Below are 57671 nucleotides of genomic sequence, written 5' to 3'. Positions count from 1 at the left end.
AGCTCATTTATGTGAAATTGATGAAGAAGTTATAAAAATTTCAAAAGAGTATCTTCCTACAATTTCATGTGAACTAAACAATCCAAAAGTCCAAGTTTTTGTAGAAGATGGAAATAAGTTTTTAGATGAAAGAAAAAATTATTATGATGTTATACTGCTTGACCTATCTGACCCAGTAGGTCCTGCAGAAGCTTTGTTTAAAAGAGAATTTTATACTAAGGTTAAAAATGCACTTAGAGAAAATGGAATAATGGCAGCACAAACTGAATCTCCATTTTTACAAGAGCTTTATTTTAAGACAGCTGTAAATGAGATTAAACAAGTATTTAAATATTTTGGAACTTATTTAGCATTTATTCCAACGTATCCAGCTGGAATGTGGAGTTTTACATTGGCTTCCGATGATGTTGATATTTTAAAGTATGAAGAAAGCGAGTTTGAAAAGATTAAGGATTTGAAAACAAAATATTTTTGTGATAAAATATATGCTTCTTTATTTTCAATACCAAAATTTGTATCAGATTTAATTAAATAATTGAGAGGTGAGAAATTGGCAAGAGAGGTTTTAGACTTAATCGCAAAAAGAGCATCAGAAAAAACAAATATTAAACTTTACGGAAGAAGTGTAGAAAGGGTGTTGGCTGGTCTTTTAACAACATCAGATTTTTGGAAGGTTGTAGACTTGGCTGACCAACCGGTGCCGGCGACAGCAGAAATAGTAAGACAGCTTGTAGCTGAAGGCATCGCAAAAATAGAAAACGATGAAATCTTATTAACAGAAAAAGGTTTTAATTTAGTAAAAGAGTTAAAAATACCACCGGCGGTAGATTATTCTTGTAAAGCTTGTGAAGGCAGAGGTATACCATTCTATGCAAATTTAGATTGGTATCGTACATTTTTACAAGTTACAAAGGATAGACCGAAAGCAATTCAAGAGTATGACCAAGGCAGCGTTACACCGGAAACTACTGTATCAAGAGTTTTATTCTTAGATTCAAGAGAAGATTTAAGAGACAGAGATATTCTTGTTATGGGTGCTGAGGATGATTTAACAGGTTTAGCTGTAGCTTTAACAAGACTTCCAAGAAGAGTTTTAATCTTAGATATAGATGAAAGGTCTATAGATTTTGATAACAGGATCTTTAAAGAACTTGGCATAGACAATGCAGAAGCTATAAGATTTGATTTAAGAAATCCATTCCCAGAAGAATGGTTGAAATCTTTTGATGTATTTATCACAGACCCGCCGGAAACATTAAAAGCCTTTAAAGCATTCATTGCAAGAGGTATTGCAGCATTAAGACAAGAAGGTAGTGTTGGATACTTTGGATTAACATTAAGAGATTCTTCTATTACAAGATGGCATCAATTCCAAAAAGCTTTAATAAACGACTATGGAATGGTTATTACAGACATAGTTCAAGACTTTAACGCATACATGAACTGGGACTATCATGCTGAGACAAAAGCTCAGGAAGTGGCACCGGTTAATAAAGTTCCAACAGATATATGGTATAGGTCTGCATGGGTAAGAATGGAAGCATTACCAGGTTTTAAAGGTGAAAACGTTCAAATCACTGACGAAGTTTTCAGAGAGTTATACTTAGACGAAGAGGGCTCAACTACTTAATATAATCTTAAACAGGGCGATTTATCGCCCTTTTCTTAATGAAATATTTCGCATATCTTATCTGTACTTTCTATTTGGATTGTAGAATGGGTTATACCTTTTTCTTTTAAGAATTTTTCTAAATTTTCAAGAACTTCCATTGATTTATCCATATCTTTGACAACTATATGTCCGGTAAAATAGATATCCTTAGAGGATAAAGACCATACGTGAATATCGTGAATTTCTACAATTTCATCAAATCTATTTTTCATTTCATCTATCAATTCATACAGATTTATATTAGATGGTGCTGCTTCCATTAAAACCTTATAGCTTTTTTTCAAAATAGGAAAAGTTTCTTTAAAGATGTAAATACTGAAAATTAATGATAAGATTGGGTCAATGATGCTTATTTGAAAAAGATAGATAAAAATTCCGCCAATCACAACAGACAAGGATAACAACGCATCACTCAAAAGATGAATATAAGCAGCTGCAATGTTTATATCCTCATGATGGTGGTGGTCATCTTCTTCATGGTGATGATGATGTTTTAAAATTAATGCTGATACTAGATTTACTATAAAAGCTATAAATCCAAAGATTATGACAAATAAACCTTTAACTTCTTCCGGATGAATCAATCTAAGCGTAGCTTCATAAATAATAAAAATTAATGTTATCATTAAAATTAAACTGTTTACAAAGCCGGCCATAGATTCAGCTTTTAAAAAGCCAAAAGTCATTTCTAAGGTTGGCTTTTTTGACAAAGCTAAAATGGCAATCAAGCTGACAATTAAAGAAATAACATCTTGAAAGTTGTGAATTGCATCAGTGATTAAGGATATTGAGTTTGAATACAAGCCAAAAATAACTTGAATTATAACAATTAAAATATTTAATCCTATTGCGATTATTAGCCGGTTTTTGTTTTGATCTGTATTTCTTTCTTTTAGTTTATTTTCTATGTAAACCATTTCAAACCTTTGTGATGACATAAGCGTACAGATTTCCATTAACTTTATCTTTGACTGTTTTGTAAGCTTCTAATAATGTTGCACCTGTTGTTAGAATGTCATCAAAAACAAGCGTATTGCCATCTATTTTGTCAACTGTTAATTTAAAGCTATCTTTTAGATTTTCAAACCTTTCTGTCTTATTTAACTCAACCTGTAGTTTTGTCTCTTTGACTTTTATCAAATAATCTTTTACGAGATATTTTGGAAATATGTAAGTCAAAATCTCCTTTAAATGATTAAATCCTCTTTCTTTTAATTTTTTGTTCGATATAGGAATGTATAAAATATTTTGTACTTGGTTTTGTCTGACAAACTTTTGAAAGTCTTCTTTAATGATTTTCGCTATATCGTAAGCCAAGTTTTTATGTTTGCTGAACTTATACTCTCTGATAATCTCTCCAAACTCATAATAATCTGTAAAAGCTTCTATGAAGGAATATTTTCTATCGTATTTACATTCTTCACATATTGGATAGGTGTTTTCTCCAGACTTTCCGCAGCTTCTACAAAAGAAGCTTTCGGTTTTTTCAAATTTTGATAAACAATCATCACAAACAATGTTTTGGTATGTAAATACAAAAGGGTCACCACATAAAACACATTCTCTTGGAAAAAGTGCGTTAAATATTAGCTTAAATTTACTTAACCAATGGTAATCCTGATGCTTTCCACTCAAGTAATCCACCTTTTAGATTGTATACGTTTTTAAATCCGGCTCTATCTAATATCTGACTTGCGATTGCACTTCTATGGCCAGACCTACAGTATACAAGGATTTTTTTATCTTTGAAGTTTTTAAGCTTATCTAATTGCTGTCCTAAAATTTGGACAGGAATGTTGATTGCATTACTTATATGTCCTTCTTGGTACTCTTGTGGTGTTCTGACGTCGAGAATTATCACATCTTTCTCTTTTTGTATCATTTCATAAAACTGCTTTGCATTTAAGTCTTGGTATGCAAAAGAAAATCCGAAAATTAATAAAATTGTCAAAAAAGCCTTTCTTATCATTCTTCATCTACCTCTACTTTTATTCCTACTTCTTTAAGTTGTTTTTCTGAAACATAATCCGGTGCTCCTGTTAGCGGACATATTCCTTTTTGTGTCTTAGGGAATGCGATTACGTCTCTTATGCTTTCGCTACCTGTCATAAGTGCTAAAATTCTATCAAGACCAAAAGCTAATCCGCCGTGTGGTGGTGCTCCGTAGCTTAAAGCTTCTATTAAAAACCCAAATTTTTCTTTTGCCTCTTCTTCTGAAATGTTTAAAAGCTGGAATACTTTTTCTTGTATGTAAGGTGTATGTATTCTTATTGAACCCCCACCTATCTCCTCACCATTTAAAACCATGTCGTAAGCTTTTGATTTAAAGCTAAGTGCAATTTCTGGACTGTTTAAAGCTTCGTCCAATCTATCTATATCTTCGTCTTTTGGACTTGTGAACGGATGGTGTATTGCAACAAGTCTATTTTCTTCTTCGTCCCATTCAAAAAGTGGAAAATCAACCACCCATAAAAACTCTAATTTGCTATTGTCTATTAGATTCATTTTTTCTGCTATATGCTTTCTTAAAAATCCTAAAACTTTGTGAGTGATATCTTTTTTATCTGCAATAAATATTAGCAAGTCTCCATCTTTTGCATCCATAAGGCTAAATAACTTTTGTTTTTGCTCTTCTGTGAAGAATTTTAGGATTGGAGAAGTAGCTTCTCCATTTTCAAGTTTAACCCATGCCATTCCTTTGGCACCAAACTTTTTAGCGTATTCTGTAAGCTCGTCAATTTCTTTTCTTGAAAATTTAGATCCACCTTTAATGTTTATACCTTTTACAAGCCCGCCGGATTTTGCTACATCGTTAAATACTTTAAATTCTACCTCTTTTGCTAAATCTGTAATATCTATAAGCTCTAAGCCATATCTTAGGTCAGGCTTGTCTGTTCCATATTTATTTATAGCTTCTTCATAGCTCATTCTTCTAAAAGGAATTTTTATATCAATTCCAAGAACTTTTTTGTATACATACTGAATCAAAGATTCTGCTAAAGTCATCACATCATCTTCTGTTACAAAAGACATCTCTAAGTCTATTTGTGTAAATTCTGGCTGTCTGTCTGCTCTTAGGTCTTCATCTCTAAAACATTTGGCTATTTGGAAGTATCTTTCAAGTCCTGCAACCATTAAGATTTGTTTAAATAGCTGTGGTGATTGTGGAAGTGCATAAAATTTGCCTTTTTCTAATCTTGATGGAACTAAAAAGTCTCTTGCTCCCTCCGGTGTTGATTTTGTAAGCATTGGGGTTTCTACTTCAATAAATCCATTTCCGGCTAAGAACTCTCTTACAGCTTGATATACTTCGTGTCTTAATATTATGTTTCTTTGCATAGATGGTCTTCTTAAGTCTAAATATCTGTATTTTAATCTAACTTCTTCGCTAACTTTTATATTATCTTCTATTGGAAAAGGTAAAGCCTTGGATGTGTTTAAGATTAAAAGCTCTTCACCGGCTACTTCTATGTTTCCTGTTTTCATTTTAGGATTTTCAGTACCTGCAGGTCTTCTGTAAACTCTACCTCTCACACCGATAACGTATTCTGATTTGAGTTTTTTCGCTTTATTGTATAACTCTTCTCCAATTTTTGATGGATCAAAAACTACTTGAACTATACCCTCTCTGTCTCTGAGATTTATAAAAATAACTCCGCCATGGTCTCTAACAGTGTCAACCCAACCAAGAAGTCTAACTTCATCACCTATATTTGATTCGTTTAAATCTCCACAGTAGTAATCTCTTTTAAATTCTCTAAGCTGGTCTATCATAAAACCTCCTGTAAATAGTTGTTGTTTTGATAATTATTATATCACTTCAACAACTCTTCTAAGCTATTAGCCAAAATAGCCTTTGTAAAGAGTTTGTCTAATTCTTCTAAGTCGTTAATGTTTGAAATTAATTTTTCAACTTCCTCTGATACTCTGCCAAATTTAAGATTGATAAGTTTAAGAATGTCTTCTTTCTTAGCTCCAATTATTCCTTCCATTTTCCATTTTTCTGTTAATGTCATCATATCTTTTTCACCTCCCAAGATTTCCTTTAATACATTTTCAACTTCTTGTGGGTTGTTTACAACTGAAATATAATCTAAAATGATAAAAACACAACCATCTTGATAGTGTTCAAAAACCTTCTTTAAAATATGTTTATACTTTCTTAAATCTTTGAAAATATGCTTCATTGTAAGAAGTGCTGACACTGTGCAAAAGTCTATGTAGAGCTTGTTTATCATCTCTTCATCAGCTACCTTTGAAAGGTCTATTAAGTGATAGTTAAGTTTGTTTGTAAATCTTTCTATAATTTCTGAGTTAGTTTTTGGTAGTATAGTTGGTATATTCCATTTTCTTTTACCATGGTACAAGACAATGTTGATTATTGGTGGATACTCTTCATACTCTCCTGTTTCTTCCCATAATATGCCATTGTAATACAAAAGCTGACTTGGTAGGTTTTTATCTATGTATGATTTGTGTTCAAAAATGATTCTTATAAAGCTTTTTTCGTTTTCTATTTTGCATTCATACAAAAGGTCAAGAAGTGATTTTCCAATCTTCTGTGAGTATTTTTCACTGTTTAATAATCTTATACTTTCTAAGTCTATCTTTTGAGATAGCTCTGGATAAAATATATCAAGCAGGCTTTTAACCCTCTTTGGCTCAGAAAATATCTGTTTAAAAAATTGGTCGTGAGGATGAATTTCACTCATTAAATTAAACCTCTATCATTCCTTGCAAGCCTTGTTACAATCCTTTCATTTCCTTTCATTTTCCATTTATATGTTATGTCATCATCTATTTTTAACTTATAAACAAAAAATCAGATGATATCTTCCTCAAAATAATCTGAATCTATTCTTTTTATTTCAATTACTTTCTCAACAGAAATACCTACATTGTATTTAATCATCAAATCCGCTGACTTATTACCGTCAATTAAAACGACCTTTTGTTCAAGGTGTGAAACATAATCTTTAGCTTCATCTGTAAATGTGGAAGTTGTAAAAAACACACCCTTTTTAGCTTTTTTGCCGGCTAAAGCTCCTACAAACTTTTGAATTTCTGGTCTACCGACAGGACCTTCCCATCTTTTAGCTTGAATATAAATAACATCTAATCCCAGTTTATCTTCTTTGATTGTTCCATCTATTCCTTCATCTCCAGATTTTCCGACAACTTCAGCCATTTCTTTCTCAGAACCACCATATCCCATTTTTAAAAGTAAATCTATAACCAATTTTTCGAAAAATTTTGGTGATGAGCCTTTGATTTTTCTAAGTAGTTCATCCGCTAATGCTTCATTAACCTCTTGGATTTTTTGCTCTATTATTTCCGTTGGAGTCTCTGAATCAATATGCAAGACCATATTCTTTTTGTTTCCTCTACTTATAAATTCTCTAAAACTTTCAAATTGCATCAAATCTTCTTTTGTTAATTTGTTTAAATTGGGATTATCAACTAAAAACTGCTTTCCCGCCTTAGATATTTTGATATAACCTCTTTTTGGACTTTCTAACAGTCCAGCTTTTAATAAATATGTTTTTGCCCAGTTTACTCTATTATCAAATACTCTCTGTTGTCCTGATGGTAAAAATTCATTTCTATCTTCTTCAGAAAGATTAAATTCTTCTGCTAACCTTTCAATAATTTCTCTTAATGAATACTCTTTGCCGTCAGAAACAAGCTTTAGTAAAGGAAGCATTAAATCTTGATAGCCCGGAATAGCCATTTATCTTATCCCTTTTCTTCCTGTGATGCTGCTTCCTCTTGATAGTAAGAAGCTATTGATGGCTTTAAAACTTTTATTATACAGCCTTCACAAACTTTTAATGAAACAGTTTTTTCTTCAATGTTTTTTATCTCTCCAATAATCCCGCCGGTTGTGATTACTTTATCACCTTTTTTTAGATTCTTTAAAAACTCTTCATGTTTTTTTCTCTGCTGTTGCTGTGGTCTTAAAATTAAGAAATAGAATATACCAACAAATAAAACCATCCATACTATAGCACTTATTAAACCACCCATTGGATCACCTTGCATAAGAAACCTCCTTAGCTAAAAATTTTTTTAAATTCTTCAAAAAGCTGACTTAATTTAGATGTGTCATTTATTCCACCTTGTGCAAAGTCTGGTCTTCCGCCGCCACTTCCATTAGCGGCAGAAGCAACTTTTTTAACAATATCGCCGGCTTTATAGTTTTCTGATAACTCTTTTGATACTGCTACAACAAAGTTAACTTTTTGTTTTTCAGCATCTTTTGATGCAACCAAAATTACAGATTTTCCAAGCTTTTGTCTTAAATGGTCTGCGATTTCTCTCAGCTCATTTGGATTTAGATTTTCAACTGATACATAAGCAACTTTAAATCCTTCTTTTTCAATGATGTTTAGATTTTCATTAATATTTGATAAAGCAAGTTTTTTTCTTAAGTTTTCTATCTCTCTTTCTTTCTCTTTTATCTGATTTTGCAGCTTTAATACTCGGTCTAAAAGTTGGTCTTCTTTTGCTGTTAAAAGTCTTGATAAATCTTTTATTATGTAATGCTCTTGCAAGCCTTTTTCTACTGCCTTAATTCCTGCTACTGCCTCTATTCTTCTTGTTCCGGATGATACTGCAGATTCTGAAAGGATTTTAAAGTATCCAATATCTCCTGTTCTTTTTACATGAGTCCCACCGCATAACTCCTTAGAAATACCGGCAGATATTACTCTTACAACGTCTGCATATTTTTCTTCAAAAATAGCCATTGCCCCGGATTTTAAAGCTTCTTCGTATTGCATCTCTTGGCATACAACTTCTTCATTTTTCATTATTTCTCTATTTACAAGCTCTTCAACGGCTTTTAGCTCTTCGTCTGTCATGCTTTCAAAGTGTGTAAAGTCAAATCTTAGATATTCATCTGATACCAAAGAACCAGCCTGTTTTACGTGGTCTCCCAGAACGTTTCTTAAAGCTGCGTGTAAAAGGTGTGTTGCTGTGTGATGTCTCATTATGTTTTCTCTTCTTTCTTTATCAGTCTTAGCCCTTACATATGCTCCCTCTTTTACACTTCCAAATAAAACCTTTCCTTTATGAACAATCAAGCCATCTACCGGCGTTTGTGTGTCTAATACTTCAAATAAAAACTCATCACCTTCTATGATTCCCCTATCTCCAATTTGTCCGCCCTTTTCCGGATAGAAAGGCGTGATGTCAAGCACTATCTCAATATCTTCTCCTTCTTTTGCAGTGTCTACAAGCTGGTCTCCTTTTATGATAGCCAATACTTTTGAGTTTTCAGATGTTAGCGTCTCGTATCCAACAAATTGGTTTTCCGGAAGTTTGTTTTTAAGTGTTAAATATACCGGCTTAATCTCTTTGCTTTGAGATTTCCAGCTTTTTCTTGCTCTTTCTTTTTGCTCTTCTAACAGATTATGAAATTCTATTAAATCAAAAGTGAATCCTTCATCTTTTAATATTTCTTCCATTAGGTCTATTGGAAATCCGTATGTATCATAAAGCTTGAATGTTTCTTCACCTGTTAAGTGTCTTCTGTTTTCTTTTCTTGCCTGTTCTATCATTTGATAGAGAATATCCATTGACCTTTTTAGAGTTTTTATAAACTTTTCTTCTTCTGATTTTGTGATTGTTTTTATAAAGCTTCTGTTTTGTATAAGCTCCGGATATGCAGTTTTCATTTTTTCAATTACAACATCAACCCCTTCATACAAAAACGGCTTTTCTATGCCAAGATTTTTTCCGTATCTTAAAGCTCTTCTTATTATTCTTCTCAAAACATAGCCTCTCCCTTCGTTTGCCGGTAAAACTCCATCAGAAATTAAGAATGTGATGGCTCTCAAATGGTCGGCTATAACTCTCATTGCTATATCATCTTTTTCATTCTTTCCGTACTCTTTTCCTGATACTTCTTCTGCAAATTGGATGATTGGCTTGAATAGGTCTGTATCGTAGTTGCTATCCACTCCTTGTAAGACTGATGCTATTCTTTCAAGTCCCATGCCTGTATCAATGCTTGGATTTGGAAGTGGATGTAATACGCCTTTTTCATCTCTGTTGTATTGCATAAAAACAAGGTTCCATATCTCTAAATATCTAAAATCATCTTCTGCTCCAAACTCCGGATTTCCGAATTTTTCGCCCCTATCGTAGTAAATCTCTGAACTTGGTCCGCACGGTCCGGTATCACCCATTGACCAGAAGTTATCTTTATAGCCCATTCTTTTTATCTTGCTTTCATCAAGTCCTATGTGTTTATTCCAAATTTCAAATGCTTCGTCGTCCTCTTCAAATACAGATACAAGAAGTTTTTCTTTTGGAATTTCTAAATGCTCTGTTAAATACTCCCAAGCAAACTCAATGGCTTCTTTTTTAAAGTAATCACCAAATGAGAAGTTTCCAAGCATCTCAAAAAATGTATGGTGTCTTGGTGTGTATCCTACATTTTCAAGGTCGTTATGTTTTCCGGATACTCTAAAAACTTTCTGACAAGATGCGGCTCTTTTATAGGGTCTTTCTTCAAGTCCAAGGAATACATTTTTAAATGGAACCATCCCGGCGTTAACAAATAATAGGGTTGGGTCATTTTCAGGAATGATTGATGCAGATTTTACGATTGTATGTCCTTTACTTTCAAAATACTTTAAAAAGCTCTGCCTTATTTCATCAGCTGTCATATACTTCATAAATAAACCTCTTTGTGTAATAATAATTAGTGCTTAAAAATTATAGCATATGGAAGAAATATGATAAATATAAAGCCCTTAGAAAAGACCGCCTTAATACACAAAGGTCAAGAGATAAGCTACATATCATTATTAGAAAATATAAAAAAATATTCAAATATTTTAGATATAAAGCCGGAAGATAAAGTAGCTATTTTTAGCGAAAATAGACCGGAATGGATCTATGCCTTTTTTGCAGTTTGGGAAAAATGCGGAGTAAACGTCCCGATAGATTTTATGTCTTCAGAAGATGAACTTTTTTACATACTAAACGACAGTAAGCCAGTATACATTTTTACATCTAAAAATAATAAAGAAAAAGTTTTAAATGTGAAGCTAAAGCTTGATTATGATATAAAAGTTTTGGTTTTTGAAGAGATTGAATTTACCAGTCCAATTTTTGAGAATAAAGAATGTAAGAAGCTTGAAGAAGATGTAGCTGTAATACTTTACACTTCCGGAACTACAGGACAGCCAAAAGGTGTAATGCTTAGTTATAAAAATCTACTATCTAACATAAAAAGCATAGAAAAAGTAGAGATTGCAAACTCTCAAGACTCAACCCTTGCGATACTACCATTTCATCATTCTTATCCTTTGATGGTTTCTATGCTCACACCTCTTCATATTGGTGCTACGATTGTTTTTCTTGATGAGTTGTCTCCACAGGATATTTTAGATAAGCTAAAAAAATACAAGATTACTATTCTTATAGGCGTTCCCAGGCTGTATGCTCTTTTTCATAGAAGGATTTTTGATAAAATCAACGAAGATTTTTTTATAAAAACAGTTTTTAAACTTTGTAAAAAAATTAACAACCAAACACTTAGTAAAACAGTTTTTAAAAAAGTGCATGATGTATTTGGTGGAAATATAAAATACTTTGTTTCTGGTGGTGCAAAGCTTGATTTAGATATTGCAAAAGATCTTCAGGCTCTTGGATTTAAGATTATTGAAGGATATGGACTAACAGAGACCTCTCCTATCGTATCATTCAATCCACCATACAAAATTAAACTTGGCTCGGTAGGAAAGCCAATAGAAGGTGTACAAGTAAAGATAGAAGATGATGAAATTCTTGTTAAAGGTGATAATGTTTTTGTTGGATATTTAAATAAGATTGAAGAAACGAAGAAAGCATTTAAAAATGGCTATTTTATGACAGGAGACCTTGGGTATCTTGATGAAGATGGCTATCTTTATATAACAGGAAGAAAAAAAGAAATCATAGTCTTACCAAATGGGAAAAACATCAACCCGGAAGAAATAGAGAACATAATTCTTAAAAATTTTGATATTGTAAAAGAGATAGCAGTAATTCAAAAAGACAATCAGCTTTTTGCTATTATTTATCCAGATTTTGAAGTTGTAAAGAAAAGAAACATTGTAAATCTTGAAGAGACAATAAAATGGAATGTGATTGATAAATACAATCAAACTGTAGCAAGCTATAAAAAAATTGGCGGTTTTAAGATTGTAAATACCGAACTTCCAAAAACAAGGCTTGGAAAAATCAGAAGATTTATGCTTAATCAATTTCTTGAAAAACAAGAAAGATCAGTAGTCAAAGAAGAACCAAAAACTCAAACTTACAGCATATTAAAAGAATACTTAGAAAAATATACGAATCTAAGCGTATATCCGGACTCTCACATAGAGATAGACCTTGGGCTTGATTCTCTTGGGAAAATAGAGTTTTTGACCTTCATAGAAAGCACATTTGGAATAAAACTTGATGAAAAGGATTTAATAGAAAATCCAACCGTTGAAAAATTATCATACTTTATAGATGAAAAGAAACAAAAGATAGAAATCTCAGAAATAGATTGGAAGAAGATTTTAAACCAGCCAATAAGCTTTGAATTGAAAGAAGGATATTTGACAATCATAAAACCGATTTTAAAGCTATATTTTAAGCTTTACAACAACTTAGAAATAAAAGGCATAGAAAATATTCTAAATCAGCCAGTTATATTTGCTCCAAACCATCAAAGCTATCTTGATGGATTTTTGATCGTTGCATCCCTTCCAAATCAAATACTTAAAAAAACATACTTCTTAGCAGAAGAGACTTATTTTAATACGTCGTTTAGAAGGTGGATTGCGAGAAATTTTAATATCATAACTGTAAACGTTAACAAAGATTTAAAAGAGTCATTGATTAAATCAGCTTATGCTCTTAAAAATGGAAAAAACGTTGTTATCTTTCCGGAAGGTGCAAGAACAAGGGATGGTAAATTGCTGCCGTTTAAAAAAGGTTTTGCTATTTTATCAAAAGAGTTAAACATTCCGGCTGTTCCAGTAGTAATAAAAGGTGTCTTTGAAAGTCTTCCTATAAATAAATCTCTTCCAAGCCCTTTCAAAATATCAGTAGAATTTTTAAATCCTGTGTATCCAGAAAATAAAAGCTACGATGAGATAGTAAAAATCGTTTATAATGAGATTTCAAAGAAGTTGTAATTTTTTAGATGCAGATTTCGAACGGTCATTCTGCAGCCGACAAAGAATCCCCTTCCTTTCTTACCTTTTACTTATTCACCGTATGGGCAATTCATGAATTGCCTCTACTCACTTTCTCACCTTTTCTAAAAGAGGAGATTCTTCACTTGGTTCAGGATGACAAAGAACGATCCAATGATGTCATTCTGAGCGTCAGCGAAGAATCTCCTGTTTTTTAAAAAACATTAAAAGGACTAGATCCTTCGGCCTCAGGATGACGAAGGAAAAATAACGTCAATCTGCAGTCATGTAAAGAATCTCCACTCTTTTTGTCTTCTTCACTATTCAAATAGCATCAAAAAGAGAAGGACCTTTCTTTACAGCCTCAGGATGTTCTATGTTAAATGTCAAGTACAAAAATTTTCATCAAATGGTCTTTTGCTTTTTAATACACCATATGCTTGCCTTAATAACTTATGTGCTACAGCCACTAATGCTAATTTTTTAGCCTTACCTTTACTTACTAATCTTTCGTATAATTCTCTGCAGTATTTGTTAAACCTTATTGCTGATAATGCTGCCATGTATAATATTTTCCTTGCATATGGATTTCCCATCTTTTTTATCCAGCCACTTTTCTTTACACTCGTTCCACTTTCATGTATACCCGGACTGATTCCTATAAAACTCGATATATCTTTTACACTCTTAAATCTTTCAAAATTTCCATATACTGATATTATCATTCCTATAGTCCTATCACTTATACCAGGTATGCTTTTTAAAAGTTTGTATTCCTCTTGATAATTCTTCTTAGACAATTCTTTTATCTCTTTCTCAAGTTCTTTTATGTTTTTTTCTATTTTTCTGATTATCTCATCGTAATATTCTAAATTCTATTTCAATTTTTTCATTGGCACATGACTTAATGATTCTCTTTTGTTTCTTAGCATTGTAAGCTGCTGTTGTAAGTCTTCTAATATCTTTAGTTTTACTTCTATTTCTTTTTCTACCTCTGATTTTGGTTTATAAAGCTCTCCATCGAAAAACGTTCTTCCATATTCTGCAATAAAGAATGAATCAGCTTTATCTGTTTTAACTCTTGTCATTTTAGCTTCCATAAATTTCTTTATTGAAAATGGATTTACTACTGCTACTTTATAACCATTTTCATACAGATAATTAGCAAGCTTTAAATGGTAAACTCCCGTATGCTCCATTATGATAAGCATATCTGACTTTTTAAACTTCTTCAAAAATGGCTTTACTTTCATTTCAAACTCAACCGGGTCAGATTTAACTTCAAAAGTTTCTTTCTTGTTATCATACAAAACTGTAGCAGTGAATGAGTTTTTAGATACATCAACTCCTATAACAATTTTGTAGCTGTTCATAATAGTACCTCCTTTCATAAAATACTTGACATGAAAGAAACTTCCTGATAACCTATCATCGTAGTTAAATACAGGCTTAAAAGCCTAATGTTCTGATTCAGGTTTTAGGAAGTAGAGGAAGGACAGTCTAAAACATCCTGATCGGTCTTAAAAGACCAATGACAGAAACTTGATCTGTCCTTCTTTTTTTCTCCCATGTCTATAATTATTATAAAACTTATTCTCTTATAGTTTAAAAAATTTTTAGTATATTTAATATACGATGACAAAAAGTAACGGGTAACACTTGATGTGTAAAAGACTTTAAATACTTCCTTACCTTCTCACACTCCAAAATCGTTAAAACCTTTTACATAACATTAACAACTTGTTTAATTTATATTTACAATTATGTTTTATATTACTAATAACAAAGATCGAAAAAGGAGAAGATGAAATGAAAAAGTTAAAAGTAGCAATGTTAACATTAGCACTTGGAGTTGGATTAGTTGGAAATAGTTTTGCAATGGGAGATGCGTCAGAAAAGCCATACAAGATGGAAAAAATGGCAGAAAAGCACGAAAAACATCTTGAAAAATTAAAACAAGAGCTTAATTTAACAGATGAGCAGTTTAATCAAATTAAAGAGATTAAAAAACAAGAAAAAGAAGAAATTAAAAACTTCTTTGCAAAAGAGCATAAAAACTGTTTATTAGAAGCAACGAAAAGCGGAAAATTTGATAAAGAAGTTTTTCAAAAAACTATGTTAGAAAACGCTAAAAAAATGTCTGAAATTAAAGCTAAATACTTAGAAAAAATGTTTAATGTTTTAAATGATGAGCAAAGACAAAAATTTATAAATCATATGAAAGAAAAAATGGAAAAAATGCAAGAAATGATGATGAACCACTGATAGATGTGTTTTAGCCCTCCTCATGGCTTAACCTCCTCCCCTCCATTATTTGGGAAGGTCGTCAATGACCTCCCCCTTTTTTATTTTTATAAGAGGCAGGCTAAAATGATAAATGTAATAATGATAGAAGATGACAAAGAATTGGCAGAGCTTTTAACTCAATATTTAGCAAAGTTTAATATATCTGTAAAAAATTTTGAACATTCTAAGAAAGCACTTGAAGAGCTTAAGAAAAATCAAAGTTATGACCTAATGATTCTTGATTTAACACTTCCGGAAATTGATGGTATAGATATATGTAAAATGTTAGCAAAAGAAGGAAATATTCCCATCATCATATCCTCGGCAAGAAGTGACGATACAGACAAAATCCTTGCCCTTGAAATAGGAGCAGATGATTATTTAGCTAAGCCGTATAACCCAAGAGAATTGGTAGCAAGAATTCAAGCTGTTTTAAGAAGAAAAAATAAAGCAGTTGAAAAAGTAATTAAGTGTGGTGAGTTTGAACTTGATGAAGAAGGTTATATAATTAAGAAAAATGGAGAACCTTTAAATCTAACTTCAGCAGAGTATGAGCTTTTATCCATGCTTATAAAAAATAAAGGCAGAGTCTTAACGAGAGATTATATATTAGATAATTCAATCTATTTAAACTATGACAGTATAGATAGAACTGTTGATGTTATAATTGGAAGAATCAGAAAAAAGATAGGTGATGACCCAAAAAATCCAAAATATATCATATCTGTAAGAGGTTTTGGCTATAAATTTGAATGTTGAGCGAAACTCAATACTCTTTAAAATTAGCTTGGCTTTTTTATTAATCATACTTTTATCATCGGTCTTTTTTTACTTTCTGTATAAAAATGCACAAGAAAAAGAGTTAAGAGATTTTATCAGAAAAGCATTGTTGACAGTATCTTCGGAAGGTACTAACTTTCCCCAAAAATTTGAAACAAACTATAAAGTCATAGAAGACCCGGAAGCTATTTATAAAATATATACAAACAGCAAAATCTTAATGGAAAGAGATTTTTTAACAGTTAAAATTGTCCTTTTAGTATATGAAGGAAATAAGTATCTTCTTATAAATAGGTTTGGCATCAGCTATCTTGTAGAGAAAAGCGATGAGTTTGAACTTCATCGTGTTGTAATAGTTGCATGGATATTTTTTAACATTCTTATGCTAATACTCTATGTAGGAATTATCAGGTCTTTCTACCCCCTTAAAATTCTAAGAGAAAAGATAAAACTTTTAAAGGCTGGTAATCTTGATATAAGCGTTGAAATATCAAGTAATGATGAAATCGGATTTATAGCAAAAGAATTTAACGAGGCTATAAAGTCATTAAAAAAGAATGAAGAGGTTAGAAAATGGTTTTTAAGAAATATAGCCCATGAGCTTAAAACACCAATAACAAAAGGGAAAATCGCAATAGAACTTCTCGAAGATGAAAAAGGAAAACAGCATTTTGAAAAGATATTCAACAGATTAGAATTTTTGGTAAATCAGCTTTTGATGATGGAAAAGCTTGCGACAAAAAACCTTGAACTTAAATTAGAATGCCATTCATTGGAAAACCTTATAAACTCAGGAATTTCTCTACTTCTTTCAGAAGATAAAAACAACGTTATCATTGACTTAAAAGAAAGTATAAAAATAAAAGCAGACAACAACATCTTTCCGATAGCCTTAAAGAATCTTATTGATAATGGCTTAAAATTTAGCGAGGACAATAAAGTTAAAATAGTTGTTGAAAATAAAATGATTGAATTTAGAAATAAAGGAAACAAGCCATCTATTGATATAGACATGATTTTTGAACCATTTATAAAAGAAACGACATTGAAAAATCAATCAGGCTTAGGACTTGGCTTGTACATAACAAAGTTTATTTTAGATTTACATAAAATAAGTATTAACTATAAATACGAAAATCAAGAGAATGTTTTTATGCTTGACCTTTCTCAAGCAGTGTGCGAATAAGATTTGAAGCTCTTTCTATAGCTCCTTTTTTTCCAAGAGATTTTCTAACTATTTCTAAATTTCTCTTTTGGGTTTTATACAGATTTTTATCTGTCAAAAATTCAAGAGTCTTATTAGCAATATCAAGAGGGTTGCATCTATCCTGTAAAAGCTCCGGTACAATTTCATTACCGGCTATTATGTTAGGAAGTCCTAAATAATTTATCTTTACAAGTTTTTTACCAATAAAGTAAGTAATCGGACTTACCTTATAAACAATGATAAATGGATTTCCAATAATAGCAGCTTCTAAGGTTGCCGTTCCTGACGTGATTATCGAAAAAACTGCATTTTTCATTACTTCATATGAAGGGTTTTCAAACTTAGGAAGGTTTTTATCTGATAGGTTGGATGTGATCACGGTTATAGGAAGGCTAAAGTTAACTTTTTCTAACACCCTATCAACCATGTTGACAGTAGCTGGAATTACAAAATGCAGATCATCAAATGTTTTTGTTAGCAGTCTTGCGGCTTCTATTAATATTGGAAGGATTACATTTACTTCGCTTTCTCTACTGCCTGCAAGAAGTCCTATGATTCTCTTATTCTTTGGAATGTTTAATTTCTGCTTAAAGCTATCTTCATTTTCATAGATTTTGATTATATCTAAAAGTGGATGTCCTACATAGGCAAATTTGAATTTATCTGATACGTATGGTTTATAAATTTCTTCTTCAAAAGGTAGGATAGATATTAATAAATCTGTATTTTCTACTATTTCTTTAACTCTGCCACTTCCCCAAGCCCAAACCTGTGGAGAGATAAAGTACACAGTCTTTATTCCAAGCTTTTTTGCTTCTTTTAAAAGTTTTATGTTAAACCCTGGAAAATCTACAACGATTAAAAGGTCAACGCCGGATTTTAAAGCTTGGACTGATTGTTTGAATACTTCTTTGATTTTTTTGTATTTACTTAATGCCTCTGTTAGACCTACAACGGATATATCTTCAAGGTTGGCAACCGGCTTTACACCGATTGCCCTCATTTTTGGACCTGTTATTCCTGTAATCTGATATTCTTTTAAATGTTTTGCAAGCTCAGAAGCGTAATTGTCTCCTGAAATTTCGCCAACGCTCAGGAAAATTTTTTTCATTTATTATTCTGGAGAGACTCTTACTAAACATTCGTCAGGATTTACACTATCTCCAACTTTAACAAATATTTCGCTTACAGTTCCATCTATTGGTGAATGGATTTCATTTTCCATCTTCATAGCCTCTACTGTAAGCAGTACATCTCCTCTTTTAACCCTGTCTCCTACGTTGACTTTTATTGATACCACCTTGCCAGGCATTGGAGAACTTACATCTCCAACACCTACAGCTTTTGGTCTTCCAAAAACTGCTTTACCACCTTCTGGCAACGGCAAAGTTTCTGCTGTGGCACCAACCTCGATGACCGTTATCGGTTGAACAATTACTTCTTCTAACCTTCCATCTATTCTTATAAAGTATGGTTTTCTATTTTCTACCGGACTACCAACCCCTGCAATTCTCACATGGTACTGTTCGCCGTGTACTGTGATGTTAAATTCTATCGGTGCTAAGTTCTTAGTCTCTTCAAATTTTATTTCTTCTATTTCTGGTGGAAGAGCTTCGCCTTTTTCAAATTTTTCTCTCCATTGGAAAAACTCTATGGCTACTTGTGGGAATAGGCAGTAAGAAAGAACATCTTCTTCATTTCTTGCACCGTTTTCGTAAGCTTTTTGTGTACACTTATCAAGCTCTGGTTCTAATAAATCTGCAGGTCTTACTTGGATTGGTGTTTCATCTCCGATTATTTTCTTCATAACATCCGGTTTTATCGGTGCCGGTGGTCTTCCGTAAAGACCTTTCACATAGTCTTTTGTCTCTTTCGTAACAACTTTATATCTTTCTCCCTGCAATACGTTTAAAAGTGCTTGTGTTCCTACTATCTGACTTGTTGGTGTTACAAGCGGTGGATATCCAAGGTCTTCTCTCACTAATGCAACCTCTTTCTTAACTTCGTCAAGTTTATCAAGCGCATTATTTTCTTTAAGTTGATTTATAAAGTTTGACATCATTCCGCCGGGGATTTGGTGTATTAATACTTGTGTATCTGGCCATTTATCAGCTGTATCGTATTTAGCATATTTTTTTCTTACTTCTTTTAAGTACTCTGCTACTTCTAAAACAATGTCTACATCTACTTTAACTTCATAACCAAACTCTTTTAATGCGTATACCATCGTCTCGCAAGGGGGGTGGGCTGTAAGCCAAGACCATGTAGAAACATCTGTATCAATAATGTCAGCTCCAGCTTCTACTGATTTTAAGAGTGTCATTTCTGCCAATGCTGCGGTTGATTGTGCATGAACATGGACAGGAAGTTTTATTTCTTCTTTTAGTCTTGAAACCAATTCAAAGGCAACCTTAGGAGATAGTATTCCAGCTTGATCTTTTATGCTAATAATATCTACACCTAAATCTTTAAGCTGTCTTGCAACGTTAATATAATAATCTACTGTATGAATTGGGCTTATTGTATAAGAAAGAACGCCTTTTACTATTTTTCTGCATTCTTTTGCAACAGATATAGCTACTTCCATATTTCTTACATCGTTTAAAGCATCAAAAATTCTAAAAACATCTATTCCATTTTCAGCAGCCTTTTTAACAAATGCTTCTACTACATCATCCGGATAGTGTCTATAACCTACTAAATTTTGACCCCTAAGTAGCATCTCAAGCTTAGTATTTTTTGCCGCTTGCTTAAACTTTTTAAGCCTATCCCAAGGGTCTTCTTTTAAATATCTTAAGCAAACGTCAAAAGTTGCACCACCCCATACTTCTAACGACCAAAAACCAGCATCATCTAATTTTTCTAATGCTGGAAGTAAGTCATCGGTTCTAACTCTTGTAGCAAGTAAGCTTTGCTGACCATCTCTAAGTGTAACATCTGTAAACTCTATTATTCTTTTTGTCATGACCTCACTCCTTGATAGGGGCTTATAAATTATTAAGTATTTATTTATCAAAAATTCATAAAATTATATCATAGGTGGGATTTAAGGGATTAAATGGATTTTGGTATCTGTGATTAAACTTACTCTCATTCACCTGCGTTTTATTTGAAAATTTATATATAATAAGCTATACTATTAAAGCTACTTCATTAAAAATTCTATAGGAGGTATGTTATGAAGGTAAAAGTTCAAGTAGACAAAGACCTTTGCACAGCTTGCGCACTCTGCTATGACGAAGTTCCAGAAGTTTATGAAGACTCTGGAGATGGAATTGCACAAGTTAAAGCTGAAGTTGGTGGTGATGGTGCTATCATCGAAGGCGAATTAGCTCAAAGAGTATTAGAAGTTACAGAAGAATGCCCATCTGGTGCATTAGTAACGGAAGTTATAGAAGAGTGATATAAATTTTTGAAAAAAGGGGGGTTAAAGCCCCCTTTATTTATTTTACTTTAATTTATCCTCAGGAATAGAAACTCTCACAACTCCTCTAAAGTCTCCCTCTTTATAACCCACAGCCATATCTGTAGGATATAAATTCTTAATCTTTTTAACAAGGTTTGGGTCCATTAATGACGGGTCGCCATGACATGTTAAGCACAAACCTTCTACTTTTAAAGGTTTGTAGTACCTGTAAACTACTTTATTGTCTTCTTTTATAGCCTGAACATAGTAAGCCGGCATTTTACCTGTTTTGATTGCTTCTTCAAAGTACTTTAATGCTTCTTCTTCATATTTGTCTGGTTTGTTAGCTGGGTTTCTGTATTTAAAAGTAGTTCTTTTTATGCTATAACCTGTTTCATTTTCTATTTGCTTTGTCAAAGTCATAGCTTTTTTAGAACAAACCTCTACAGCTTGGTCTGGTCCCCCTTGTTGCATTGCATTTAAAAGCTCACCTTTTAATGTTTTAAGCAGTTTCATAGATGTTGCTTCACCAATTTCTTTTATTTTTGGCTCTTTTTCTTGTGGTACTTGAACTGTTTGTGTTGTTGTACAACCAAGCAATAACCCAGCTGCTACTAGAAATGATAACTTTTTCATCTTCCACCTCCTTTAAAAGTTTTTAAGTTAGTTATAAAATAGTCCATATGCCTTGTAAGAAATTTAAAAAAGTATGAGATTCTTTTCCCACGGCTGTAAAATTACACTTTACTTTCGTAAGCACGATTCATGAATCGCCCCTACACTCTTACCTTGTCATCTTGAGGATGCAAGTCCAAAGGATCCCTATTTTAAAATTCTAAATAAAAATTACTAATTTCTTACCCCCCCAAATGTATTTTAAATATAAAATAATCCATCCTTTTTGGCTTCTTCAATGATAAAAAACATCTCTTGGTCGCTTACTTGATGGAAATCTTCATAAAATGCACCTACTGCAAAAAAAGGAGAATCCGATTTTTCATAGCAAAATACATCATCAAAATATTTCTTTACTCTTGGAATGCTATCTGTCGGACATACCGGAACAGCAAGGTATACATTATTAGCACCTTTATTTTTTACGTACATCGATGCAGCTATTGCTGTATATCCTGTAGCTATTCCATCATCAATTATAATAACATCTTTACCTTCTAAGCTTGGATCTTTTCCGTTTAGATATTTTATAATCCTGTTTTTTATCTCTTTTAATGCATTTTCTCTTACAATTTCAAGCTCTGAGGAGGATACTCCCATATATTTCATATAGACTTCATCTATTACTTGACTTCCGTCTGGTGCAATTGCTCCAAATGCTGCTTCAGGCTCTCTAAGAGGAGCTAATTTCTTAGTAATAACCAACGAAAATGGTATCCCAAGCTTTTTAGAAACTTCATAAGCAACCGGAACACCGCCTCTCGGAATGGCTAAAATAACAGTATTTTCCTTATCAACGCCATATTTCTTTAAAAGCTCGCTAAGTAATTTTCCCGCCTCTTCTCTATCTCTAAACATTTTAAAAGTCCTTTAAATCTTCTAATTTACTTACTTTTTCTTCAGAACCGAGCCATTTATCAACAACTGGTATATCATTACCTTGTATTTTTCCTTTAGCTTTGTCAATCTTAATTAACAGTGGAATTTTTGTCATATTTCCAAGAATTATAGCTTCTCCTGGGTTAAGAGATGGCAGGTATTCCATAAGCTCAGAAGATAATGATTCACTTGCACTTTGAACATGTTTTTGGTCTTCTGGTTCAACAAGTTTTAGTATTATCATATTGTTCATCTGAGATAAAATTTCTTTATCTAAACCTTTTGGTCTTTGTGTAACAACGCATAAGCCAAGCCCAAACTTTCTACCTTCTCTTGCTATTCTTGTCATCCAATATTTAGAGTCTGTGTCAGATTTAACACCTGCAAGAATGTGAGCTTCTTCAACAACGATTAAAATTGGGTTTGGGATTTTGCTATTACTTCCTCTTACTGCTTTTTTTCTTTCTATTAAAGAATGTTTTAAAATGTTAGATGCAAGGGCATCTGCTACTTCTTCATCAACTTCTGAAAAGTCAAAAACATTTACCATACCCGGTCTTATATTTTCTATAAGGTCTTTTGCACCAATTTTTATTATATGGCTTAGATCTACCATTGTATCTTCAATTTTATTTATAACTTCATAAAGAGATTCTTCTCTGATTTTACCTTTAAATGGAGATGATTTTTCTTCATCCGTCCAACTTTCAAGCTCACCAATCAATCTGTCAAAAAAACTTTCAGTCTCTACAAACCTTCTCCAATCATCGCCTTTTTCATCTTTTAAATCTCTTAATACTTTATCAACTGCATATTTAAAGTATCTATACTGAGTAGTTGCATTTTCTCTAATTCCTATTAGCTTTGCAAAATCTTTTTTATCAAGGGTAGTTGGGTCAACGAGAGGTTTTATAACATTTACAACATTTTTCCCATCTCTTCTAAATTCAGCTCTTGTATACTCTCCGTGAAAATCAAACACAACAACAGTTCCTTTTAAATTAACTATATTGTCAAGTAGTACCGATACTGTGTTAGACTTTCCTGCTCCTGTGATTGCAAGGATTGCAAGATGTCTCAAAACGATTTGATTAATATCAATATACACATTTACATCTTCTGCTTCACTTAAAAGCTTTCCAATTTTTATATAATTTTTTCCTTTTGAGCCAAAGAGTTTTTCTAATATTTCTTTTGGTGGCTTTAAAACTTCTGATGCTGGAAGAGGAGGCGTCCTTTGAAATTCAAGAGTTATTCCGTTATCCCTTTCTGCAATTTTTCCAAGAATTTGAATTTCTCCTTTAACCTTTGTCTCACTTGAACTTTCTTTTATCAATCTGTCAATTTTTTCATAATTTGGAATATCTTCCGGAATATATTTATTTTCTCTTTCAACTTTATTAATCATTCCAAGAAGCCTTATTTCTTCATCGCCATCAAAGTATTTTAAAATCACAAACTGACCAAGTCTGAGTGGTTTATTAGATAAGAAATTAACTCTGTTTGGTTTTGTAGAACCTACAACTATTCCAAGCTTTTCCATTTTTTATACCTTTATCCTTGTTTATTTTGAAATTATAGCATAAAGTATGTATTTATTAAATTCCTTCGATAATTCATATTAGTTTGGGAAAATATAAAAATCAATAATTAAGAGATCATTATATTTTCTGGATGACAGACAAAATCAGTAAAAGGGTAATTCTGAGTGTCAGCTAAGAATTCTAAATTAAACATTTCCAAGTCTCTTATATATTTTTTCCATACTTCTTTTGACCTATACACTCTTAAACTTCACGATACATTATAATAATCTTAATTGTTAAAAACTTTGGAGAAAGTAATGAAACTAAAAGAGCAAGAAGAATTAATCATTCAAAAAGTTATTAATGAAATTTTAGATTCTGCTAAAGTTGTTTTTCAAGATTTAGGAGAAGGTTGGAGTGAAGCAGTTTATCAGAAAGCTATGGAAGTTGAACTTAGAGAAAGAGGTATAAAATACGAAGAACAAAGGGTTTTACCGATTTATTATAAAGATAAATATGTGGTAGGTGAGGGAATACCGGACCTAATTATCCTGATTGAGTTAGAAAGTGGTAAAAGAGTGCATATTATAATTGAATTAAAAACTGATACGGATATCAAAGAAGACCATAAGATACAAACACAAAAATATATTAAAGCTCTAAAGAAAAGTTTATCATCAGAAAAAGACATTGTTTATCCAGTAGGTTTTATCATAAATTTCATTAAACCTTCAAAGGAAAAATTAGGTGAAGAAATAATGGAGCTTCAAGTTGATGATTCCATGATACAGTGGCTAAAAGTTAATGTTGAGATTTAAACATAAGCAAAATTTAAGAAGGGGAATGATGAACGAGTATAAAGGGTTAACTGAAATCGAGGCTAAAAAGAAGATCGAGACTTATGGATTAAATGAGATTAAAGAGGAGAAAAAAACTGTTTTTGCATTAATTTTTCAGAAATTTTGGGGACCAATTCCATGGATTTTAGAATTAACTATAATAATTACTCTCTTACTTAAAAAATACCCAGATTCTATAGCTATATTTATACTTCTTGTTTTTAATGCTTTTGTATCATTTTTTTATGAGTTAAGTTCTTTTAATGCATTGAATCTGTTAAAAAAGCATCTTAGCATAAAAGCCAAGGTGCTTAGAGATAGTACGTGGAAAGAAATTGATTCTAAATTTCTGACTGTTGGGGACATAGTGAGCCTTCAAAAAGGTTTTGCAGTTCCGGCTGATGTAAAAATTTTAGAGGGGGTTATTATGGTAGATCAATCAAGCATAACAGGTGAATCTTTATCTAAAAGCTTAAAATCTGGAGATGTTGCGTTTATGGGGTCTTTTGTTTTAAAAGGAGATGCTATTGGTGAAGTTATAAACATAGGAGAAAATACATTTTTCGGAAAATCTGCAAAATTATTAAAAGAAGCTAAGACAAAAAGCCAATTAGAACAGATTGTTTTTAATCTTGTTAAATATTTATTCATTTTTGGCGTTGTTTTGATGATTTTAATCTTTATTATCTCTCTATCAGAGGGGAGTAATTTGCTGGAATTCCTGCCTGTGATGGTAATTATGTTAATTCCAATAATACCTGCTGCACTGCCGGCTGCATTTACGCTTACCACCGCTTTAGGTGCAAAGGAGCTTGTTAAAGAGGGAGTTCTTGTTAATAAATTATCTGCCTTAGAATCTGCAGCTTCTATGGACGTTCTTTGTACAGATAAAACAGGAACTATCACGAAAAATAAAATTTCAATAGAAAAAATAATACCGTTTGGAAGCTACAGTGAAAAGGATGTATTGTGTTATGCTGCTATTGCATCCGACATAAAGGAAAAAGACCCGATTGAAGAGGCAATTTTTAATAAATTAAGCGAGAAATGCTATCAATATGAAAAAGTAAGCTTTGAACCTTTTGAACCCTCTAAAAAATATTCTTATGCAATCGTCAAGGAAAACACTAGAGTGATTAAGGTTTATAAAGGTTCTCCAAAAGTGGCTCCTATTTCCAACAAAGCTGAGGAAGAAGTTTATAAAAATATGGCTAAAAGCGGACTTAGAGTGTTAGCAGTTTGGATAGATATAGATGGTATCCAAAAAAATGTAGGATTTATAGGTTTTTTAGACCCACCGAGAGAAGACTCTAAAGAGTTGATTGCAGAAATTAAAAACTTAGGCATAGATATTAAAATGATAACTGGAGATACAAAAGAAACTGCTTTGTATATAGCCAAAATTGTTGGAATAAACGATAATGCCTGCGAAGCAAAAAATATTAAAGACTCTTGTGGAGTTTTTGCTGAAGTTCTACCTGAAGATAAATTTAATATTGTTAAAGTTCTTCAAAATTCAGGTCATACGGTGGGGATGACTGGGGATGGTTTAAACGATGCTCCTGCTATCAAACAGGCTGACGTTGGTATAGCCGTTGCGAATGCAACAGATGTGGCAAAGGATGCCGCTTCAATCGTACTAACTAACGAGGGTTTAGTAAATATCAAGTCTGCAATAATAATTTCAAGAAAAATTTATCAAAGACTCTTGACGTATATTTTTACTAAAACGATCAGGGTTTTTACTATAACTTTAACGATTTTTTTCTTCTATCTAACGACAAAAGAATTTATCTTGACTACAAAAATGCTGATTTCGCTAATATTTTACAATGATTTCCTTACTTTATCACTGGCAACAGACAACGTAGGATACTCTAAAAAGCCCGATAAATGGGACATTAAGAAAATTTCTATAGTATCATTAATGTTTGGTATATTTAGCTTTGTTAGTATCTTAGCCGGCGTTTATTTGATTGGCTATAAGATATTTAATTTAAATTTAGAAAGCTTGAGAACTATTACTTTTTTAGCCTTGGTTCTAAATATTCCGTTAAGTATTTTCTCTCTCAGAGTTAGAGATTCGGGAGTTAAAATAATGTTGTGTCTAAATAAAATTATAAGGAGGAGTAGTAATGGATAAGAAAGAATACTTTGAAAAAATATTAGACAGATCTACCGAAGAATTAGTAAAAGAACTTTTCCCAAACGGTATAACAACTCAAGAAGAAAAGATAGGTATAAGAAAGCTTTTAGAATCTGTTGTGGAACTGATTATGAATCAGGAAAGAAATTTCTTCCTTGAAAATGATGAAGACAACAAAGCAAACGGATATTATGAAAGAAGCCTAAATACTGGTTCTTTCAAGCTTAACATAAATGTCCCAAGAGATAGAAAGGGTAGATTTAGACCACAAATATTACCTGACCCTTACAAAAGAGTTAATGAAGATTACATAAACCTTCTTATGAGTTTAGTATCCAATGGATACTCAGAAAGCAAGATAGATTCTACATTAAAAAGCTTGGGCTTAAACTACTCAAAACAACATATGGATAAAATCAAAAAAGAGCTTATAGAAAGACTTAATGATTTTAAAACAAGAGAGCTTCCATCGGATGCATTTGTACTGTATATAGACGCATATCACTGTGATATAAAAGAGAAAAACAAAATCAGAAAGGCTTCTGTCTATGTAGTTCTTGGAATAGATTTACAAGGAAATAAAGATATATTTGGATTTTATACATTTTTCAGTAGTGAAAATAAAGCAGACTGGATAAAAGTATTCAATGATTTAATAGATAGAGGACTAAAAAGGGTAATGCTTATAGTAAGTGATGATTTTCCTGGGATAACAAAAGCCATAGAAACACTATTTCCTTATACAGACCATCAGCTATGTTTAGTCCATTTACAAAGAAACGTTAGAAATCAGATGGATAAAGAAGATTCACAAGTATTTAACAAAGAACTGAAAAACATAAAAGAAAACAGCTTAGATTATGAAGATGGATTAGAAAAATTAGATGATTTATGCGGTAGATTTAAGTCTAAATATCCAAGCTTTATAAAACATATTCAATCTAACAAAGAGAGATACTTATGTTTTTTAAAATATCCAGAAAATCTAAGAAAGCACATATACACAACAAATCCAGTTGAAAGTGTTAATAGCATGATAGAAAAGGTAAGAATAAATTTAGGTGGATATTTTCAATCTGTGGACATTCTTGAGATAAATCTGCTTATACAAAGAGACAATTTAAAGAATGGAAAATGGAAAAAGCCTATACCTGCTTTTAAAGGAGTCTCTTATGAAATTTTACAATTGTTTAATAAAAAGTTTTCAATCCAGACACAAAATTATTGACAAGTCTCTAGAGATTCTATCAAAGAAGCAAAGCCACCATCTTTTTTATTAACCTTTTTTATGTTAATTGCAATCTTCGGTTCTAATTTTATGGCTTACTACGGGATATTCATGAAATCCATTCAGCTTGATGTAATTCTGTCCGTTGATTTATATATGCTGCTTGTCTTTCTAATGTTTGATAGGTTTAAAAAATTTGTTTTAAAAATGGTAAAAAGCCAATAGATTGGATGATAAAGTTGAGATATTCAAAGAAAGCTCTAATAATTATAAATTTAATAACTCTACTTTTTACTATTTTTATAGAAGTATATGAAACACTTTTGCCTTTTATTCTTGTAAATGTTTTTAATGCTTCAATGTTTATTGTTGGTATCGTAGAAGGTTCGAGCGAGGCTTTATCTAACTTGCTAAAAATTTTTGGCGGATATGTATCTGACATTAAAAGCAGGAAGAATTTGATTATTTCGGGTTTGGGCTTTTTATCTTTATCTAATATTACTATCTTTATAGCTTCGAAGTGGCAAGAAGTTTTGTTTTCTTCTTTTTTAAAAAGTTTAAGCGAGGGACTCTTAATTCCTGCAAAAGATTTTATTCTTTCGAATACTTATAAAAGAAGTTTAGGAAAGATTTTTGCTTTAAATAAAATTTTTGAGAATTTCGGAGAGTTTTTAGGTATTTTAGTTGCATTAATAATATCTTCTTATTTTGTTAAGTTTTTAAGTATAAAAAGCATTTTCTTAAATTTTGGGTTTATTTGTGTTTTCTTTATTTTAATTTTATTAACGGTAAACTTTGATAGAAAAATTAAAAAAGAAAGAAAAGAGATTTCATGGAGGATAGTCTATCCTGAACTTTTGCTGTATTTTTTTGTTTTATCTTTTGTGAATCTTGGCTATTCTTTTTATATTCTTAAAGTTTATGAATATTTAAAAAGTCAATCTGAGTCAATAGGTATTTATCTTGTCTTTAGTATCTTTCTTGTTATTTTTACTTACTTAGCCGGTAGGCTTCATGATAGAGTAAGTTTAAGAATTTTCTTGATGATTATAAGCATTTTGTTTTTTGTATCAAATTTATTAATAATTCTAAATCCTATTATTGGATTTTTAATTTTGGCTGTTGCAGAGGCATTTTTGGAAATAGGCATTTGGGCGACTATAGGAAAAAAGATAAAATACAGAAAAGGATTTGTTTTTGGTTTATATCATTTTGTTGTTGGTATTGGAAGCTTTATATCAGCATTGATTGCTGGATATATATGGGATAATTTTTCAAGCAATTATCCGTTTTTAATAAGTGCTTTTATTTCTTTGTTTTCTTTAGGTTTTATTGTTAGGATTAAAGTTTAATAAAAATCTTGGATGAAAAATTGGTAAGTTTTAATGAAATTATAATAGAGGTCCTTTGTTTTCAGAATGATATAAAATATAATCAATCACTATTGCAATAGAGGATTTAATGAAAGTTTTAATAGTAGAAGATGATAAAAACTTATCAAAACTTATTGCAAAACGTTTAAAAGAAGAAGGATATGATGTAGTACAAGCCTACGATGCAGAAGAGGGATTAAATTACGCCAATTATGAAAACTTTGATATAATAATTCTTGATTTGATGCTTCCTAAAATGTCTGGATTTTATATTATAGAATCTCTTAGAAACAAAAAAATAAAAACACCTATACTTGTACTAAGTGCAAAAGATAGTGTAGAAGACAAAGTTAAAGGATTATCCTTAGGAGCTGATGATTACTTAACAAAACCTTTTAGCTTTCCAGAGTTGTTGGCAAGAATCCAGGCTCTTGTTAGAAGAAGTAAAGATATAGATGAAATATCAAAATTGAAATATCATGACTTGGTTATGGATTTACTTAAAAAAGAAGTTTATAGAGGAAATAAAAAAATAGACCTTACAGCAAAAGAGTATGAACTTTTAAAATATCTTATGGAAAATGCTGAAAAAATAGTAACAAGAAACATGATACTTGCCAACGTTTTTGATATAGATTTTGATATAGAGAGTAATGTGGTAGATGTTCAGATACACAGATTAAGAGACAAAATAGATAAAGGATTCGATAAAAGGTTAATTCATACGGTCCGCGGTTTTGGTTATGTTCTTAAAGCTAACTAAAACTATAAATAAAATTGGAATTAAAATAACGCTTCTGTATTCAACTTTACTTTTATTATCATTAATAGCTTCATTTTTTACAGTTTACTCATTTTTTGAAATCTATCTTGATGATAAAATAAAACAAGAGATTACAGAAAAGGCAAAATCTTATAAAATTCTATTCAAGCAGGAAGGGATAAATGGGTTAAAAAAACAAATCCTAAAGGAAGCTGAAATTATAAATAATAAAGATGAATTTTTTAAAATCTACGACAATAAAGGTAATATTATATTAAACACAAATACACTTATTCATACACAAAATATAGTGATAAACTTAGAAAACTATAAAAAATTAACTCCAGATAAATATGAAATTGTATCTTTAGATGACTTTTATATCATCATCTATAAGCTCTCTCCAAAACACACATTAGTGATTGGAAAATCTAAATATGATAAAAACAGACTTTTAAACAGACTCTTAAGTATCTTCTATAATTCCGGAATTATTGTGTTTCTATTATCATTAATTGGTGGATTTTTAATAGCAAACTCAATAACAAGAAAGATTAAAAAAATTTCAAACACTGCAAAAGAGCTATCTACTAGTATGAAATTAGAGAAAAGAGTTCCTGTTTCTCAAGCTGGAGATGAGTTAGATGATTTAGCAATAGTTATTAATAATCTTTTAGATAGAATAGAAATTCTTGTAAAAACCTTAAAAGAAACTACAGAAAGCATAGCCCACGACCTTAAAACTCCAATTGCAAGAATAAGAGCAGCATCTGAAAACATGCTAATGAAAAATAAATCCAGCAAAGAATGTTCAGATTTATTAGTCTATATCATTGAAGAAACAGAGTCTTTAAATCAAATGATAGCAGACCTTCTTACCATCTCAAAGCTTGAATCTGGAACATTCCAGCTTTCAATGGAAAAGGTAAATTTATCTAAAATTGTCAAAAATTTGTATTCATTGTTTAAAGACTATGCACTAACAAAAGGAATAAAAATAGAAATAGAAGTAGATGAAGATATCTACATTTTAGGCGATGAAAAGTATCTTAGCAGAGCTATAGCAAATTTATTGGATAATGCCATTAAGTTTAATAAACAAGATGGGAAGATTATCATAAAGCTCAAAGAAATTGAAGACAAAGTAATATTAATTATTTCTGATACAGGGATAGGTATTCCAGAAGATAAATTAGATAAGATTTTTGATAAGTTTTATAGAGCCGATGAAAGCAGGGGAATATATATGGGAAGTGGCCTTGGTTTAAGCCTTGTTAAGGCAGTTTTAGATAGACACTCGGCAGAAATTAAAGTATTTAGCAAAGAAAATGAAGGAACAACTTTTGAAATTATTTTCAATAAAATTACAAATTTGTAATCTTTATTTAATATTTGTGTAATTTTATTAGAATAAAATATTTAACGATAAATTAAAAAGGAGGTTATTAGGAATGAAAAAATTAGTACTTGGATCAGTAGCAGCTGTATTATCAGCATCTTTACTTTTCAGCTGCCAAAAGAAAGAAGAGCAACAACCAGCTGAACAACAACCAGCTCCAGCTCCAGCTGCACAACCAGCAGCTCCAGCACCAGCTGAACAACAACCAGCTCAACAAGCTGCACCTGCACAAGGTGGAGAGCAACAAGCTGCACCAGCAGGAGAGCAAAAGCCAGCTGAACAACCAGCTGCACCAGCAGGAAAATAATTTTATTAAAACTTTTATAGGAGGTGTAACATGAAAAAATTAGTATTATCAGCACTCTCAGTAGCAGTGTTCGGAATGGGATTCGCAGCAATGGCTGAAGAAAAAGCAGCAGCTCCAGCAGAAGGAGCAAAACAAGAAGCAGCAGCTCCAGCTAAAGAAGAGAAAAAAGCTCCAGCTAAAAAAGCTGCTAAGAAAAAAGCTGCTAAGAAAGTAGAAAAGAAAGAAGAAAAGAAAGAAGAGAAAAAAGAAGAAAAGAAAGAAGAAAACAAACAATAATCTCTTCAAGGGGGCAAAAGCCCCCTTTTTATTTTAAATCCTTTATCTAAAATGAGCATATCTTAAAATTTCAAGTAGTGTCAATTCAATGTTTAAATTAGTAAAATCTTTGCAAATTTAAATAAAACGTTCAAGTTTTACCTTTAAAAATTCATTATGGACAAGTAATTCTTGAACTATAAACCTTTGCTTTATAAAATAAACTTATTTCTGATGCTTATATTCAGCCTGTGCTTTATCGTGGGGACTTTAGCTCAAAAGATCTCCATTCTAAATTTTATAAAAATTCCCAATTTCTCATTTCCAAAGTTTAATAATTTGTTTACTCTATCGTTATGAATAACTTTTTTAATATTTTACTTTCCATATCTTATTACTGAATCTACAGCAACATAAACTATATGATAAAATATCATTAAACATAGATTTACAAGGAGCTTTAAATTTGATTAAATTTTTAACTTTTATATTAACAGGACTTTTTTTAGCTTCCTGTCAAAAATTACCCCCAGAAGCATACTTTATAGATCAAAATAAAATTGAAGGAAAAGTTATAGTTGATGATAGTTTAAAAGATAAATGTAAAGGGACATTGTTTTTGATAGTTAGAAAAGGTGTTTCTCCTCAGCCTTTGGCTGTAAAGAAGATTAAATTTAATGATAAAGAATATAAATTTAAGCTTACACCTGCTGATGTTATAATAGAAGATTTGTATAAAGAATTTACTGGAGAGCTTATTGTATATGCTAAGGTTTCAAAGTCTGGAAATCCTATGGAAAGTTCTAACAGCTGCGAAAGTGAACCAATAGTAGTAAAATCTGGAAGTAAAGACGTAGTCATTAAAATAAATAGATACTTGGAATAAAAAAATGAAAGCCATTATAATCATTGCAGGCTCTGAATTTGTTCAAGGAAGAAAGCAAGATAAAAACGGCTTATTTATAGCAAAAAATCTTTTTGAAAGAGGTGTCGACGTTCAAGGTATAATCATCTCTCCAGACTCTCACTATGAATTACTAAATTATATAAAGTTTGCTTTAGATAGGGCTGATTTAGTTTTTATTTCCGGTGGACTTGGACCAACAACAGATGATAACACAAGAATGGCTGTTTCAGAAGCAATAGGAGTTCCATTAATATACAACGAAGAATGGTTAAATAAATTAAAAACATATTACAAATCAAACAATGTAGAGATAACAGAAGAAAGAAAAAGCATGGCAAAGATTCCGTATGGTTCTGCCATTATTGAAAATCCGGTTGGTAGGGCGGTAGGATTTATAAAAGTTTTAGATGACATAAAAAAAGCAGTTGTAGCTCTGCCGGGTGTTCCATCAGAAATGGAGCCAATGTTTTATAAAGCACTTGAGATGCTTAATATAAATGAGAAAAAAAGATATACAAAGCTTTTTAGAGTTTTTGGAATAAAAGAGCTTGATTTAAACTATCTTCTAAATGACATGAAAGATTTAAGCTATAACTTTTCTCCAAAAGGTATTGATGTATTTTTATATGATACAACTTTAGAAAGTTTTAAAGAAAAAGAGAAAAAAATAAAAGACAGGCTTGGTACTTTCATATATGCAGAAGATAATTTAGAGATGGAAGAAGTAGTCGGTAAGCTACTTAGAGAAAATAAAAAGACTGTTGCAACGGCTGAGTCTTCTACAGGTGGATTGATAGTCTCCCGTCTTGTAAACGTACCGGGTTCTTCTGGGTATGTTTTAGGCGGAATTGTCTCTTATGTCAATGAGGTTAAAATCAATTTGTTAAAAGTAAATGAAGAAGATATTAAAAATTTTGGTGCTGTTAGTGAGCCTGTTGCAAAGCAGATGGTTGAAGGAGTTAGAAATTTAATAAATTCTGATTTGGCTGTAAGTGATACAGGGATAGCAGGTCCAACTGGCGAATCTCCGAACAAGCCTCTTGGTCTTCATTATATAGGGTTTACAGATGGTAAAGAAACAAAGGTTTATAAAGAGATTTATCAAGGGAGCAGAAATGATGTTAGATTATACATTTCTCAGTTTGCATTAAATTTAATTCGACTTTATTTAATCAGTAATAGCTAACCTCAACTCTATTTCTTCCTTTGTTTTTGGCTGCATAAAGAGCTTCATCTGCTCTTTTTATTGCATTATCCAAAGGTTCACCTATTTTTAACATTGTTACACCAATACTTACTGTCACTCTACCAATATCTTTAAAGTTATAATTCTCTATATTAGACCTTATCTTTTCAGCTACTTTTGTAGCACCATCTAAATCTGTTTCTGGTAATATGGCAAGAAATTCTTCTCCCCCCCATCTAAGAACATAATCAGATTTTCTTAAAGTCCTTCTTGCTATTTCAGCAATTGTTTTTAATGCATAATCTCCTTTGTCATGCCCATAGGTATCGTTTATTTTTTTGAAATGGTCAATATCAAATAATAATATTGAAATTGGTTTATTATTTCTTTTTGCTCTTTCTATTTCAACCTGAATTAATGTGTCAATAATAGACCTATTGAATAGTCCTGTTAATTTATCAGTAATGGCTTTCTTCTCAGCCACGTTTTTTAGTTTAATTATATTTATAATAAATATGTTAATGATAATCATGATAAATAGTAAAGATGAAATCATTATATAAAACGATTTTGAAAAAACTTTGAAAGTTGTATCTGCTTCATAAGATATTAAATAACCTATCGATATATTATTAAAACTTTTAATTAACATAAAAGTCATTAAAATAGTATTTCCGTTTATATCAATAGGATAAGAAAAAGAAACTTCTTCTCTTAATTTTTTATCTATTTCTTTTTTTGCTTTTTTGTTAATCTCAGATAGACTAAAAGAATCATTATTTTTCGTCTTAAGTATTTGATTATAAAATTTTGATTCAACAAAATAATCAGGACTTAAATCGCTTTGAATATATCCTTTATTCTCTTTTAAATTAAGGAAATCTTTTTTTATTATAAAAAGATATGACTTATTGAATGTGTTTGCTAAATCATCTGAAATTTTGTAAAATGGGACATTTAAATATACATCGCATACTCTTTTATTATTTAAAAAAATGGGATATAGATAAACTAAACTGTCAAGTAAGTTTTTGTCTATTGAAAGATAATTATTTTCATAATTTGCTATTTCAGCTATTTCTGATATTTTATCGCCATACCTGTCAAAGTTATGCATTCTTAGATAAACTGTACCATCAGGTAATGTAAATATAAATCTATCAAAACCAATTTTTCTTAAAAATCTATAATCATCATAAAAAGTATTCAATATTGCGCTTCTTTTCGAAAAATCTCCACAATATTTAATAACCGAACTATTTTTTATTCTTGTGTTATAAAATAATTCCGAAGCTTTATCATAAGTTCTCTTGGTAATTAGGAATTCAGATTTTAATTGATTGATTTTGTCGTTAAGATAAATATTTTCTTTGTTTTTTTTGTCTAAATATAAAAGAAATATAAGAGCTAAGTATATGATAATATTTCCTATAATAAGTGCTATTTTTTCTTTGTTCTTTTTCATCTATAATATTTTAAACTAATATTTTTCTAATAAAAATACAATGAGGTTTTAAAAATGCAAGAAAAAAAGCTTTGGGGTGGAAGATTTTCTGAAAGCACAGATGCTTTTGTAGAAGAGTTTACAGAAAGTATATCTTTTGATAAAGAGCTTGCTTTATATGATATAAAAGGAAGCATGGCCCATGCAAAGATGCTTGGAAAGCAGGGGATTATTCCACAAGAAGATGCTGAAAAGATAGTAAAAGGCTTACAAGATATAGAACAAGAAATAAAAGAAAATAAATTTGTTTGGAAGAAAGAGCTTGAAGATGTTCATATGAATATAGAAAAAGCTTTAACAGATAAGATTGGAAAGGCAGGTGGAAAGCTTCATACTGGAAGGTCAAGAAATGATCAAGTTATTACAGCTTTTAGGCTTTATTTAAAAGAAAATACACAGGATATAATAAATCTTTTAGAAGACTTGCAAAGAAAACTGTTAGAAAAAGCAAAAGAATATATTGATGTTGTAATGCCGGCTTATACTCATCTTCAAAGGGCACAGCCAATAAGGGCAGCTCATTACTTTTTAGCATACTTAGAGATGTTTCAAAGAGACAAAGAAAGATTTATTGATAATCTAAAAAGAATTGATATGCTACCGCTTGGTAGTGGAGCTGTTGCCGGCGTAGATTTTCCAATTGATAGAGAGTATGTAGCAAAAGAGCTTGGATTTAGTCAGATTATGAGAAACTCTATTGATGCAACAAGTAGCAGGGATTTTGCTTTGGAGTTTTTATCTAACTGTGCAATCTGTATGGCTAATATGTCAAGATTTAGTGAAGATATGATAATATACTCATCTTCTGAATTTTCTTTTGTAGAGCTTCCTGATAAATTAACAACAGGTTCATCAATAATGCCCCAGAAAAAAAATCCGGATGTGCTGGAGCTAATCAGAGGAAAAACTGGACGAGTTTATGGAAATTTGATTTCTCTTTTAACAGTAGTAAAAGGTTTACCCCTTGCCTACAACAGAGACTTGCAAGAGGATAAGGGGCCAGTTTTTGATAGTGTAAAAACGATAAAAGGTTCAATAATAGGAATTACAAAGATAGTTGAAGGTTTAAAATTAAATAGAGAAAAAACACAGCTTGCAGCAGGTGGTTTTGCACTTGCAACAGACTTAGCTAACTACTTAGCTGAAAAAGGCGTACCATTTAGACAAGCTCATCATATTGTAGGAAGTATAGTTGGATATTTAGTAAATCAAGGAAGAGAGCTTGAAAGTATAACCTTGGAAGAGTTGAAACAGTTCAGCCATCTCTTTGAAGAAGATGCTTTGAAACTTTTATCTCCTTTTGTAGTGGCAGATAGAAGAAAATCTTTTGGTGGAACGGCTAAAGAACAGATTTTATCTCAAATAGAATATTGGGATAAAATACTAAACAAATGATTATTTTTATTGGATTATATTTACTATCTCTTGTAATTATAGCTTTAGTATCAAAGAGACTTATATCTTCTGAGAAAGATTATCTTCTTGCAGGTAGGTCGCTGCCTCTTTCTTTGTCTGTTTTTGCATTATTTGCAACATGGTTTGGCTCAGAAACCATTCTTGGAGCAACTCAGGAAGTTTTAGAAGGTGGATTTATAAAAGTAATAGAAGAGCCTTTTGGTGCTGCCCTATGTTTAATTTTGGCTGGACTGTTTATTGTTAAGCCATTGTATAGAATGAATCTTTTAACTTTTGGAGATTTTTTTAAAGTAAAGTATGGTGAGAAAGTAGAAGTTTTAGCATCGTTTTTTTTGATAATTTCTTACTTTGGATGGATAGCTGCTCAGTACGTAGCTTTTGGATTGGTCTTAAAAACTATCACAGGTTTAAATTTAGAAATATCAATATTTATAGCTTTTTTGATCTCACTTTTTATGACATTTTTTGGTGGTATGTGGTCTGTTGCTTTAACAGACTTTATTCAAACAATTGTAATTCTTATAAGCATCTTTTTTATTTTTGGAGAAATTTTAATCAAAGCAGGCGGAATACAAGCCTTAGAAAAAATACCAACAAGCTACTTTAAAATCTTACCGGAGTTAGACATAAAAAGTATAATTCTATACATAGTTGCATGGATTACTATTGGACTTGGATCTCTACCGGGACAAGACCTTTTTCAGCGTTTTATGTCATCTAAATCTGAGGATGCAGCTTATAAGTCTTCAATAATAGCCGGATTTATGTATCTTACAGTTGCAGTAATTCCGCTAATTACCGTTTTAGTCATATACTTTAATTTTGGTTTTAAAACAGATAATACTTTGCTTGATTATGTATATTTAAATACTTCTCCAATTACAAAGTATCTATTTTTTGCAGGTCTTTTATCTGCTGTATTAAGTACGGCAACAGCTGCAATTTTAGCACCATCGGCATTGTTAAGCGAAAACATTATAAAAAAATTTTTTAATCATTTATCCGACTTAGCTTTGTTAAATATAACAAGATTGTCGGTCTTTCTGGTTGCGTTAATATCTCTTTTGATAGCATACTCCGGTGAAACGATTTACAACTTGGTAGGGTTATCGTCTGTTTTAACTCTCGTGTCGTTGTTTGCTCCGTTTATATTCGGACTGTATTGGAAAAAGGCAAATTCAAAAGGAGCCTTAGCGTCAATGGTTTTGGGGTTTTTGGTATGGTTTATCTTTTATTTTTTTCTTAGAGAAGAAGAGCTTGGTATTTTCTTTGGTTTTATTGTAAATATTTTAGCTATGGTAGTTTTTTCTTTAATCAAGATTTAACAGATATAACTTTATTATCATACTCAACCATAGCTCTTCTTCCGCAATTCTTACATTTAACATCATCAAAACCATAACCATTGATTACTAAAATCACTTTCTTGTTTTCTTCACCACACTTGCATAAGAAGCTTACTTCTTTAAAGTCAACCTCTAATTTTTCTAAAGTTTTCATCTTAAACACCTCCTATAGTTTTACTATTAATATACACAGAGGGTGTTAAGGGAATATGAAGGTTTGGTTAAGATTATGTAAATTAAGATGTTGTGTTATGTCATCTGTTCTTAAGACGATTTCAGAATATTGTTTTTGATTGCTGCTATATTAGGATACTTAGGCTAAGAAATTCAAAATATTACAGATTTTTTGCTACAGCTGCAGGATGTTAAAAGTGAGAAAGTAAAATAGTTTAATGGATGTTGGGAGCAATTCATGAATTGCCCGTACGTAAAGGTGAGGGCGAGAAATTAGACGTCTGTTTAATTTGCTGCCAATTAATCTTCACTCATTTTGAAGACTTTAGTCTGAAGGATATCTTTTTAGTTTTAATGAAAATTTCCAATTTCTAATTCAAGATATGAGACAAAATTGTGTAAGATTAATGAAATAAGGGGCAGACACGATGGTCTACCCATACAAATTTCGGAATTAAATTATTTTATTTTTTCCGGGGATTTTTCATAGTTTGAATCAAAGAATTTCAAAAATTCATCTGTTTTATCTAACTCTGGCTTTCCATAAAGTACAGCTTGTTTGTCTAAGATTAATGAATAATTTTTAGCCTTTGCGAAAGCATCTAAATTCTTTTGAACAAGGTTCATAAATTGACCTAAAAGTTCATCCCTTCTTTTTAAAACCTCTTGTTGCTTCTGTATAGCAAAAGCCTGGAACTCTTCTTGAGACTTTTGGTCTTGTTTTAATGTTTTTTGCTTGGCTTCAATTTCAGCCTGTGCTTTCTTTCCAGCTTCTTCTAAAAGCTTCTGTGCATCTTTACCGGCTTTTGAATTATTAACGATTGTTGGTGTATCGATAAACACAATATCTGCTGCTTTTGCTAACGTAAAAGTTAGCATTAAAAACCCTGCTACAGCCAATGATAAAAGCTTCTTCATAAATTCCTCCTATATTAAAAATTATTCGATCGTACATATACACTGCGGTCTTTTAATTCTAAGTGCTAAAATTTCAAAAACACGGAAATAATGATCCATATTATCATAGTTTAAATATGATGTTATCATGTCCTGAGATATAAATAGGTCTAAATTTTCAATTCCGGTTGATACAACAACGGCCGTAAATTGTGGTATAACCGGCGTTGTAAATACTCCAACATCAAATAGTTTTTTGATCTGGTCTATTTCAAGAATACCGCTATTTCCATACAATCTATTTAGCATTGCATAATCTTGAGGATTTAGAACCAAAGCAAAGTTATTATAAAATCCATTTTCATTTAATTTAACGATAGCATTTAGTATATCTTTAAAAGCTTCTCCTGTTTGATTCCAGTCAGAGATTGATATCGAATTTTTACCTTCAACGTTTAATAATCCCGGAAAACCTGTTTCAATATCTCCATGGAAGATTAATCTATCTTCTGCAATAGCTACCTGAGATGCAGCTGCAGCAGCAACGCTAAAATCAATTGGAATATTAAACTTTTTAGATGATTCTACATCTCTCCAATGAATTTTAAAATCTTTGTAAATAATTGGCAGAGGAAGTATTTTTCTTTCTTTAACTTTTACAACACCACAATCTACTTCACCAAAAAGACCACAAGCTCCGGAATTTCCATCTTCTATATAATCATATGGAACAAATTGAACAGACGGATCATATGGTCCTGAGATTTCTATAAATCTTCTTCCTACTAAAACTCTTTTTGCTGTTTCAACTACTACTTTATCAATCTTTTCCCAATCGCTTTCTGATAAAGGAGCTTCATTTCTTTTTAAAAATTCCATAGCTTTCCTCCAATATGAATGTAATTATAGCATAAATTTATACATGAAATTTTACCTTGTCAAATTTTAGTATGTGAAATATATTATTTATCCCACAGCCTTGAGGTGGTTCGCGGTAGCTTTTAAGCTACTGAGGAAAGTCCGGACTCCAAAGGGCAGGGAGCTGCCGAAAGGCAGGTAGGGGTAACCTTACAGATAGGGCCACAGAAAACAAACCGCCAATCCGCACACCTTTTTAGGTGTGGTCATGGAGGCAAGGGTGAAAAAGTGGGGTAAGAGCCCACTACCTGCAGTGGCGACATTGCAGGTTGGCAACCCTCTCCCGGAGCAATCCCAAGTAGGAAGGCGCTATTAGGCTTGCCCGGCTGATGCCTTCGGGTTGGGAGCTTAGATAAATGACCACTAAAACAGAATCCGGCTTACTCCAAGGCTGTGGGATTTAAAAGTGAGAGAGTGAGAAGTGAGTAAGTGAGGAGATATTAATATTTTCTTTTTTTATGCATTACTTTATAATCCAAGAGTTTTAGTCCAAAGGATCTTACTTTTTTTAACTCTTGAGTCCTGTTGATGTAAAATTATTAAAAAACTTTGGAGACAGCATGAAAATATACATAATTACTATATTTCCAGATTATTTTGAATGTTTTAAAAATTATGGAGTTGTAAATAAAGCTATAAAAAGCGGACTTGTTGAGATAAACACTATAAATCTTAGAGATTTTACATCAGATAAGCACAAAACAGTTGATGACGTTGTTTATGGTGGTGGTCCCGGTATGCTTTTAAAGCCAGAACCTATATTTAAAGCATTTGACTATATAAAAAATATATCCAAAAATCCTTATACTATAATAACCGAGCCATGGGGAAAAACTTTTAATCAAGAGATGGCAAGAAAATTGGCAGAAAAAGAAGAGCTTGTAATAATTTGTGGAAGGTATGAGGGGGTTGATGAAAGAGTTAAAACGTTAGTAGATGAGGAAATATCTATCGGTGATTATATTTTATCGGGTGGAGAGCCGGCTACATTGGTTATTATGGATAGTGTTATTAGATTGCTTCCGGGTGTTTTATCTGATGACGAAAGTAAGGAAGTAGATTCTTTCAGTGATGGACTGCTTGGATACCCTAACTACACAAGACCGGCTGAATTTAGAGGTATGAAAGTCCCGGAAGTTTTACTATCCGGTAATCATAAATTGATAGAAAAATGGAGGAGGTTTCAAAAACTAAAAAGAACTTACAAAAATAGACCAGATTTATTAGAAAAAGCAAAATTATCTGTTGAAGATAAACAGTTATTAAAGTATATTATAGAAGGTAAAGAATTTGAAGATTTGATTAAAGAGGGAAAAATTGCTTAGTTTTGAAAAACCACCAATAGATATTCTTGAAGACGAGGAAAAGTATATAGTAATAATAGATTTGCCCGGATGTAAAAGAGAAGATATAGAAATAACAGGTGATGAAAAAACTTTAAAAATCAGAGCTCTTAAAAGTATAAACCTGCCGGGAAAGTATGTTTTAATGGAACGTTTCACAGGAATTGTCAAAAGAAGTATCAGATTTCCGCAATATATAGATATCTCAAAAGGCAAGGCAGTTTATGAAAACGGCTGCTTGGTTATCTATATACCAAAAGCAAAAAATCAGTTTATAATAGATGCTATTTGCAAAATTTCAATTTTTTAAAAAACTGCAGGAGGTTTGAATGGGTCCATTTGAAGATAAATTAGATTTACTTGAACTACCATCAACATACCCACTTATTCCCACAAGAGATGTTATAGTTTTTCCTTATATGGTATTTCCACTTTTTATAGGAAGACCATTTTCAATTAAGGCAGTAGAAGAAGCACTTGATAATAATCAAAGATACATCTTTCTCTCTCTTCAGAAAGACAAAGAAAAAGAAATTCCGACAAAAAAAGACATTCATGAGATAGGTGTCGTTGCCACAATTATCAGAATGATGAAACTTGAAGATAATCGTATTAAAATCCTTGTCCAAGGTGTTTCAAGAGGAAGAATAAAAGAATTAAAAAAAGTAGATGACTACTATCAGGTGGGAGTTGAAATCATAGAAGACCCGGAAGTAGAAGAAACGTTAGAAGTTCAAGCGCTTAAACATTCACTAAAAGATTTATTGGACAAGGCTATTTCGCTTGGCAAGCAGATAGTACCAGATTTAGTTGAGATAATAAAATCGGTAGAAGAGCCGGGAAGACTTGCCGATTTGGTTGCATCTATACTTGATATAAAAGCAGAAGAAGCCCAGCAGATTTTAGAAATCTTAGACCCTGTTGAAAGATTAAGAGTTGTTCATGATAAATTCTTAAAAGAAGTAGGAATATTAGAGCTTCAGCAAAAAATCAGAATATCTGCAAGAGAAGCCATTGAAAAAGACCAAAGAGAATACTTTTTAAGACAGCAAATAAAAGCAATTCAAGAAGAGCTTGGCGAAAGAGATGAAAAGCAGGAAGAAATAGAAAACTACAAAAAGAAAATAGAAGAATCCGGAATGCCGGACGAAATAAAGGAAGAAGCTTTAAAACAGCTTAAAAGACTTGAAAAAATGCATCCAGATTCAGCAGAAGCAGGTGTTATTAGAACTTATCTTGATTGGCTTGTAGAACTTCCATGGAATAAAAGAACAAAAGACAGACTTGACCTTAAAATTGCTAAGAAAATCCTTGATGAAGACCATTATGACTTAGAGAAAATAAAAGAAAGAATTTTAGAGTATTTAGCTGTATTAAAACTTAAAAAAGAAAGCTCAAAGGATAAATCTATAAAAGGACCTATATTATGCTTTGTTGGACCGCCGGGTGTGGGTAAAACTTCACTTGGAAGGTCTATTGCAAAAGCATTAAATAGAAAATTTGTTAGAATATCTCTTGGTGGAGTAAGAGACGAAGCAGAAATAAGAGGTCATAGAAGAACGTATGTTGGAGCGATGCCCGGAAAAATCATTCAGGCAATAAAACAAGCCAGAACAAAAAACCCGGTAATAATGTTAGACGAAGTAGATAAAATCGGCTTAGATTTTAGAGGAGACCCAACGGCGGCACTTTTGGAAGTCTTAGACCCGGAGCAGAATAAAGAGTTTATAGACCATTACCTTGGCGTTCCTTTTGATTTGTCAGAAGTGATGTTTATTTGCACAGCAAACAGATTAGATACCATTCCAAGACCTTTATTAGACAGAATGGAGGTTATAAGACTTTCAGGTTATTCAGAAGAAGAAAAATTGCATATTGCTAAAAAATATCTAATTCCTAAGCAATTAAAAGAAAACGGCTTAGATGAGAAAACAGTAGAATTTTCAGATAAAGCAATCACATTCTTAATTAGAGGCTATACAAGAGAGGCAGGCGTTAGAAACCTTGAAAGACAAATAGGTTCTATCATTAGAAAAATAGCTAAAAAAATAATAGAAACTGGAAAGAAAAGGAAATATAAAATTACTCCAAGCTTGATTAAAAAATTCTTAGGAGCACCAATTTACTCAACAGAGAAAGAAGAAAAAGATGAAGTTGGCGTTGTCACAGGATTAGCTTGGACTGAAGTTGGCGGAGAAATTCTTAAAATAGAAGTAACAAAGATGGACGGAAAAGGCAATTTAGTTCTTACAGGTTCACTTGGTGATGTGATGAAAGAATCTGCAAGAATTGCATTCTCTTATGTAAAATCTAAAGCTAAAGAGCTTGGAATTGACCCGGAAGAATTTGGTAAATACGATTTACATATTCACGTGCCTGCGGGAGCTATTCCAAAAGATGGACCATCGGCAGGTATAGCAATTACAACAGGCATTGCATCTGTATTTACAAACAGACCTGTAAGGTCGGATGTTGCAATGACAGGAGAAATCACATTAAGAGGAAAAGTTTTACCTGTTGGTGGACTAAAAGAGAAGATTCTGGCGGCAAAAAGAGCCGGAATAAAAACAGTAATTTTACCGAAAGACAACAAAGAAGAAGTCATGTCTGACCTTCCACCATATGTCAGAAAATCAATGAATTTAATTTTTGTAGACCATATTGATGAAGTTTTCAAAATCGCATTAAGAGAGGAGAAAAAAGAAGTTGAAAATCAGGAAAGCGAAAGTTAAAGATGCGACCGAAATTTTCAAAATCTTACAGCATTTTGCATTAAAAGAAGTTTTACTACCAAGAAGTTTAAACAGTATATATGAAAATATACGAGATTTTTTTGTGTGTGAAGTAGATGGTAAGATTGTTGGCGTTGGGTCATTGCATGTATACTGGGAAGATTTGGCGGAGATAAAATCTTTGGCTGTAAAAGAAGAGTATCAGCATCTTGGAATAGGTAGAAGCATAGTCCAAGAGTGTTTAAATGAAGCCAAAGAGCTTGGTATAAAAAGAGTTTTTGCTTTAACTTACGTTCCTGATTTTTTTAAAAAGATTGGATTTGAGATTACAGATAAATCTAACTTTCCGCAAAAAGTCTGGACTGAATGCATTCATTGTGTAAAATTTAATGATTGTCATGAAATTCCTGTATCTATAAATTTGGAGTAAAAATGAAGCATATATATCTTTGCAGACATGGTGAAAGTGAATACAACGCAAAAAAGATAGTTCAAGGACATATAGACACAGATTTAACAGAAAATGGAATATTACAAGCTAAAAAACTTGGTCATTTCTTGAAAGATAAAGGAATAAAAAAAGTAATATCTTCTGATTTAAAAAGAGCCTTCAAAACAGCACAGATTGTAGCAGAAATTTTAGAAGTAAATCATGAAGTTGACCCAAGAATTAGAGAGATGCACTTTGGCACATGGGAAGGCTTAAGTTATGATTGGATTTATCAAAACGCAAAAGAACATTTTGATAACTGGTTAGCAAATCCTGTAAAACATCCTTTGCCAAAGCAAGAAAGCATAGAATCTTTTGAAAAAAGGCTAAAGCTATTTTTTGAAGATGTAAGAAACCACAATGAAGACAATATCTTAGTAGTTGGGCATGGTGGTTCAATACAGGGCTTACTTTGCATATCTATGAATCTTTCCATGGAGCATCTTTGGAAATTTAGACATAATAATACCGGATTATCGCTAATTTTATCTGATAAAAATAACACAAATGTTAAATTCATAAATATGGCTTACCATCTTGAAAATTCTTTAGAAGGTGGTATTATAACTTTATGATTTTTTGGGAGGTACAAACATGGATAATGTAGTTGTTTTTGAAAATAAGAATAAACCATCGTATTTAGAAGCAGGTTTATTTGTTGGTGTCATTTTAGCATTATTAGGATTATCTGTTTTCTTAGCTTTATCGTCAGGAAAGGTTAGTAACGTTCTTGTGTTTCAAATTGCCGGCTTTATTTATGGTTTATCAGCATTGATGTATATTTTTCAGTTTTTCTTTAAAAATGAAAATATCGGTAAGGTTGGTACATTACTTGCATTTGCCGGATGGTTAACACAAACAATAGGATTGTTTATAAGAGGTTTAGAATCTTATAATATGGGTATTTTCCATCCACCTTGGACAAACCTTTATGAATCTTTAATGTTTTTCCCGTGGCTTGCAGTTGGACTGTATTTATACATTGAGAGAGAATACAAAACAAGAACTATTGGAACATTTTTCATGCCGATCGTTGCATTTTTGGTTATCTGGGGTCATAAGTTTAATACTGATATAAATCCGTTGGTGCCTGCTTTAAGAAGCTATTGGCTCTACCTTCATGTCCTTGCATCGTTTGTAGGTTATGCAGGTTTTACAGTAGCATTTGGTGCATCTTTTGCTTATCTACTTAAAGAAGCTCAAGTTAAAAACAAACCGGTAAATACGTATCATTATGTAGGATTTATTTTAAGCTTAATCTTAACGGGGATTTTTGGATATCTTACTTTAACCGGTGCTAAGGATATTAAAACAATGATTTTTGGAATTATCTTTATCATCACTCTTATAACTTTAATTTATTTTGCTGTATATGTCCTAAAACCCATAGCCAATAAACTTCCATCTGAAAATTTACTTTCAGAGATTGCTTTTAAAGCAGTTGCTATCTCTTTTCCTGTATGGACTGCATCTATAATGCTTGGCGGTGCATGGGCAAATGAGGCTTGGGGTAGTTATTGGAGCTGGGACCCTAAGGAAACTTGGGCTTTAATAGTTTGGTTATTCTTTGCAGCATACATACACGGAAGAACTATCGGAAAATGGAAAGGTGAGACTTCTGCATGGATAGTGGTAGCAGGCTTTATAATGCTTTTAATCTGTTATTTTGGAGTAAACTTATACTTCCCTGGCTTACATAGTTATGCTACAGAGTAAGAAGAAATTATAAATTTAGCTATGTTCCTTCGGATATCCGAAGGATTTTTTTTATTTCTGATTACTGAAACACAATCATCTATGTCATCTATCGGCACAGTTAATAAATTCATTATTTCAGGTTTTTTAAATATTTTCCAAACATTTTCAAACTAACGAAGCCATACAAATTCTTGACTTTCTTACAATTAAAATGCATATTAATACAAAACAAAAAAGCGAGTGCCTAAATGCATAATTTTTCAGTTGAACAAGTTTTATCAATTTTAAAAACAGATATTAATGGTTTATCACAAGAAGAAGCAAAAGAAAGATTAAAGATATATGGACCCAACGAAATAGAAGAAAAAGAAGAAAGTAAGTTAAAGATCTTTCTTAGGCAGTTTACAAGTCCTTTTATAATCATACTTATGGTAGCTGGTTTATTGGCTTTTTTCTTAGGAGACTTAAAAGATGGCTTAGTCGTTTATGGACTTTTGCTTATAAATGGATTTATAGGTTTTTATCAAGAAATAAAAGCCCTTGCTTCAGTAAAAGCGTTGAAAAGCCTAACTTTACCTACTATAAGAGTGTTAAGAGATGGTAAAGAGATTGAAATAAATATAAAAGAATTGGTTCCGGGGGATATAGTTTTACTTTTTGAGGGAGATGTTATACCTGCAGATATTAGATTGATAGAATCGGTTGGTCTCATGGTAGATGAAGCTATTTTAACCGGTGAATCAATTCCTGTTGAAAAAAATGCCGGCGTTATTCTTAATCAAGATGCACCTGTTCATGAGAGAGTAAATATCTTATTCAAAGGAACAACCATAGTTAGGGGAAAAGCTATTGGTGTTGTTTTTGCTACAGGAGAAAACACAGAGCTGGGAAAGATTGCAAAAAGAATGCAAGAGAAGCCGCCAGAAAGTCCATTAACAAAAGCATTGGGAGATTTTGGAAAAAAATGGATATTCGTATTAATCTTAATTTTAACTTTTCTTGTAATTATTGGAATTTTGCAAGGCAGAGAAGCTAAAAGTCTTGTATTTTTTGCAATTGCACAGTTAGTTTCTGCTGTTCCGGAAGGATTGCCAATAGTTGTAACGATTGCCTTGGTTGTTGGTGCTATCAGATTATCAAAAGAGAAAGTTCTTGTAAAACATTTACCAGCAGTTGAAACTCTTGGTAGTGCAACGTATATATGTTCGGATAAAACCGGAACCATAACAGTTGGAAAGCTTAGAGTAGAAGATTATGTGCCTTATGATAAGGAAAAACTTTATTTAGCTGCTGCGTTATGTAATGATGCTGAAATTTATGATGGAAAAGAAAAAGGAGACCCATTAGAAATTTCTTTACTTTACTGGTTAGAAAAGGAAGGGATAGATTGGAATAATTTAAAAAATAAGTATGAAAAAATATGGGAGCATCCTTTTGATACAAAGCTAAGACTTATGGCTGTCGTGGTTAAATCAGATGTGGGTATAGAACTATACATAAAAGGAGCTTTGGAAAGCCTATCTACCATGTGTGAATCTACTTGCCCTGAAGAAGTTTTTAAAAACCATGATAAATTAGCTGAAGAGGGATTGAGGGTTTTAGCTTTTGGATATGCTAAGCTTGATAAAGTTCCAGAAAGCATAAAAGATGTAAAAATAAACTTAGTAGGTCTTGTCGGATTTTTAGACCCACCAAAAGAAGGGGTAAAAGAATCTGTTGAGATGGCAAAAAATGCAGGTATTAAAGTAATTATGATTACAGGAGATAACCTTTTAACTGCCAAAGCGATAGCTAAAATGGTAGGTATATTTTCTGATGGAGATATAGCCATCGAAGGAAAAGACCTTGAAAAATACTCAGATGAAGAGCTTTATCAACATTTAAAAAATATAACAGTAGTAGCAAGAGCTACACCGGAGGATAAATATCGTATAGTAAAAGTTTTACAATCAAATAAAGAAATTGTAGCGGTTACCGGGGATGGAGTTAATGATGTTCCGGCTTTAAGAGTTGCAGACCTGGGAGTCACTATGGGTTCCGGTTCACAGGCAGCCAAAGATGCAGCAAAAATGATTATAACTGACAACAATCTTTCCATTATCATTAACGCAGTAAAAAGCGGAAGGCTTATAACAAAAAATATTTCAAAAGTAATAAGATACTTATTATCAACAAACCTATTTGAACTTACTTATAACTCCTTAGCAGTATTAATGGGTTTACCGCTACCACTATACGCTACTCAAATACTTTGGATCAACTTAGTAACAGATGGCGTTCAAGATAAAGCCTATCCTTTTACAAAGTATGAAGGCGACCCAATGAAGGAAAAACCCAAAAGACCAGAAAAAGCATTCACCGGAAAAGAGCAATTTATAAAGGTTGCTTATAATGGTCTGATAATGGGAATTTCTCATTTCTTTTTGTTCAAATATTTGTTAAATATATATTCTTATGAAGTTGCTTTAACTATAAGTTTTACATCGGCTGTAATTTCTCAATGGTCAGTTGGAATACAAGAAATAGGAGAAAAGCCATTTTTTAAAAATCCTATTGAGTATATAAAGCTAAATCCATACATCTATTTAGGAATCTTTATTGGAGCTATTCTACAAATAATTGCAATTAGCTTAATACCGCACTATTTCCATGCTGTCAAACTTACAATGAATGAATTAATGTATATTTTTATAATCCCTTTTATAACATTTATTATGATAGAGTTAAGAAAATGGATTAGCTATTTAAAGTCAGGCAAATAAATTTTTTAATTTTAATGGGCTGAAGAATATGAAAGAACATCGTAAAAAATTAATCGAATGGAGCTTTGCATTGACGTTTTCTTATACTAATAAATATACCTTGGTGAGAAATTAGTGGTTTTTATAGAATTTAAAAAGGAAATCCTTCGGACTAAAGTCCTCGAGATGACAGCGAAAGGCTGATTGATAAACATTAAAGGAAAGATAACCTACGATGTCGTTCTGAAGCCGGCGAAGAATCTCCTACTTTTATTAAATTTCTCACCCGATGTATTTTCCTGTACTAATACAATCTTTAGAAATACCTCTTCATCCAAGCCTCTGAATGCTATAATAATATCCCAATTTTTCACAAAAAAGGAGCATCAATGAAGAGTTTTCCTGTAATCAAGCCTATAGATAAAAAATTTTTTAAAATTGAATTTAAAGACCCATATTTAAAGCCAGCCATTATTGAGACTGAAGAACAATTTAAAGAGTTAATTCAAAATCTTATAGCAAATAAAAGGCAAGAAGAAGCTAAAGAACTTACTCAGCAGTGGATAAATCTTAAAAAAGAGCATTTTAAACTAAATTATCATGGAAAGTTTTTAAATCTTGGAGTTAAAACCGCCATAATGGGCATAATCAACGTTACTCCTGACTCATTTTCAAATGGTAGTGAGGATTATAAAGATATTAACAAAATCCTTAAAAAAGTAGAATTTATGCTTGAAAATGGAGCAGATATTATAGATGTAGGAGGTGAGTCTACAAGACCGGGAGCTATGCCAATTTCTACAGATGAAGAGATAGAGAGGGTTATTCCAGTAATCCAAGCAATCAGAAAAAATCTCGGAGATAGATTTTTGTTATCAGTTGATACATATAAATCAACTGTTGCTGACATTGCAGTAAGCGAAGGAGCTGATATAATCAACGACATAAGCGGAATGACTTTTGATGATAAAATGGCTGACGTAGTAACTAAGCACGACTGTCATATCGTTATGAATCACATAAAAGGAACGCCGCAAACATGGCAAACACAGGAGATTTACTATGATGATGTTGTTTATGAAATTATAGAATTTTTTAAAAATCAAATTAGCTTTGGAATTTCAAGAGGAATTAAACCAGACAGGTTTATCATAGACCCAGGAATAGGATTTGGGAAAAAAGTCGAGCATAACGTTGAAATTATAAAAAGATTAGATGAGTTTAAAATTCTTGGACTGCCAATTCTGATAGGCATATCAAGAAAATCATTCTTAAATATAATATTAAAAAATCTATTAAATAGACCGGATACTTTGCCGAAAGAAAGATTATCAGCAACTCTTGGAGCAACAGCCTACGCAGTTTTAAAAGGAGCACATATCGTAAGAGTTCATGATGTAAAAGAAACAGCAGAATTTTTAACCATATTAGACACAATCAGAGGATACAAGATTGAATGAAACAGAAATTATACAAACGCTTTTAAACATAAGATTTACTGATGTATTAGATATTCTTATAGTTTCTGTTATTATTTACTATCTTCTTAAATTTTTGGCCGGAACAAGAGGATGGCAAATACTAATAGGTTTACTCATTCTTTTACTTTTTTGGATTGTAGCAAAAATCTTTCAATTTGAAACCTTAGGGTGGATTTTTGAAAATCTATGGAGTATCGGAATATTTATTATCGTGGTTTTATTCCAACCAGAGTTAAGAAGAGGATTGGCTAAGCTTGGAGAAAAAGGAATATTCAAATTTTTATCACCATCGAATAAAAAAGTTGTTGATGATGTAATTAGGGCATGCTTATTTATGTCAGATAGAAAAATAGGAAGTTTGATCGTATTTGAAAGGACGGTTGATTTGACAAATTATATTGAAGGATTCGTTAGAATAGATGCAGAAATTACACCAGAAATACTTATAACCATATTCACGCCACAGACACCTTTACATGATGGAGCGGTGATAATTAAAGAAAAGAAAATAGCATTTGCAAGGGCATTTTTACCTTTAACCGTATCTACAGATATACCAGAAAACGTTGGTACAAGACATAGAGCAGCATTAGGAATAACCGAAGAGACAGATGCTATTGCAGTCGTAGTATCAGAAGAAAGAGGTGAAATATCTTTAGCAGTTGATGGAAAACTCCATAGAAATTTGGATGTATTAATGCTAAGAAAAAAGTTATACAAACTATTAGAGATAGAAAAACCTTCAACCTTTGAAATGCTAAGAAAAAAACTTAAAAAGGCAAAATATGAAGATAAATAAAACCATAAAAAAGCTAAAGTTAGCATTATTTAACAATTTATATTTGAAAATACTATCTTTTTTTGTAGCACTATTAATGTGGCTAAATATTTCGTCATACTCAAATGCAAAATACCAAATTCACGGATATATAGACGTAATAAATATACCACCAGATATTGAAGTAAAAAGTGTTAAACCTGAAAAGGTAAGCATTGCATTAGAAGGAAGGAAAAATGTATTAAACCAATCAGAATTAACAAACGTTTCGATTTATGTCGATGGTAAGAGGTTGAAAGAAGGAAAAAATGTTTTGCCTGTACAAGTGTTGCTACCATCTGAAAAAATTAAAGTAGTTTCGATAAGACCTGAAAATGTTATAATATATGCACGAAAAATTAACCAAAATCAACCTGAAGAGGAGATTAAATGATTGAAATATTTATAGAAGACTTGAATCAAAAATTTACTTTCAACGAAGGAATTACATTAAAAGATATTTTAAAAAATCTTAATGGAAAATTTAAAGATGTTGTTGGTGGAAAACTAAACGGTGAAATCATTGATATACACACACCAATCAATCAAAGCGGAAATCTAAAATTTCTAAAAAAAGAAGATAAAGAGAGCCTTGAAATACTTAGACACTCCTTAGCCCACATCATGGCACAGGCTTTAAAAGAGATTTACGGAGATGAGAATGTTCATTTAGGTATAGGTCCAACAACGGAGCATGGATTTTATTATGATGTTGAAATAGAAGGAAAAAGCCTTACAGATGAAGACCTTCCACAAATTGAAGAAAAAATGAAAGAAATCATTAAAAAAGGATATCAGATAGAAAGATTTGAGCTTCCAAGAGAAGAAGCTATTAAATTTTTTGAAAATAAAAAGGAAATTTATAAGATAGATATAATAAAGCATAACATACCGGAAGGAGAGCCAATTTCATTATACAAACAGGGCGACTTCGTAGATTTATGCAGAGGTCCACACCTTCCTTCAACCGATAAAGCAGGAGCATTTAAACTGATATCTGTCTCAGGAGCATATTGGAGAGGAAAAGAAACAAACCCAATGCTTCAAAGAATATACGGCGTTGCATTTTGGAGCGAAAAAGAGCTTAAAGATTACTTAAATATGCTTGAAGAGGCTAAAAAAAGAGACCACAGAAAGATCGGAAAAGACCTTGAGCTGTTTTTAATAGATGAAGAGATCGGCGGCGGTCTTGCTATTTGGCTACCTAAGGGTGCAATTATCAGAAAAGAAATAGAGGATGCTTGGAAAAAAGAGCATCTAAAAAGAGGTTATCAACTAGTTTACACTCCTCATGTTGGAAAAGAACAGCTATGGCAAACAAGCGGGCATCTATCTTTCTACCAGGAAAACATGTATCCAAGAATGCAAATAGAAGAAGAAGGATACTATGTAAAACCTATGAACTGTCCTTTCCATGTCGAGATTTATAAATCAAAACAAAGAAGCTACAAAGAGTTTCCAATCAGACTTGCAGAACTTGGAACAGTTTACAGATACGAAAGAAGTGGAGCTTTACATGGACTAATGAGAGTTAGAGGATTTACTCAAGATGATGCACACATCATATGCAGAGAAGACCAAGTTGAAGATGAAATAAGAGAAGTCTTAAACTTGGCGCTAAATACCCTTAAATCTTATGGATTTGATGAGTTTGAAGTATATCTATCAACAAAACCGGAGAAGTACGTTGGCGATGACAAAATGTGGGAGGTCGCAGAAAACTCACTAAGAAAAGCAATAGAAAGTACAGGATTGGACTATAAAATAGATGATGGCGGTGGAGCATTTTACGGACCAAAAATAGATGTTAAAATAAAAGATGCTATCGGCAGATTGTGGCAATGTTCAACTATTCAGTTTGATTTTAATCTTCCGGAGAGATTTGATATGTACTACATAGGTGAAGACAATCAAAAACACAGACCGTACATGATTCATAGAGCAATATTTGGCTCTATAGAAAGGTTTATTGGTGTATTACTTGAGCATTACGCAGGATTTTTACCAGTATGGTTATCTCCAGTTCAAGTTAAGATTATACCAATTGCTGATAAGCACTTAGAATATGCAGAAACTGTAAAACAAAAATTATTAGAAAATGATATCAGAGTAGAATTGGATGATAGAAATGAAAGAATGAATAAAAAAATTAGAGATGCTGAGCTTCAGAAAATACCGTTTATGCTTGTAGTTGGTGATAAAGAAGCTGAAACAGGCACGGTTGCAGTAAGAGAAAAAGGCAAACAGGGAAGCCAAACTTTAAGCATCGATGAGTTTGTGTCGAAAATTAAAGAAATAATTTCTAATAAACATGTACTTTGAGAATAGAGTAAATTTTGTAAAATTGAATAGGTAATCTTTGAGCTAAAGTCCTCAGGATGACAAAAATTCTATAATGTTATTCTGAGCGATAGCGAAGAATCTCTTTTCTCCAAAAAACAAAAGAAGGAGACTTTGGTCATACAACCTCAGGATGACGGTTAAGGTACAATATGAGGCTGCTTGCAAAATCAAAATCGTCATTCTGCAGCCGGCGAAGAATCTCCTAATTTTCTTTTCAAGTTAAAAAATCAAAGGAGGAGATCCTTCGGCTTACAGCCTCAGGATGACACGGAAAGGTAAGTTTACGAGAATTTTAGAACACTTCGCAATATTGTCATTTATATTAACTTAAAAATGAATGTAAAGGAGAGGTAATGTTAGATAAATTGCTTGGATATTTTTCAAATGATATCGGAATAGATTTAGGTACCGCAAATACATTAATATTTGTTAAAGGTAAAGGTATAGTTTTAACAGAACCTTCTATTGTCGCTATAGATAAAACTACTAACAAAGTATTAGCTGTTGGTAAAGAAGCAAAAGAGATGATAGGCAAAACGCCAGAGCATATACAAGTTATTAGACCATTAAAAGATGGAGTCATTGCAGACTTTGATACTACACAAGCAATGTTAAAGTACTTCATACAAAAAGTTCACACAAATTTTCCATTGGCAAGGTTAACAAATCCAAGACCAAGAGTAGTGGTCGGCGTTCCATCTGGAATTACAACGGTTGAAAAAAGAGCAGTTATAGATGCAGCAAAGCAAGCTGGAGCAAGAGAAGTTTATTTAATTGCAGAACCTATGGCGGCGGCGATCGGCGCTGGTTTACCTATAGACCAGCCGGGTGGCAATATGATTGTAGATATTGGCGGTGGTACTTCTGAAATAGCGGTTATATCTTTATCCGGCTTAGTAATCTCAAGCTCTATTAGAGTTGCCGGTGATGAGATGAATGAAGCTATAATAAACTATCTTAAAAGAAATTACCATATTTTGATAGGTGAGCAAACGGCAGAAAATATAAAAATAAACTTAGGCTCTGCGATAACATCAGACAGAGACGAGAAAAAAATGGAAATACGTGGAAGAGATATGACCGGAATGCCAAGAAGTGTTATAATTTATGGAAAAGATATTAGAGAAGCTTTAGAAGATGTTATTATTCAAATTGTAAATGCGGTTAAATCAACGTTAGAAAAAACTCCACCCGAACTTGCTGCAGATATCGTTGGAAGGGGAATAGTCCTTGCAGGTGGTGGTTCTTTAATATATGGTCTCGATAAAAGATTGATGGAAGAAACAAATCTTCCCGTTGTATACTGTGAAGACCCTCTTACTGCGGTAGCACGCGGAATAGGAAAAGCTTTACAGAACTTAGACCTTATAAGAAGAGTATCGATGAAGTAAGATGGAAAAAACTTGAAAAGGATTGTTAATAAAAAGTTATTATTAATAATCATTTCTCTCGCAACATTCTTCTTCATTCTATCATCAAATTTCTTTAAATCTAAAAGTTTAGATATTGTTTATCCTGTTCAAAAAGGAATTTCTCTTATCAATAATACATTGTCTTACATATATCACTTTTTCTATGAAAAAGACTTTACATATCATAAATTAAAGAATCTTGAAGAAGAAAATCAAAAACTAAAAGCAGAAATATTAAAATATAAAAATCAAATTTCAGAAATAGAGAAAATTTATCCAATTTTAGATTTTATAAAAAAGTATCAAATTCAAAATTATGAAATTGCAAAAGTTATAGGAATATCTTCAGACAACTGGTCTGATTTTTTCTTCATAGATAAAGGCAGAAAAAACGGAATAAAAATAGGTGATTTAGTTTTAAAAGATGGATTTTTGATAGGAGTAGTTAAAAATGTTGGAGATTTTTCTTCAGAGGTTTTAACTGTTTCAGATGAAAACTTTAAAATAACTGTAAGAACGAGGAAAACACAAGAAATTAGCTTTTTCCAAGGTTTAGAAAAAAACAAAGGAATTTTGAAATATGTCCGTCCAGAGCAAGATATAAGAATTGGGGATATTGTAGAAACAACAGTAATTAATTCAGAAGCTGCAGAAGGAGTTCCAATTGGTATTATAAGAAAAATATCTCCTAAGGAAGGAGAGTTTTTTAGAGAAGTAGAAGTTGAAACATTCTATTATCCATACAATTTAGATATTGTGCTGGTAGTCAAAAGATGATTTATTATTTAAAATATATTTTGATAGCTTTTATAATTGTTGCAATAGAATCTTCTCTAATTTTTAAAAACATGCTTAATTTATATATTACTCCAGATTTATTTTTAGTTTATATTTTTTGGCTATCTATCTACAATAAAGAAGATATAGCTTTAATTACAACTTTAATCGGTAGCTTACTTTTGGATTTATTGATGCCATTTAAAAGTTTTATAAATGTTTTAATTTATTTATCTGTAGCATTTACAATCTTTCGGTTAAAAGAAAAGTTTTTAATATCAAACATATTTATGAAAGTTTTGATAATAACAGGCATTAGTTTTTTTATAATATTGATAAAGGAATTATATGGATTTATGACATCAAAATTTTTTATTTTAGATATAAATCTTATAATCTTCTATTGGCTCAGTAATATAGTTTTGATATATCTTCTTTACTATTTAAAAGAAATTTTAGAAATAAGATATGATAAAGTTTAATAGATTAACTTTTCTAATTTTCGTTCTAACGGTATTTTATTTTGCATTAGTAGGAAGGTTGTTTTATCTTCAGATCATTAAGGGGGAATATTACAGAGAAATTTCAGACAGGAATTACATAAAAATTTTCTATTCAAACCCACCAAGAGGTAAAATTTACGATAGAAATGGAGTCTTATTAGCTTATGACGTTCCAACCTATAGCTTGATAGCATTCCCATACATAGTTAAGAAAAACTACACTGTGCAAGAACTAAAGGAAAATTTAAAAAATTATCTTAACATTGAATTAGACGAGAAAACATTAAATATCATTGAAAAAAACTTATATCCCAGCGTTATTATAAAAAAAGATTTAACTCAGAAGGATATAGAAAACTTTTATAATTATAACTATCTATTTAATGGATTCTATCTTGAAGTTGTTCCAAAGAGAGTTTACACAGAAGAAGCAAATTATCTTGCACATATAATTGGATACGTTGGATATCCTTCAGAGAAAGAGCTAAAAGAAAATCCTAATCTTTCTCCAAACATTCTTGTGGGAAAAGCGGGAGTAGAAAAAATTTACGACTCATTGTTAAGAGGTGAATCTGGACAAAAGGCAGTATTAGTAGATGCATTTGGTAGACAGAAAAAAGTTTTATGGGAAAAAGACCCAAGAAAAGGCAATGATATTTATTTATCAATAGATATAAGAATACAAAAAATAACCTTCGAAGCTTTTAGCTCTTCAAAACATCCATCAGGGGCTGTTGTCTTAGTAGACCCAAGCACTTACGAAATCTTAGCTTTATTAAGCTATCCAACCTATAGCTTACAAAAATTTTATGAAGGTTTTTCTCAAGAAGAATGGAAAGAATTAACGGAGAACAAGTATAAGCCTTTAATGAATAAAGTATTCTTAGGGAAATATCCGCCCGGGTCTATCTATAAACCTTTGGTCAGTATAGCTGCATTGGAAGAAGGTGTGATAGCTCCTGAGGCAAGGATAAGCAGTGGTTCTGAGTTTAGAATAGGAAAATGGGTTTATAGAAACTGGAATAAAAGAGGTTGTGGATTCATAAATGTATCTGAAGCTTT

General features: G+C 31.8%; 51 protein-coding genes, 1 other RNA gene and 1 pseudogene (2 of these 53 running past the window's edge). 35 read left to right on the top strand and 18 right to left on the bottom strand.

All coding sequences use genetic code 11. The features are described from left to right. Together speE and SYO3AOP1_RS00790 are read left to right on the top strand one after the other, a co-directional pair. Positions 1–535, top strand: the 3' portion of a protein-coding gene (gene speE / locus SYO3AOP1_RS00795; protein WP_012458890.1) for a polyamine aminopropyltransferase. It extends 296 nt beyond the left edge of the window; the window shows 535 of its 831 coding nt (coding positions 297–831); its start codon lies beyond the left edge, outside the window; its stop codon occupies positions 533–535. A gap of 15 nt (positions 536–550) precedes the next feature. Continuing rightward, on the top strand, positions 551–1630 hold the full coding sequence (locus SYO3AOP1_RS00790) for a bis-aminopropyl spermidine synthase family protein (protein WP_012458889.1): 1080 nt from the start codon (positions 551–553) through the stop codon (positions 1628–1630). A gap of 35 nt (positions 1631–1665) precedes the next feature. Here the strand turns inward: SYO3AOP1_RS00790 and SYO3AOP1_RS00785 are convergent, their stop codons facing one another. From SYO3AOP1_RS00785 to alaS, 8 genes are all read right to left on the bottom strand, one after another. Beyond that, the gene (locus SYO3AOP1_RS00785) at positions 1666–2589 is read right to left on the bottom strand and encodes a cation diffusion facilitator family transporter (RefSeq protein WP_012458888.1); all 924 of its coding nucleotides are present in this window, start codon (positions 2587–2589) and stop codon (positions 1666–1668) included. 1 nt (position 2590) lies between these two features. Continuing rightward, positions 2591–3316, bottom strand: coding sequence for a double zinc ribbon domain-containing protein (locus SYO3AOP1_RS00780; protein ID WP_281340763.1), 726 nt, complete (start codon positions 3314–3316; stop codon positions 2591–2593). Beyond that, on the bottom strand, positions 3270–3641 hold the full coding sequence (locus SYO3AOP1_RS00775; RefSeq protein WP_012458886.1) for a rhodanese-like domain-containing protein: 372 nt from the start codon (positions 3639–3641) through the stop codon (positions 3270–3272). The genes SYO3AOP1_RS00780 and SYO3AOP1_RS00775 overlap by 47 nt, the downstream gene beginning before the upstream one ends. After that, positions 3638–5446: an aspartate--tRNA ligase gene (aspS, locus tag SYO3AOP1_RS00770; protein ID WP_012458885.1), complete on the bottom strand. Its 1809-nt coding sequence runs from the start codon at positions 5444–5446 to the stop codon at positions 3638–3640. The genes SYO3AOP1_RS00775 and aspS overlap by 4 nt, the downstream gene beginning before the upstream one ends. Positions 5447–5487: 41 nt before the next feature. Continuing rightward, positions 5488–6384: an Rpn family recombination-promoting nuclease/putative transposase gene (locus SYO3AOP1_RS00765; RefSeq protein WP_012458884.1), complete on the bottom strand. Its 897-nt coding sequence runs from the start codon at positions 6382–6384 to the stop codon at positions 5488–5490. Positions 6385–6494: 110 nt separating this feature from the next. Continuing rightward, positions 6495–7403 carry a restriction endonuclease gene (locus SYO3AOP1_RS00760; protein ID WP_012458883.1) on the bottom strand — a complete coding sequence of 303 codons (909 nt, stop codon included), beginning with the start codon at positions 7401–7403 and terminating at the stop codon, positions 6495–6497. A gap of 5 nt (positions 7404–7408) precedes the next feature. Next, entirely contained in the window at positions 7409–7714 is a 306-nt protein-coding gene (yajC, locus tag SYO3AOP1_RS00755; protein WP_012458882.1) for a preprotein translocase subunit YajC, read from the bottom strand. An 11-nt stretch (positions 7715–7725) separates the two neighbouring features. Beyond that, on the bottom strand, positions 7726–10356 hold the full coding sequence (gene alaS / locus SYO3AOP1_RS00750; RefSeq protein ID WP_012458881.1) for an alanine--tRNA ligase: 2631 nt from the start codon (positions 10354–10356) through the stop codon (positions 7726–7728). Between the two features lie 60 nt (positions 10357–10416). On the opposite strand from alaS, the gene SYO3AOP1_RS00745 reads away from it, so the two are divergent. Next, positions 10417–12855 carry an AMP-binding protein gene (locus SYO3AOP1_RS00745; RefSeq protein ID WP_012458880.1) on the top strand — a complete coding sequence of 813 codons (2439 nt, stop codon included), beginning with the start codon at positions 10417–10419 and terminating at the stop codon, positions 12853–12855. 386 nt (positions 12856–13241) lie between these two features. On the opposite strand, the pseudogene SYO3AOP1_RS09825 reads toward SYO3AOP1_RS00745, so the two are convergent. Beyond that, positions 13242–14228: pseudogene (locus SYO3AOP1_RS09825) on the bottom strand (IS110 family transposase). A 436-nt stretch (positions 14229–14664) separates the two neighbouring features. On the opposite strand from SYO3AOP1_RS09825, the gene SYO3AOP1_RS00735 reads away from it, so the two are divergent. The 3 genes from SYO3AOP1_RS00735 (at position 14665) to SYO3AOP1_RS00725 (ending at position 17107) form a co-directional block, all read left to right on the top strand. Continuing rightward, positions 14665–15120 (top strand): Spy/CpxP family protein refolding chaperone, encoded by a 456-nt coding sequence (locus SYO3AOP1_RS00735; protein WP_012458879.1) that lies wholly within the window; start codon positions 14665–14667, stop codon positions 15118–15120. A 105-nt stretch (positions 15121–15225) separates the two neighbouring features. Beyond that, the gene (locus SYO3AOP1_RS00730) at positions 15226–15900 is read left to right on the top strand and encodes a response regulator transcription factor (RefSeq protein ID WP_012458878.1); all 675 of its coding nucleotides are present in this window, start codon (positions 15226–15228) and stop codon (positions 15898–15900) included. A gap of 28 nt (positions 15901–15928) precedes the next feature. Continuing rightward, a complete protein-coding gene (locus SYO3AOP1_RS00725; protein ID WP_281340760.1) occupies positions 15929–17107 on the top strand; it encodes an ArsS family sensor histidine kinase in 1179 nt (392 codons plus the stop codon). On the opposite strand, the gene lpxB is transcribed toward SYO3AOP1_RS00725, so the two are convergent. Together lpxB and oadA are read right to left on the bottom strand one after the other, a co-directional pair. Then, the gene (lpxB, locus tag SYO3AOP1_RS00720) at positions 17073–18239 is read right to left on the bottom strand and encodes a lipid-A-disaccharide synthase (RefSeq protein ID WP_012458876.1); all 1167 of its coding nucleotides are present in this window, start codon (positions 18237–18239) and stop codon (positions 17073–17075) included. The two genes, SYO3AOP1_RS00725 and lpxB, sit on opposite strands and share 35 nt — an antisense overlap. A gap of 3 nt (positions 18240–18242) precedes the next feature. After that, positions 18243–20093 (bottom strand): sodium-extruding oxaloacetate decarboxylase subunit alpha, encoded by a 1851-nt coding sequence (gene oadA / locus SYO3AOP1_RS00715; RefSeq protein WP_012458875.1) that lies wholly within the window; start codon positions 20091–20093, stop codon positions 18243–18245. Positions 20094–20306: 213 nt separating this feature from the next. On the opposite strand from oadA, the gene SYO3AOP1_RS00710 reads away from it, so the two are divergent. Beyond that, on the top strand, positions 20307–20531 hold the full coding sequence (locus tag SYO3AOP1_RS00710) for a ferredoxin (RefSeq protein ID WP_012458874.1): 225 nt from the start codon (positions 20307–20309) through the stop codon (positions 20529–20531). Positions 20532–20576: 45 nt separating this feature from the next. Here SYO3AOP1_RS00710 and SYO3AOP1_RS00705 read toward each other — a convergent pair whose 3' ends face one another. The 3 genes from SYO3AOP1_RS00705 to SYO3AOP1_RS00695 all read right to left on the bottom strand — a co-directional run bounded on the left by SYO3AOP1_RS00705 (position 20577) and on the right by SYO3AOP1_RS00695 (position 23631). Beyond that, complete coding sequence (locus SYO3AOP1_RS00705) at positions 20577–21170, bottom strand: DUF3365 domain-containing protein (protein WP_012458873.1); 594 nt, start codon at positions 21168–21170, stop codon at positions 20577–20579. Between the two features lie 240 nt (positions 21171–21410). Further along, positions 21411–22067 (bottom strand): phosphoribosyltransferase family protein, encoded by a 657-nt coding sequence (locus tag SYO3AOP1_RS00700; RefSeq protein ID WP_012458872.1) that lies wholly within the window; start codon positions 22065–22067, stop codon positions 21411–21413. Position 22068: 1 nt separating this feature from the next. Next, complete coding sequence (locus SYO3AOP1_RS00695; protein WP_012458871.1) at positions 22069–23631, bottom strand: ATP-binding protein; 1563 nt, start codon at positions 23629–23631, stop codon at positions 22069–22071. A gap of 300 nt (positions 23632–23931) precedes the next feature. Here SYO3AOP1_RS00695 and SYO3AOP1_RS00690 point away from each other — a divergent pair, with 300 nt between their 5' ends. The 10 genes from SYO3AOP1_RS00690 (at position 23932) to SYO3AOP1_RS00645 (ending at position 34017) form a co-directional block, all read left to right on the top strand. Next, entirely contained in the window at positions 23932–24432 is a 501-nt protein-coding gene (locus SYO3AOP1_RS00690; protein WP_012458870.1) for a GxxExxY protein, read from the top strand. A gap of 28 nt (positions 24433–24460) precedes the next feature. Further along, the gene (locus SYO3AOP1_RS00685) at positions 24461–26596 is read left to right on the top strand and encodes a plasma-membrane proton-efflux P-type ATPase (protein ID WP_012458869.1); all 2136 of its coding nucleotides are present in this window, start codon (positions 24461–24463) and stop codon (positions 26594–26596) included. After that, positions 26589–27827 (top strand): IS256 family transposase, encoded by a 1239-nt coding sequence (locus SYO3AOP1_RS00680; protein WP_012458801.1) that lies wholly within the window; start codon positions 26589–26591, stop codon positions 27825–27827. The genes SYO3AOP1_RS00685 and SYO3AOP1_RS00680 overlap by 8 nt, the downstream gene beginning before the upstream one ends. 230 nt (positions 27828–28057) lie before the next feature. Continuing rightward, positions 28058–29179, top strand: a complete 1122-nt coding sequence (locus SYO3AOP1_RS00675; protein WP_083766923.1) for an MFS transporter — start codon at positions 28058–28060, stop codon at positions 29177–29179. 109 nt (positions 29180–29288) lie between these two features. Continuing rightward, positions 29289–29963: a response regulator transcription factor gene (locus tag SYO3AOP1_RS00670; RefSeq protein ID WP_012458867.1), complete on the top strand. Its 675-nt coding sequence runs from the start codon at positions 29289–29291 to the stop codon at positions 29961–29963. Then, a complete protein-coding gene (locus SYO3AOP1_RS00665) occupies positions 29944–31341 on the top strand; it encodes a HAMP domain-containing sensor histidine kinase (protein ID WP_012458866.1) in 1398 nt (465 codons plus the stop codon). Before SYO3AOP1_RS00670 ends, SYO3AOP1_RS00665 begins: the two co-directional genes overlap by 20 nt. Before the next feature lie 73 nt (positions 31342–31414). Continuing rightward, on the top strand, positions 31415–31669 hold the full coding sequence (locus SYO3AOP1_RS00660; protein WP_012458865.1) for a hypothetical protein: 255 nt from the start codon (positions 31415–31417) through the stop codon (positions 31667–31669). A gap of 30 nt (positions 31670–31699) precedes the next feature. Further along, positions 31700–31945 carry a hypothetical protein gene (locus SYO3AOP1_RS00655; protein ID WP_012458864.1) on the top strand — a complete coding sequence of 82 codons (246 nt, stop codon included), beginning with the start codon at positions 31700–31702 and terminating at the stop codon, positions 31943–31945. Between the two features lie 445 nt (positions 31946–32390). Next, a complete protein-coding gene (locus SYO3AOP1_RS00650; RefSeq protein ID WP_012458863.1) occupies positions 32391–32810 on the top strand; it encodes a hypothetical protein in 420 nt (139 codons plus the stop codon). Positions 32811–32814: 4 nt separating this feature from the next. Continuing rightward, positions 32815–34017 carry a nicotinamide-nucleotide amidohydrolase family protein gene (locus tag SYO3AOP1_RS00645; protein WP_012458862.1) on the top strand — a complete coding sequence of 401 codons (1203 nt, stop codon included), beginning with the start codon at positions 32815–32817 and terminating at the stop codon, positions 34015–34017. Here the strand turns inward: SYO3AOP1_RS00645 and SYO3AOP1_RS09115 are convergent. Next, positions 34004–35482 (bottom strand): GGDEF domain-containing protein, encoded by a 1479-nt coding sequence (locus SYO3AOP1_RS09115; RefSeq protein ID WP_012458861.1) that lies wholly within the window; start codon positions 35480–35482, stop codon positions 34004–34006. The genes SYO3AOP1_RS00645 and SYO3AOP1_RS09115 overlap by 14 nt on opposite strands. A gap of 54 nt (positions 35483–35536) precedes the next feature. On the opposite strand from SYO3AOP1_RS09115, the gene argH reads away from it, so the two are divergent. After that, complete coding sequence (gene argH, locus SYO3AOP1_RS00635) at positions 35537–36916, top strand: argininosuccinate lyase (RefSeq protein ID WP_012458860.1); 1380 nt, start codon at positions 35537–35539, stop codon at positions 36914–36916. Next, on the top strand, positions 36913–38262 hold the full coding sequence (locus SYO3AOP1_RS00630; RefSeq protein WP_012458859.1) for a sodium:solute symporter family protein: 1350 nt from the start codon (positions 36913–36915) through the stop codon (positions 38260–38262). Before argH ends, SYO3AOP1_RS00630 begins: the two co-directional genes overlap by 4 nt. Here the strand turns inward: SYO3AOP1_RS00630 and SYO3AOP1_RS00625 are convergent. From SYO3AOP1_RS00625 to SYO3AOP1_RS00615, 3 genes are all read right to left on the bottom strand, one after another. Further along, complete coding sequence (locus tag SYO3AOP1_RS00625) at positions 38252–38437, bottom strand: hypothetical protein (RefSeq protein ID WP_007547439.1); 186 nt, start codon at positions 38435–38437, stop codon at positions 38252–38254. The two genes, SYO3AOP1_RS00630 and SYO3AOP1_RS00625, sit on opposite strands and share 11 nt — an antisense overlap. A gap of 479 nt (positions 38438–38916) precedes the next feature. After that, on the bottom strand, positions 38917–39375 hold the full coding sequence (locus SYO3AOP1_RS00620; protein WP_012458858.1) for an OmpH family outer membrane protein: 459 nt from the start codon (positions 39373–39375) through the stop codon (positions 38917–38919). 21 nt (positions 39376–39396) lie between these two features. Continuing rightward, a complete protein-coding gene (locus tag SYO3AOP1_RS00615) occupies positions 39397–40233 on the bottom strand; it encodes a family 1 encapsulin nanocompartment shell protein (protein WP_012458857.1) in 837 nt (278 codons plus the stop codon). Positions 40234–40327: 94 nt separating this feature from the next. Here SYO3AOP1_RS00615 and rnpB point away from each other — a divergent pair. The 16 genes from rnpB to mrdA all read left to right on the top strand — a co-directional run. Then, an RNA gene (gene rnpB / locus SYO3AOP1_RS09190) (RNase P RNA component class A) lies at positions 40328–40671 on the top strand. Between the two features lie 161 nt (positions 40672–40832). Next, positions 40833–41597, top strand: a complete 765-nt coding sequence (gene trmD, locus SYO3AOP1_RS00610) for a tRNA (guanosine(37)-N1)-methyltransferase TrmD (RefSeq protein WP_012458856.1) — start codon at positions 40833–40835, stop codon at positions 41595–41597. Further along, complete coding sequence (locus tag SYO3AOP1_RS00605; RefSeq protein ID WP_012458855.1) at positions 41590–41925, top strand: Hsp20/alpha crystallin family protein; 336 nt, start codon at positions 41590–41592, stop codon at positions 41923–41925. The genes trmD and SYO3AOP1_RS00605 overlap by 8 nt, the downstream gene beginning before the upstream one ends. A gap of 19 nt (positions 41926–41944) precedes the next feature. Continuing rightward, complete coding sequence (gene lon, locus SYO3AOP1_RS00600; protein ID WP_012458854.1) at positions 41945–44347, top strand: endopeptidase La; 2403 nt, start codon at positions 41945–41947, stop codon at positions 44345–44347. Then, entirely contained in the window at positions 44322–44777 is a 456-nt protein-coding gene (locus SYO3AOP1_RS00595) for an N-acetyltransferase (RefSeq protein ID WP_012458853.1), read from the top strand. Before lon ends, SYO3AOP1_RS00595 begins: the two co-directional genes overlap by 26 nt. Positions 44778–44779: 2 nt before the next feature. Next, the gene (locus SYO3AOP1_RS00590; RefSeq protein ID WP_012458852.1) at positions 44780–45412 is read left to right on the top strand and encodes a histidine phosphatase family protein; all 633 of its coding nucleotides are present in this window, start codon (positions 44780–44782) and stop codon (positions 45410–45412) included. A gap of 19 nt (positions 45413–45431) precedes the next feature. Further along, the gene (gene ccsB, locus SYO3AOP1_RS00585; RefSeq protein ID WP_012458851.1) at positions 45432–46553 is read left to right on the top strand and encodes a c-type cytochrome biogenesis protein CcsB; all 1122 of its coding nucleotides are present in this window, start codon (positions 45432–45434) and stop codon (positions 46551–46553) included. A 230-nt stretch (positions 46554–46783) separates the two neighbouring features. Beyond that, positions 46784–49297 (top strand): cation-transporting P-type ATPase, encoded by a 2514-nt coding sequence (locus SYO3AOP1_RS00580; RefSeq protein WP_012458850.1) that lies wholly within the window; start codon positions 46784–46786, stop codon positions 49295–49297. Positions 49298–49665: 368 nt separating this feature from the next. Further along, positions 49666–50736, top strand: a complete 1071-nt coding sequence (gene folP, locus SYO3AOP1_RS00575) for a dihydropteroate synthase (RefSeq protein WP_012458849.1) — start codon at positions 49666–49668, stop codon at positions 50734–50736. After that, a complete protein-coding gene (gene cdaA / locus SYO3AOP1_RS00570; protein WP_012458848.1) occupies positions 50729–51556 on the top strand; it encodes a diadenylate cyclase CdaA in 828 nt (275 codons plus the stop codon). The genes folP and cdaA overlap by 8 nt, the downstream gene beginning before the upstream one ends. Next, a complete protein-coding gene (locus SYO3AOP1_RS00565) occupies positions 51543–51968 on the top strand; it encodes a CdaR family protein (protein WP_012458847.1) in 426 nt (141 codons plus the stop codon). The genes cdaA and SYO3AOP1_RS00565 overlap by 14 nt, the downstream gene beginning before the upstream one ends. Beyond that, positions 51965–53896, top strand: a complete 1932-nt coding sequence (thrS, locus tag SYO3AOP1_RS00560) for a threonine--tRNA ligase (RefSeq protein ID WP_012458846.1) — start codon at positions 51965–51967, stop codon at positions 53894–53896. The genes SYO3AOP1_RS00565 and thrS overlap by 4 nt, the downstream gene beginning before the upstream one ends. A 374-nt stretch (positions 53897–54270) precedes the next feature. Beyond that, entirely contained in the window at positions 54271–55308 is a 1038-nt protein-coding gene (locus SYO3AOP1_RS00555) for a rod shape-determining protein (protein WP_012458845.1), read from the top strand. Positions 55309–55320: 12 nt separating this feature from the next. Further along, positions 55321–56106: a rod shape-determining protein MreC gene (gene mreC / locus SYO3AOP1_RS00550; protein WP_012458844.1), complete on the top strand. Its 786-nt coding sequence runs from the start codon at positions 55321–55323 to the stop codon at positions 56104–56106. Then, positions 56103–56588: a hypothetical protein gene (locus SYO3AOP1_RS00545; RefSeq protein WP_012458843.1), complete on the top strand. Its 486-nt coding sequence runs from the start codon at positions 56103–56105 to the stop codon at positions 56586–56588. The genes mreC and SYO3AOP1_RS00545 overlap by 4 nt, the downstream gene beginning before the upstream one ends. Next, positions 56575–57671: the 5' portion of a penicillin-binding protein 2 gene (mrdA, locus tag SYO3AOP1_RS00540; protein ID WP_012458842.1), read on the top strand. Its footprint extends 703 nt past the window's final position; the window shows 1097 of its 1800 coding nt (coding positions 1–1097); the start codon lies at positions 56575–56577; its stop codon lies off the right edge, out of view. The genes SYO3AOP1_RS00545 and mrdA overlap by 14 nt, the downstream gene beginning before the upstream one ends.

The organism is Sulfurihydrogenibium sp. YO3AOP1 (genome assembly GCF_000020325.1).
Taxonomy (GTDB): domain Bacteria; phylum Aquificota; class Aquificia; order Aquificales; family Hydrogenothermaceae; genus Sulfurihydrogenibium.
This window is presented reverse-complemented; position numbering and strand designations above follow the sequence as displayed.

Excerpts from the sequence above, each read along its gene's own strand:
- SYO3AOP1_RS00675 (WP_083766923.1), top strand. The coding sequence starts at position 28,058 with ATGATAAAGTTGAGATATTCAAAGAAAGCTCTAATAATTATAAATTTA.
- SYO3AOP1_RS00665 (WP_012458866.1), top strand. The coding sequence starts at position 29,944 with ATGTTCTTAAAGCTAACTAAAACTATAAATAAAATTGGAATTAAAATA.
- folP (WP_012458849.1), top strand. The coding sequence starts at position 49,666 with ATGAAGAGTTTTCCTGTAATCAAGCCTATAGATAAAAAATTTTTTAAA.
- SYO3AOP1_RS00690 (WP_012458870.1), top strand. The coding sequence starts at position 23,932 with ATGAAACTAAAAGAGCAAGAAGAATTAATCATTCAAAAAGTTATTAAT.
- argH (WP_012458860.1), top strand. The coding sequence starts at position 35,537 with ATGCAAGAAAAAAAGCTTTGGGGTGGAAGATTTTCTGAAAGCACAGAT.
- SYO3AOP1_RS00555 (WP_012458845.1), top strand. The coding sequence starts at position 54,271 with ATGTTAGATAAATTGCTTGGATATTTTTCAAATGATATCGGAATAGAT.
- aspS (WP_012458885.1), bottom strand. The coding sequence starts at position 5,446 with ATGATAGACCAGCTTAGAGAATTTAAAAGAGATTACTACTGTGGAGAT.
- SYO3AOP1_RS00785 (WP_012458888.1), bottom strand. The coding sequence starts at position 2,589 with ATGGTTTACATAGAAAATAAACTAAAAGAAAGAAATACAGATCAAAAC.
- SYO3AOP1_RS00620 (WP_012458858.1), bottom strand. The coding sequence starts at position 39,375 with ATGAAGAAGCTTTTATCATTGGCTGTAGCAGGGTTTTTAATGCTAACT.
- SYO3AOP1_RS00660 (WP_012458865.1), top strand. The coding sequence starts at position 31,415 with ATGAAAAAATTAGTACTTGGATCAGTAGCAGCTGTATTATCAGCATCT.
- SYO3AOP1_RS00695 (WP_012458871.1), bottom strand. The coding sequence starts at position 23,631 with ATGGAAAAGCTTGGAATAGTTGTAGGTTCTACAAAACCAAACAGAGTT.
- SYO3AOP1_RS00765 (WP_012458884.1), bottom strand. The coding sequence starts at position 6,384 with ATGAGTGAAATTCATCCTCACGACCAATTTTTTAAACAGATATTTTCT.
- trmD (WP_012458856.1), top strand. The coding sequence starts at position 40,833 with ATGAAAATATACATAATTACTATATTTCCAGATTATTTTGAATGTTTT.
- SYO3AOP1_RS00685 (WP_012458869.1), top strand. The coding sequence starts at position 24,461 with ATGAACGAGTATAAAGGGTTAACTGAAATCGAGGCTAAAAAGAAGATC.
- thrS (WP_012458846.1), top strand. The coding sequence starts at position 51,965 with ATGATTGAAATATTTATAGAAGACTTGAATCAAAAATTTACTTTCAAC.
- SYO3AOP1_RS00735 (WP_012458879.1), top strand. The coding sequence starts at position 14,665 with ATGAAAAAGTTAAAAGTAGCAATGTTAACATTAGCACTTGGAGTTGGA.
- SYO3AOP1_RS00545 (WP_012458843.1), top strand. The coding sequence starts at position 56,103 with ATGATTTATTATTTAAAATATATTTTGATAGCTTTTATAATTGTTGCA.
- SYO3AOP1_RS00775 (WP_012458886.1), bottom strand. The coding sequence starts at position 3,641 with ATGATAAGAAAGGCTTTTTTGACAATTTTATTAATTTTCGGATTTTCT.
- SYO3AOP1_RS00700 (WP_012458872.1), bottom strand. The coding sequence starts at position 22,067 with ATGTTTAGAGATAGAGAAGAGGCGGGAAAATTACTTAGCGAGCTTTTA.
- SYO3AOP1_RS00615 (WP_012458857.1), bottom strand. The coding sequence starts at position 40,233 with ATGGAATTTTTAAAAAGAAATGAAGCTCCTTTATCAGAAAGCGATTGG.
- SYO3AOP1_RS09115 (WP_012458861.1), bottom strand. The coding sequence starts at position 35,482 with ATGAAAAAGAACAAAGAAAAAATAGCACTTATTATAGGAAATATTATC.
- SYO3AOP1_RS00655 (WP_012458864.1), top strand. The coding sequence starts at position 31,700 with ATGAAAAAATTAGTATTATCAGCACTCTCAGTAGCAGTGTTCGGAATG.
- alaS (WP_012458881.1), bottom strand. The coding sequence starts at position 10,356 with ATGAAGTATATGACAGCTGATGAAATAAGGCAGAGCTTTTTAAAGTAT.
- lon (WP_012458854.1), top strand. The coding sequence starts at position 41,945 with ATGGGTCCATTTGAAGATAAATTAGATTTACTTGAACTACCATCAACA.
- lpxB (WP_012458876.1), bottom strand. The coding sequence starts at position 18,239 with ATGAAAAAAATTTTCCTGAGCGTTGGCGAAATTTCAGGAGACAATTAC.
- SYO3AOP1_RS00590 (WP_012458852.1), top strand. The coding sequence starts at position 44,780 with ATGAAGCATATATATCTTTGCAGACATGGTGAAAGTGAATACAACGCA.
- SYO3AOP1_RS00670 (WP_012458867.1), top strand. The coding sequence starts at position 29,289 with ATGAAAGTTTTAATAGTAGAAGATGATAAAAACTTATCAAAACTTATT.
- oadA (WP_012458875.1), bottom strand. The coding sequence starts at position 20,093 with ATGACAAAAAGAATAATAGAGTTTACAGATGTTACACTTAGAGATGGT.
- ccsB (WP_012458851.1), top strand. The coding sequence starts at position 45,432 with ATGGATAATGTAGTTGTTTTTGAAAATAAGAATAAACCATCGTATTTA.
- SYO3AOP1_RS00565 (WP_012458847.1), top strand. The coding sequence starts at position 51,543 with ATGAAGATAAATAAAACCATAAAAAAGCTAAAGTTAGCATTATTTAAC.
- SYO3AOP1_RS00710 (WP_012458874.1), top strand. The coding sequence starts at position 20,307 with ATGAAGGTAAAAGTTCAAGTAGACAAAGACCTTTGCACAGCTTGCGCA.
- SYO3AOP1_RS00705 (WP_012458873.1), bottom strand. The coding sequence starts at position 21,170 with ATGAAAAAGTTATCATTTCTAGTAGCAGCTGGGTTATTGCTTGGTTGT.
- SYO3AOP1_RS00580 (WP_012458850.1), top strand. The coding sequence starts at position 46,784 with ATGCATAATTTTTCAGTTGAACAAGTTTTATCAATTTTAAAAACAGAT.
- SYO3AOP1_RS00645 (WP_012458862.1), top strand. The coding sequence starts at position 32,815 with ATGAAAGCCATTATAATCATTGCAGGCTCTGAATTTGTTCAAGGAAGA.
- SYO3AOP1_RS00760 (WP_012458883.1), bottom strand. The coding sequence starts at position 7,403 with ATGGCTATTCCGGGCTATCAAGATTTAATGCTTCCTTTACTAAAGCTT.
- yajC (WP_012458882.1), bottom strand. The coding sequence starts at position 7,714 with ATGCAAGGTGATCCAATGGGTGGTTTAATAAGTGCTATAGTATGGATG.
- SYO3AOP1_RS00730 (WP_012458878.1), top strand. The coding sequence starts at position 15,226 with ATGATAAATGTAATAATGATAGAAGATGACAAAGAATTGGCAGAGCTT.
- SYO3AOP1_RS00625 (WP_007547439.1), bottom strand. The coding sequence starts at position 38,437 with ATGAAAACTTTAGAAAAATTAGAGGTTGACTTTAAAGAAGTAAGCTTC.
- SYO3AOP1_RS00680 (WP_012458801.1), top strand. The coding sequence starts at position 26,589 with ATGGATAAGAAAGAATACTTTGAAAAAATATTAGACAGATCTACCGAA.
- SYO3AOP1_RS00630 (WP_012458859.1), top strand. The coding sequence starts at position 36,913 with ATGATTATTTTTATTGGATTATATTTACTATCTCTTGTAATTATAGCT.
- SYO3AOP1_RS00745 (WP_012458880.1), top strand. The coding sequence starts at position 10,417 with ATGATAAATATAAAGCCCTTAGAAAAGACCGCCTTAATACACAAAGGT.